Consider the following 48944-nt stretch of genomic DNA (forward strand, 5'->3'; position numbering starts at 1 on the left):
GTCGCCCTCGACGAGAGTGCACCGGATCCGGCGCTCGCGGGGGTGTGGGGCCTGGTCCGCGCGGCGCGCGCGGAGGCACCCGACCGGTTCGCGCTGCTGGACGTGGACGGCACGGACACGTCCTGGGGTGTCGTGGCCGCGGCGCTCGCTTCGGCCGAGCCGGAGTTGGCGGTGCGCGGTGGAGCGGCCTACGCGCCACGGCTGGGACGCACCACGGCCCGTGGTGAACTCGCCGCTCCTGTACGGGAGTCCGGGGAGTCGGCGGAGTCCGGGAACTCGGCCTGGCGCCTGGAAGTCGTCGAGAAGGGGACGCTGGAGGGGCTGGCGCTGCGGCCCGTTCCGGAGGCGGAAGCCGTACTCGCGCCGGGCCAGGTCCGTATCGGAGTGCGGGCGGCGGGCGTCAACTTCCGCGATGTGCTGAACACGCTGGGTATGTATCCCGGTGACACGAAGGACTTCGGCCTGGAAGGCGCCGGTGTCGTGACCGAGGTCGGGCCGGGTGTCGTCGAACTGGCCGTCGGCGACCGCGTGATGGGCCTCTTCTCCGGCTCCTTCGGTCCGGTTGCGGTCGCGGATGCGCAGAAGGTGGCCCGGATCCCCGCGGGTTGGTCCTTCGCGCAGGCGGCTTCGGTGCCCGTGGTCTTCCTGACCGCGTACCACGCACTCACCGACCTGGCCGGAGTGAAGCCCTGGGAGTCGGTGCTGGTGCATGCGGCTGCCGGTGGTGTCGGCATGGCCGCGACTCAGTTGGCGCGTCACTTGGGTGCGGAGGTCTTCGGCACGGCGAGCGCGGGCAAGTGGGACACGCTGCGCGGTCTGGGTCTTGACGACCGTCATATCGCCTCTTCACGGGACCTGACATTCGAGGCGGCGTTCCTGGACGTGACCGGTGGTCGTGGCGTGGATGTGGTGCTGGACTCCCTCGCCGGGGAGTTCGTGGATGCCTCGCTCCGGCTGCTGCCCCGGGGCGGCCGGTTCCTGGAGATGGGCAAGACCGACATCCGCGATCCGGAGGCCGTGGCCGCAGCACACACGGGTGTGGCGTACCAGGCGTTCGATCTGATGGACGTGGAGCCGGAGCGGATCGGGCGGATGCTGTCCGAGCTGGTCACCCTCTTCGAGCTGGGGGCTCTGCGGCCGCTTCCTGTGACGTGTTGGGATGTGCGGCGGGCGCCGGAGGCGTTCCGGTATCTGTCGCAGGCCCGTCATGTGGGCAAGGTCGTCCTCACCGTCCCGGCGCCGATGGATCCGGACGGCACCGTGTTGGTGACCGGTGGTACGGGTGGCCTGGGCGCGCTCGTGGCCCGGCATCTGGTCACCGAACACGGGACACGGCACCTGCTGTTGGCCAGCCGCCGCGGTCTGGATGCCCCCGGCGCTCGTGAACTCGTCGCCGATCTGGCCGACTTGGGGGCTTCGGTCGAGGTGGCCGCGGTGGATGTCGCCGACCGGGACGAGCTCGCCGCCGCGCTCCGCACCGTTCCCTCTGACCGCCAGCTGACGGCTGTGGTGCATACGGCCGGTGTCCTGGACGACGGTGTGGTGGCCTCGCTGACTCCGGATCGGCTGGCTGACGTCATGCGTCCGAAGGCGGATGCGGCAGTGCATCTGCACGAGCTGACCCGCGGCGCGGACCTCTCGGCGTTCGTGGTCTTCTCCTCTGTCGTGGGCACGTTCGGCGGTGCCGGGCAGGCCAACTACGCGGCTGCCAACGCCTTCCTGGACGCCTTCGCCGCAACGCGCCGCTCGTCCGGTCTGCCTGCCACCGCTCTCGCGTGGGGTCCGTGGGCACCTGGCGCCGGCATGACCGCCGAGCTGAACGAAGCCGATCTGCGGCGTATGGCGCGGAACGGCATGCAGCCGCTCGCTCCCGAGGTGGGCCTCCGTCTGCTGGACACCGCGCTGGATCTGGGCGCGGGTATGGAACGGGCCGCCGTGCTGCCCGTCGACTTGGACATCGCGGCGCTGCGCGGGCGGACATCGGACGATGTTCCCCCGCTGCTGCGGGCTCTGGTGCGTGGCCGTGGTCGCCGCAAGGCCGAGATCGGAGCGGGCGGCGACGCCACCGGCCTGCGGCAGCGGCTGCTCTCCTTCCCGGCGGCCGACCGCGAGCGCTTTCTGCGGGATTTCGTCTCGGAGCAGTCGGCGTCCGTCCTGGGGCATGCTTCCGCGCAGCAGGTCGAGTCGGGGCAGACGTTCAAGGATCTCGGTTTCGACTCGCTCACCTCGGTCGAGCTGCGCAACCGCATGAACGGCGCCACTGGCATGCGTCTGCCCTCGACCCTGGTCTTCGACTACCCCACCCCGGCCGCACTGGCCCACCACCTCCTGGCGGAACTGTCCGACGGGGAAGAGCAGCCGGCCGCCCCCGGCGTGCTGCCCGCGGTGATGACTGCTGGCGACGATCCGGTGGTGATCGTGGGGATGGCGTGCCGGTTCCCCGGTGGGGTCGAGTCGCCCGAGGATCTGTGGCGGTTGGTCAGTGAGGGGAGTGATGCGATCGGTGGGTTCCCGACCGATCGTGGCTGGGACCTGGACAGTCTCTTCGACCCGGAGCCCGGTACGCCGGGACGGACCTACGTCCGCGAGGGCGGTTTCCTGCACGCCGCGTCCGAGTTCGATGCGGGGTTGTTCGGGATTTCGCCGCGTGAGGCGTTGGCGATGGATCCGCAGCAGCGGTTGTTGCTGGAGACGTCGTGGGAGGTCTTCGAGCGGGCCGGTATCGATCTGGCGACGCTGCGTGGCAGCCGTACGGGTGTCTTTGCCGGGGCCATGGCCCAGGACTACGGCTCCTTCCTACGGGCGGCCGAGTTGGACTCGGGCGGATACCTCATGACCGGGAACACCGGCAGTGTGGCGTCGGGCCGTATCGCGTACACCTTCGGTTTCGAGGGTCCCGCGGTGACGGTGGATACGGCGTGTTCGTCGTCGTTGGTGGCGCTGCATCTGGCCGCTCAGGCGCTGCGCAGTGGTGAGTGCGATCTGGCGCTGGCCGGTGGTGTGACCGTCATGTCGACACCGGAGACGTTCGTGGAGTTCTCGCGGCAGCGGGGGTTGGCGTCGGACGGTCGGTGCAAGGCGTTCTCGGATGGTGCGGATGGGACGGCGTGGGCCGAGGGTGTGGGTCTGCTGCTGGTGGAGCGGCTCTCCGACGCCCGCCGCAATGGGCATCGGGTGCTGGCGGTGGTTGCCGGGTCGGCGGTCAACCAGGACGGTGCGTCGAACGGGTTGACGGCGCCGAACGGTCCCTCGCAGCAACGCGTCATCCGTCAGGCCCTGGCCGGTGCCGGTCTGCACCCCGCCGACATCGACGCGGTGGAGGCGCACGGCACGGGGACGCCGTTGGGTGACCCGATCGAGGCACAGGCCCTCATCGCCACATACGGCCAGGATCGTGAACAGCCCCTGTGGCTCGGCTCATTGAAGTCGAATGTGGGTCACACGCAGGCGGCTGCCGGTGTCGGCGGTGTGATCAAGATGGTGATGGCGATGCGGCAGGGGATCCTGCCGCGCACCCTGCACGCCGAGGAGCCGTCCTCGCATGTCGACTGGTCGGCGGGGGAGATCTCCCTGCTGAAGGAGAACGTGGAATGGCCGCAGCCGCAGGACCGTCCGCGCCGTGCGGGTGTGTCGTCCTTCGGGATCAGCGGCACCAACGCCCACGTCATCCTCCAGCAGGCCCCTGACAAGGCAGCGGAAGCGGAGAGGACCGGGGAAACACCGGAACTCCCGCGGGTCCTGCCGTGGGTGCTGTCCGCGGCCGGCGGCCGACTGCCCGCCCAGGCCGAGCGCCTGGCCGCCTTCGTGGAGGCCGGGTCCGACCTCTCCCTGGTCGACACCGCCCTGGCACTGGCCACGACACGGACCGCGCTGGAGCAGCGCGCGGTGATCATGGCCGCGGACCGCCACGAACTGCTGCACGCCCTGAGCGCGCTGGCGGAGGGCCGCGCCGAACCTCACGTCGTACAGAGCTCCGCGCAGACCGCCGGGCGTACCGCCTTCCTCTTTGCGGGGCAGGGTTCGCAGCGGATCGGCATGGGCCGGGAGTTGTACGAGACGTACCCCGCCTTCGCCGAGGCTTTCGACGCGGTGGACGGGGAGGTCCCGTTCTCTCTGCGGGAGGTCGTCTTCGGTGACGACGCGGAGCGGTTGAACCGTACGGAGTTCGCGCAGCCTGCGTTGTTCGCGTTCGAGGTGGCGTTGTTCCGGTTGTTGGAGAGCTGGGGTGTGCGGCCGGATGTTCTGGTCGGTCATTCGATCGGTGAGTTGGCGGCGGCGCATGTGGCGGGTGTGTGGTCTCTCGCTGACGCCTGCCGTCTTGTCGTGGCCCGGGGCCGGTTGATGCAGGCGTTGCCCGAGGGTGGGGCGATGGTTTCGCTTCAGGCGTCGGAGGGTGAGGTGCTGCCGCTGCTGGCCGGGCGGGAGGCCGAGGTCGGTGTTGCGGCGGTCAACGGGCCGCAGTCCGTGGTGGTTTCGGGAATGGCCGGGGCGGTGGAGGAAGTCGCGGAGCACTTCCGCGGGCAGGACCGCAGGACGACCGGCCTGCGGGTGAGTCATGCGTTCCATTCGCCGTTGATGGAGCCGATGCTGGAGGAGTTCCGGCAGGTCGCCGAGGGTCTGGAGTACGGGGATCCGGCGCTTGCGATCGTTTCCGACGTCACGGGCGCGGTCGCCACGGCCGAGGAACTGCGTTCTCCGGACTACTGGGTGCGGCACGTCCGTCAGCCGGTCCGCTTCGCCGACGGCATACGAGCTCTCGAGGAGCGCAAGGTCGGCCGTCTGGTGGAGCTGGGACCGGGCGGTCAGCTGACCGCCCTGGCGCAGGAGTGCCTGGACGGTGGAGCGCAGGTCTTCGTCCCCGTCCTGCGCAAGGACCGGCCGGAGCCGGAGAGTCTGCTCGCCGCCCTCGCCCACCTCCACGTCAGCGGCCTTCCGGTGCGCTGGGAGACGGCATTCCCCGAGGACACCACCGATCCGGAGCACGAGCGGATCGATCTGCCGACGTACGCGTTCCAGCGACGGCGCTTCTGGTCCCGCGACACCGGATCGGCGCTCGGGAACCTCGGTTCGGTGGGTCTGGGGTCGGCCGGGCATCCGCTGCTGGGAGCCGCGATCGAGCTGGCCAGTGGTGATGAGTTGTTGTTCACGAGCCGTCTGTCGTTGGTTTCGCATGAGTGGTTGCGGGATCACGTGGTCGCGGGCGTGGCGGTCTTCCCGGGGACGGGGTTCCTGGAGCTGGCGTTGCGGGTGGGGGAGCAGGCGGGCTGTGACCGTGTGGAGGATCTGACGGTTGTGGCGCCATTGGTGGTGCCGGAACACGGCGGGGTCCGCGTCCAGGTCCGCGTGGGTGCGGCAGACGAGGCCGGACAACGCACGCTGGAGATCCACTCCCGCACCGAGGACGCTCTCGACGCGGATCCGTGGACGCTCCATGTGACGGGTGTGCTGTCCGTCGTGACGGAGGCGCGGCCCTCCGACTTCTTCGATTTCGGTGTGTGGCCGCCGCGGGGTGCGGTGGTGGAGTCGGTGGAGGGTGTGTACGAGCGTTTCGCCGGGCTGGGGTTGGCTTATGGTCCGGTGTTTCGGGGTTTGCGTGGTGTGTGGCGGCGGGGGGATGAGGTCTTCGCCGAGGTGGGGTTGGTGGGGGACCAGGAGGAGTTGGCTGATCGGTTCGGTGCGCATCCGGCGTTGGTGGATGCGGCTTTGCATGCGGTGATGTTCTCGCCGGTGTTGGGGGAGGGGCGTGCGCGGTTGCCGTTCTCCTTCGGTGGGGTGTCGTTGTGGGCGTCGGGTGCGCGTGGGTTGCGTGTGCGGTTGGTGCCGGTGGGTTCGGACGCGGTGGCGTTGGAGTTGGCGGATCCGGCGGGTGGTCCGGTGGCTTCGGTGGAGTCGTTGGTGCTTCGGGAGGCTGCCGGTGATCTGGCGGGTGCTGACAGCGGTCGACGCGACCACCTCTTCCAGACCGACTGGGCGAAGCTTCCCGCGAGCGCAGGCGCGAGTGCGGGGGCGAGTGAGGGCGAGAGCCCGGGGGCGGCGGAGGCCGGCACAGCTCTCCCGGGACCGGGTGAGACGGTCCCGTCCGACGTACTCGTACGGGTAGAACGCCCGACCGGCGACCCCGCCGAGGCCGCCCACGCGGTGACCACGCGCGCACTCGATCTGATCCGGGAATGGCTGGCGGAGGAGCGGTTCGAGGGCGCGCGCCTGGTGATCGTCACCGATGGTGCCGTGACGCCCGACGGGCCGACCGGCGATCCGGCGTTGGCTGCGGTGTGGGGTCTGGTGCGGGCGGCTCGTGCGGAGAATCCGGGTCGGTTCGCGTTGCTGGACGTGGATGGTGCGGAGGAGTCGTGGGCGGTTGTCGCGGGGGTGCTTGCCTCGGGTGAGGCGGAGTGTGCCGTACGGGGTGGTGCCGCCTTCGTTCCGCGGCTGGGCCGTGTGACCTCGGTCGGTGAACTCGCCCTTCCCGTCGGGGAGTCGGAAGGGTCGCTGTGGCGGCTGGACATCCGTGAGAAGGGGACGTTGGAGGGGCTGGCGCTGCGGGCGGTTCCGGAGGCGGAGGCCGAGTTGGCGCCGGGGCAGGTCCGTATCGGGGTGCGGGCGGCGGGTGTCAATTTCCGTGATGTGCTGAACGCGCTCGGTATGTATCCCGGTGATGCCAAGGACTTCGGTCTGGAGGGCTCGGGTGTGGTGACCGAGGTCGGGCCGGGTGTTGTCGATTTGGCCGTCGGTGACCGGGTGTTCGGGATGTTCTCGGGTGCGTTCGGTCCGGTTGCGGTGGCGGATGCGCGGACGGTGGTGCGGATGCCGTCGGGGTGGTCGTTCGCGCAGGCTGCGTCGGTGCCGATTGTCTTCCTGACGGCGTATCACGCGTTGAGGGATCTGGGTGATGTGCAGTCGGGGGAGTCGGTGCTGGTGCACGCAGCGGCCGGTGGTGTCGGTATGGCCGCGACCCAGCTGGCGCGTCATCTGGGTGCCGAGGTGTTCGGTACGGCGAGCGCGGGCAAGTGGGACACGCTGCGCGGTCTGGGTCTTGACGACCGTCATATCGCCTCTTCGCGGGACCTGACATTCGAGGCGGCGTTCCTGGACGTGACCGGTGGTCGTGGTGTGGATGTGGTGCTGGACTCCCTCGCCGGGGAGTTCGTGGATGCCTCGCTCCGGCTGCTGCCCCGGGGCGGCCGGTTCCTGGAGATGGGCAAGACCGATATCCGGGAACCCGACCAGGTCTGTGCCGACCACTCGGGCGTGACCTATCAGGCGTTCGACCTGATGGACGTGGCGCCGGAGCGGATCGGGCGAATGCTGTCCGAGCTGGTCACGCTGTTCGAGGCGGGAGTTCTGCGGCCTCATCCGGTCACGTGCTGGGATGTGCGGCGCGCTCCGGAGGCGTTCCGGTATCTGTCGCAGGCGCGGCATGTGGGCAAGGTCGTTCTGACGGTCCCGGCGCCGATGGATCCGGACGGCACGGTGCTGATCACCGGTGGTACGGGTGGCCTGGGCGCGCTGGTGGCCCGGCACCTGGTCACCGAACACGGCGCACGACACCTGCTGCTGGCCAGCCGTCGCGGCCTGGAAGCCCCCGGCGCCCGTGAACTCGTCGCCGATCTGGCCGACTTGGGCGCGGAGGTAGAAGTATCGGCCGTGGACGTCACGGATCGCGCGGCGCTGGCGGATGTGGTGGCCGCGGTGCCGGGTGAGCATCCCCTGACGGCTGTGGTGCATACGGCCGGTGTCCTGGACGACGGTGTGGTGGCGTCCCTGACTCCGGAGCGACTGTCCCGGGTGATGAGGCCGAAGGCGGATGCGACAGTCCACCTGCACGAGCTGACCCGCGATGCCGACCTGTCGGCGTTCGTCGTCTTCTCCTCCGTCGCGGGCACGTTCGGCAGCGCTGGACAGGCCAACTACGCGGCCGCCAATGCCTTCCTGGACACCTTCGCCGCGACCCGCCGCTCCTCCGGGCTGCCCGCCACCGCTCTCGCCTGGGGCCCGTGGGCGCCCGGCGCCGGCATGACCGCCGACCTGAACGAGGCGGATCTGCGGCGCATGGCGCGCGAGGGCATGCGGCCGCTCGACCCCGAACAGGGCCTGGAGCTGTTCGACGCCGCTCTGGAGATCGGTTCGGCGCTGGAACGGGCGGCGGTTCTGCCGATCAACCTCGACATCGCCGCCCTCCGCAAGCGGGGACACGAGGTCCCGAGCATGCTCCGCGCACTCGTTCGCACCCCGGCGCGCCGGGCCGTCGAGGCGCAGGTGGCGGCTGGTGGAGCGGCCGATCTCCGCCAACGCGTCAGAGGGCTCCCCACGGCCGGGCGCGAGAAGTTCCTGCTCGACCTCGTCTGCGGACAGGTCGCCTCCGTCCTGGGCTACGCGTCCGCCACCGACGTGGAGGCGGACCAGGCGTTCAAGGCGCTCGGCTTTGACTCGCTCACCTCGGTCGAGCTGCGCAACCGTATGAACACCGCCACTGGCATGCGTCTCCCGGCCACCCTGGTCTTCGACTGCCCCACTCCGGCGGTGCTGGCCCGCCACCTCCTGTCGGAGCTGTCCGACGGGGAGGAGGCCGACTCCTTCGCGCCCGCTCTGCCCGCACCCACGAGCGTGGGCGACGATCCGGTGGTGATCGTGGGGATGGCGTGCCGGTTCCCCGGCGGTGTCGAGTCGCCCGAAAGCCTCTGGCGGCTTGTCAGCGAGGGGAGCGATGCGATCGGAGGGTTCCCGACCGATCGCGGCTGGGACCTGGACGGCCTCTACGACCCCGAGCCGGGGCGGATCGGCCGTACGTACGTCCGCGAAGGCGGTTTTCTCTACGACGCCGCGTTGTTCGATGCGGGGCTGTTCGGGATTTCGCCGCGTGAGGCACTGGCGATGGATCCGCAGCAGCGGCTGCTGCTGGAATCGTCGTGGGAGGTCTTCGAGCGGGCGGGTATCGACCCGGCGTCGCTGCGCGGCAGCCGTACCGGCGTCTTCGCCGGCGCGATAACCCAGGACTACGGCTCGTGCATGCGCGCCGGGGACCACGACTCGGACGGCTACCTGCTGACCGGTTCGACGGGCAGTGTGGCCTCGGGCCGTATTGCGTACACCTTCGGTTTCGAGGGTCCTGCGGTGACGGTGGACACGGCGTGTTCGTCGTCGCTCGTGGCGCTGCATCTGGCGGTGCAGACGCTGCGGTCGGGGGAGTGCGATCTGGCGCTGGCCGGTGGTGTCACCGTCATGGCGGGTCCGGAGATGTTCGTGGAGTTCTCGCGGCAGCGGGGGCTGGCGTCGGACGGTCGGTGCAAGGCGTTCTCGGACGGTGCGGACGGGACGGCGTGGGCCGAGGGTGTGGGTCTGCTGCTGGTGGAGCGGCTGTCGGATGCGCGCCGCAACGGCCATCAGGTGCTGGCGGTGGTCGCCGGGTCGGCGGTGAATCAGGATGGTGCGTCGAATGGTCTGACCGCGCCGAACGGTCCTTCGCAGCAGCGGGTGATCCGGCAGGCGCTGGCGGGTGCGGGTCTGAAGCCGGCGGATGTGGATGCGGTGGAGGCGCACGGTACGGGTACGCCGCTGGGTGATCCGATCGAGGCGCAGGCCCTGCTCGCCACGTATGGCCAGGATCGTGAACAGCCCCTGTGGCTCGGCTCATTGAAGTCGAATGTGGGTCACACGCAGGCGGCTGCCGGTGTCGGCGGTGTGATCAAGATGGTGATGGCCATGCGCCAGGGGGTGCTGCCGCGCACCCTCCACGCTGACGAGCCGTCCTCGCACGTCGACTGGTCGGCCGGGGAGATCTCCCTGCTGAAGGAGAACGTGGAATGGCCGCAGCCGGAGGACCGTCCTCGGTGCGCGGGCGTGTCGTCCTTCGGTATCAGCGGCACCAACGCCCACGTCATCATCCAACAAGCTCCCGACACGCCGACGGATCACCGGAGCCCGGAGGACGACACGCCGTCCCGGCCCTTCCTCGCACCCGTGGTGGTGTCGGGCGTCGGCGATCCGGCCGTCCGCGATCAGGCCGGGCGCCTGCTGGATTGGCTTGAGGGCACGGCCGGTGACGGTGTCCGTGTGGTCGACGTGGCTCTGGCGTCCGTCACGACCCGGGCCGTACTGGAACACCGCGCCGTGCTGCTCGCCGCCGACAGGGCCGAACTGCTCCAGGGGCTCCATGCGCTGGCAGAGGGTGCCGACGCGCCCGGGATGGTCCAGAAGGCGGAGACGCGCGCCGGAAAGACCGCCCTGCTCTTCGCCGGACAAGGTGCCCAACGCCTGGGCATGGGACGGGAGTTGTACGAGACGTACCCGGCCTTCGCGGAGGCCTTCGACGCGGTGGACGCGGAACTGCCGTTCTCTCTGCGGGAGGTCGTCTTCGGCGAGGACGCGGAGCGGTTGAACCGTACGGAGTTCGCGCAGCCTGCTCTGTTCGCGCTGGAAGTGGCGCTGTTCCGGCTGCTGGAGTCGTGGGGTGTGCACCCGGACGTTCTCGTCGGTCACTCCATCGGTGAGATCGCCGCCGCGCACGTGGCCGGTGTGTGGTCGCTGCCCGACGCCTGCCGACTCGTGGTCGCCCGAGGCCGGTTGATGCAGGCGCTGCCCGAGGGCGGGGCGATGGTCTCGATCCAGGTGTCCGAGGAGGAAGTGCTGCCGCTGCTGGAGGGACGTGAGGCGCAGGTCGGCATCGCGGCCGTCAACGGCCCGCACTCGGTGGTCATCGCCGGTGTATCGAGCACTGTCGACGAGGTGGCCGCCCACTTCCGCAACGAGGACCGCAAGACCAGGGCCCTCCGCGTCAGCCATGCCTTCCACTCCCCGCTGATGGAGCCGATGCTGGCCGACTTCCGCAAGGTCGCGGAGACGCTGACGTACGAGCCCCCGACGCTGTCCCTTGTCTCCGCGGTGACCGGAGAGGCCGCGAACACCGACGAGTTGATGTCCCCGGAGTACTGGGTACGGCACGTCCGCCAGACCGTCCGGTACGCCGACGCCGTCCGGACCCTCGCCGAGCAGGGCGTCGGCCGCTATCTCGAACTCGGCCCGGACGGCACCCTCACCGCCCTCGCCCAGACGGTCCTGGACGACCCCCAGGCGGCGGTGCTCGTACCGGCGCTCCGCAAGCACCGGCCCGAGACACCTTCGCTGCTCGGTGCGGTCGCCGGGCTGTTCACGCGGGGCGCGGACGTCGACTGGCGCGCCGTCTTCGCGGGAAGCGACGCACGGGCCGTCGAGTTGCCGACGTACGCCTTCCAGCGGAAGCGGTTCTGGCCGTCGGCGTCGAACCGGCCCGGCGACCTGGCCGCCGCCGGGCTCGGTGCGGCCGAGCACCCGTTGCTCGGCGCGGCCGTCGAACTCGCGGGCGGTGGAACGGTGTTGACCGGGCGCCTCTCGCTGCGCTCGCATCCCTGGCTGGTGGATCACAACGTCCTGGGGGCGGCGGTCTTCCCCGGCACGGGCTACGCCGAGCTGGCCATGCGGGCCGGCGACGAGGTTGACTGCGGCAGGGTCGAGGAGCTGACCATCGCGGTCCCGCTGATCGTGCCGGAGCGGGGCACGGTCCGCGTACAGGTCACCGTCGGCGTGGCCGACGATTCCGGACGCCGCACCGTGGAGGTGCACTCACGACCGGAGGATGCCTCGGACGACACGCCGTGGGCGCTGCACGCCGGCGGGCTGCTGGCGCCGGACGGGGCGACGGACACGCCCGACGACATGGCGTTCGGGCTGGCGGAATGGCCCCCGACGAGCGCCGAGCCCTGCCCCGTCGCCGACGTGTACGACCGGTTCGCGACCGCCGGGCTGAGGTACGGCCCGGTGTTCCAGGGGCTGCGCGCGGCGTGGCGGCGAGGCGACGAGGTGTTCGCCGAGGTTGTGCTGCCCGAGGAGCAGGAAGGGATCGCGGGCCGGTTCGGGCTGCACCCGGCCCTCCTGGACTCCGCCCTGCACGCGGTCCTCCTCGGCCCGCTCGGAGAAGCGGGCGCCGGGAGGCTGCCGTTCTCGTGGAACGGGCTGGCGCTGTACGCGTCCGGGGCGCGCGCCCTGCGGGTGCGGGTGGCGCCGGCGGGAGCCGACGCGGTGACCCTGCACCTGGCCGATCCGGCCGGTGGCGCGGTTGCTTCCGTCGAGTCGCTGGTTCTGCGCGAGGTGCCGTCCGAACTGGCGGCGGGCACGGGAGCGGCTGCTCCTTCCGGGACGTACGGGATCGACTGGACGCCCCTGCAACCCTCGGCCCCGCCGACCTCCGCCACCGCGGACCGGGCCCCGGACGCCCCGGCCACCGACGGCGAGGCCTCGCGGGCGGACGGCCGGACCGTCGTACTGACGGATCACGCGACCCCGCACGACTACGCGACCTTGTACGACGGCGGGACCTTGAACGACGACGCGGTGCGGCAGGACGATGCCACCTCGCAGGACGACGCGACCTCCCACGTCGACGCGACCTCCCACGTCGACACGACCTCGCACGACGACGCGACCTCGCTCGACCGTGGTGTGTCCGAACCGGCTGCCGTACCCGGCCGCACCTGGTCCGAGCTGACCCGGGCCGTCCACGACGGCGACCCCGCCCCCGAGACCGTGCTGCTCCCCTGGAGCCACTCCGCGGACACGCGGCACACCGGCTCGGCAGCTGCCGCGCACGCCGTCACCGCCGCCGGACTGGCCTTCGTACAGGACTGGCTGGCGGCCGAAGAGTTCACGGACGCGCGGCTCGTCGTCGTGACGCGCGGCGCTGTGGCTGTGGCGCCGGAGGAGGAGCCGGACCCCGCAGCGGCCGCCCTGTGGGGCCTGGTGCGCTCGGCCCGTACCGAGAACCCCGGCCGCTTCGCGCTGGCCGACGTGGACGGCACACCGGAGTCCTGGGACACCCTGGTCGCCTTGCTCACCCTGCCGGACACCCCCACCGCGGAGGCCGAACTCGCGGTCCGCGGAGCCACGGTGCTCGTTCCCAGGCTCGCCCCGGTGGCCTTGGCCGACCCCCTCGCCGGCAGGCCGGCCGATTCCGCCATCTCCACCGACGCGGGCACCGCCATGGAGAGGACCGATGACGGCGACCGGGCTCCCGACGGCGACACGGACGCCGACACCGCCCCCGACACCGGCACCGACACGCACGCCACGCCCCCGGTGCGCATCGAGGACGGCACCGTCCTCGTCACCGGCGGTACCGGCGGCCTCGGCGCGCTCGTCGCCCGTCACCTGGTCACCGAGCACGGCGTACGTCATCTGGTCCTCGCCGGACGCCGGGGGCCGGATGCCCCCGGTGCGGCCGAGCTCACCGCCGAACTCACCGGCCTGGGCGCCGACGTGACCGTCGCCGCCTGCGATGTGGCCGACCGACCCGCGTTGGAGACCCTGCTTGCGGCGATCCCGGCCGACCGGCCGCTGACCGGTGTCGTCCACACGGCGGGCGTGGTCGACGACGGCGTGGTGGCGTCGCTGACCGAGGAGCGGCTGCGTACGGTGCTGCGCCCCAAGGTGGACGCGGTCGACCACCTCGACGCGCTCACCCGTGATCTGGACCTGGCCGCGTTCGTGCTGTTCTCCTCGGTCTCCGGCACCTTCGGCGGCGCCGGGCAGGCCAACTACGCGGCGGCCAACGCCTATCTGGACGCCATCGCCCTGCGCCGCCGGTCCCTCGGCCTGCCCGCGGTCTCCCTCGCCTGGGGCCCGTGGGCACCCGGCGCCGGCATGACCGGCGACCTCGCCGAGAGCGATCTGCGCCGCATGGCGCGCGGCGGCGTACGGCCGCTCGCCGTCGACCAGGGCCTCGCCGTTCTCGACGCCGTACTGCGACACGCCGATCCGACCCTCCTCCTGCCGGTCAACCTCGATCTCGGGGCGCTGCGTGAACTTCCCGAGCTGCCCGCGTTGTTGCGCGGCGTGGTGCGCGGCCCGGCCCGGCGTGTCGCGCACACCGGCGGGCACGGCGGAGGTGGCGACGAGGTGCGGGCCCGTCTGCTCGCCCTCCCCGCCGCCGAGCGGGAACCGTTCCTGCTGGATCTGGTCGCCGGACTCGTGGCTCAGGTGCTCGGGCACGCCTCGGCCGGAGACGTGGAGGTCGACCAGGCGTTCAAGACGCTCGGCTTCGACTCGCTGACCTCGGTGGAGCTGCGCAACCGCGTCAACGCGGCGACCGGGATGCGGTTGCCCGCCACGCTGGTCTTCGACCACCCGTCGCCCACCGCGCTCGCCCGGCACCTGCTGACCGGACTCGTCGGCGACGCCGCCGACCCGCACGGCCCGGCGCTGCCCGCCTGGAGGGGCGTGGACGACGACCCGGTGGTCATCGTGGGCATGGCGTGCCGGTTCCCCGGCGGCGTCGAGTCGCCCGAGGACCTCTGGCGGCTGGTCAGCGAGGGCGGGGACGGCATCGGCGACTTCCCCGCCGACCGCGGCTGGGACATGGAAGCGCTGTACGACCCCGAGCCCGGCCGACTCGGCAAGACCTACGTCCGCCATGGCGGGTTCCTGTACGACGCGGCATCCTTCGACGCCGGGCTGTTCGGGATCTCGCCGCGCGAGGCGCTGGCGATGGATCCTCAGCAGCGGCTGCTTCTGGAGGTGTCCTGGGAGGTCTTCGAGCGGGCGGGCATCGACCCGACGGCGCTGCGCGGCAGCCGCACCGGGGTGTTCGCCGGCGTCATGGGCCAGGACTACAACTCCTGCCTGCGCGCGGGCGAGCACGACTCCGAGGGCTACCTGCTGACCGGCAACACCAGCAGCGTCCACTCCGGCCGGATCGCCTACACCTTCGGGCTGGAGGGCCCGGCGATGACGGTCGACACCGCGTGCTCCTCCTCCCTGGTCACCCTGCACGTGGCCGCTCAGTCGCTGCGCTCCGGCGAATGCGATCTGGCGCTCACCGGTGGCGTCATGGTGATGTCCACCCCCGACACCTTCGTCGACTTCAGCCACCAGCGCGGCCTGGCCGCCGACGGGCGCTGCAAGTCCTTCGGCGCCGGAGCCGATGGCACGGCCTGGTCCGAGGGCATCGGCATGCTGGTGCTGGAGCGGTTGTCGGACGCGCGCCGACAGGGGCACCGTGTGCTGGCCGTCGTTGCCGGGTCGGCGGTGAATCAGGATGGTGCGTCGAATGGTCTGACCGCGCCGAACGGTCCCTCGCAGGAGCGCGTGATCCGGCAGGCGCTGGCGGGTGCGGGTCTGAAGTCGGCGGATGTGGATGCGGTGGAGGCGCACGGCACGGGTACGTCACTGGGCGATCCGATCGAGGCGCAGGCCCTGCTGGCCACATACGGTCAGGATCGTGAACAGCCTTTGTGGCTGGGTTCGTTGAAGTCGAATGTCGGTCACACGCAGGCCGCTGCCGGTGTCGGCGGTGTGATCAAGATGGTGATGGCCATGCGCCAGGGGGTGCTGCCGCGCACCCTCCACGCCGAGGAGCCGTCCCCGTTCATCGACTGGTCGGCCGGGGAGATCTCCCTGCTCAAGGAGAACGTGGAATGGCCGAAGCCGGAGGACCGGCCTCGGCGCGCGGGCGTGTCGTCCTTCGGTATCAGCGGCACCAACGCCCACGTCATCATCGAGGAGGTCCCGGACACCCTCGTCGCGCCCGAAGCCGATGCTCCCGAACCGGCCGCAGCAGGTGACGGGTTGCCGGTGACCCCGGTCGCGTTGTCCGCCGCGTCCGAGGGCGCATTGCGCGGCCAGGCCGAACGGCTGTGGTCCCGTGTCGACGCCGACCCCGAACTGCGGCTGAGCGACGTGGGTCTCTCCTCCACCCTCCGCCCATGGATGGAGCACCGCGCGGTGGTCCTGGCCGCCGACCGCCACGCACTGCTGCGCGGCCTGCGCGCCGTGGCGGTGGGGGAGCGCGACACCGGCGTCCTCGTCGGCGACCTCGCCCGCTCGGGCCGACGGCTGGCCTTCCTGTTTGCGGGGCAGGGTTCGCAGCGGGTCGGTATGGGCCGGGAGTTGTACGAGGCGTTCCCGGTTTTCGCGGAGGCTTTCGATGCGGCGGACGCGGAGCTGTCGTTCTCTCTGCGGGAGGTCGTCTTCGGCGAGGACGCGGAGCTGCTGAATCGTACGGAGTTCGCGCAGCCTGCGTTGTTCGCGCTTGAGGTGGCGTTGTTCCGGCTGCTGGAGAGCTGGGGTGTGCGTCCGGATGTCCTCGTCGGTCACTCCATCGGTGAGTTGGCGGCGGCGCATGTGGCGGGTGTGTGGTCGCTGGCCGACGCGTGCCGTCTTGTCGTTGCCCGGGGTCGTTTGATGCAGGCGTTGCCCGAGGGTGGCGCGATGGTTTCGCTTCAGGCGTCGGAGGGTGAGGTGTTGCCTCTGGTGGAGGGGCGGGAGAGCGAGGTCGGTGTTGCGGCGGTCAATGGGCCGCAGGCGGTGGTGGTTTCGGGTGCGGCGGAGGCCGTGGAAGCGGTCGCGGATCATTTCCGTGCGCTGGATCGCAAGGTCACCTCGCTGCGGGTGAGCCATGCGTTCCATTCGCCGTTGATGGAGCCGATGCTGGAGGAATTCCGGCAGGTGGCCGAGAGCGTCGTCTACGGCGAGCCGCGGGTGGCGATTGTTTCGACGGTGACGGGTGAGGTGGCTTCGGCCGAGGAGTTGATGTCGGCCGGGTATTGGGTGGATCAGGTGCGGCGGCCGGTGCGTTTCGCCGATGGTGTGCGGTGTTTGGAGGGGCAGCAGGTCACGAGGTTCGTGGAGCTGGGTCCGGACGGCACCTTGACCGCGCTCGCGCAGGGGGGCCTCGATGGTCCGGGGCATCTGCTGACTCCGACGCTGCGCAAGGACCGGCCCGAGGCCACCGCATTCCTCACGGCAGCCGCCGAACTGCATCTGCACGGCGGGCGGGTGGACTGGCGCGCCGTGTTCACCCCGACAGGGGCGGCCGTGGTGGATCTGCCGACCTACGCCTTCGAGCACGAGCGCTTCTGGCCCGAGGGAGCCCGGCTGGGCGGCCCGTCGGCTTCGGGCGGCTCCGATGGCGCGGACGCACGGTTCTGGACGGCCGTCGAGCGCGGTGATGCCCGTGCGCTGGCCGACTCCCTCGGCGTGGCGCAGGATGCGCTGGACGGGCTGCTCCCGGCGCTGTCCTCCTGGTGGCGCGGTCAGCAGGAGCAGTCCCGTGTGGACGACTGGCTGTACGGCACGAGCTGGAAGCCGCTCGGATCGGTCTCCGGTACGGCGCTGCCCGGCCGCTGGCTGGCTGTGCTGCCCGCCGGACTGCGGGACGACGCGTGGAACGGCGCCGTACTGGACGGCCTCGCGGCGAACGGAGCCGAGCCGGTGCCGGTCGTGTGCGAGCCCGGAACCGACCGGGCCGCGCTGGCCCGGCTCCTGGCCACGGCGGCAGGTGACGAGCCGGTCGCCGGCGTCCTGTCGTTCCTGGCGCTGCCCGAGCGGGACGGCGAGGACGACACCGACACCGACAACCCCACAGAGACGGGCACGGAGAGCCCCACAGAGACGGGCACGGAGAACCCCACAGAGACGGGCACCGAGAGCCCCACAGAGACCGACACCGGTGAGGGTGTGCCGACCGGTCCCGCAGCCACGGCCGTACTCATCCAGGCGCTGGGCGACAGCGGGATCGCCGCCCCGCTGTGGGCGCTGACCCGCGGCGCGGTCTCCGTCAACCGGTCCGATCAGGCGCCCGACCCGGCGCAGGGCGCGGTGTGGGGGCTGGGCCGGGTGGCGGCGCTGGAGCGCCCGGACGGATGGGGCGGTCTGGTCGACCTGCCTCGTGTCGTGGACCGGCGCGCGGTGGCCCGCCTCGTCGGCGTGCTCGCGGGGCGTTCGGGAGAGGACCAGGTGGCGATCCGGACGACCGGCGTGTTCGGTCGGCGACTCGGACGGTCTGCCTCCGGCGTTCTGGGCGCGGCCTGGCGCCCGTCGGGCACCGTCCTGATCACCGGCGGTACGGGCGCGCTGGGTGCCCGGGTGGCGCGCTGGGCCGCCGCGCAGGGCGCCGAGCACCTGGTGCTCATCAGCCGGCGCGGGCCCGACGCGCCGGGCGCACCGCAACTGCGGGACGATCTGGCCGCGTTGGACGTACGCGTGACCGTGGCCGCCTGCGACGCGGCGGACCGGGAGGCGCTCGCGGCGTTGCTGGCCGAGCACCCGGTGGACGCGGTGGTGCACACGGCGGGTGTGCTCGACGACGGGCTCGTGGAGGCACTGACACCGGGGCGCTTCGCGGCCGCCCTGCGCGCCAAGGCGGTCGTCGCGCGCAACCTCGACGAGCTGACCCGCGACCGGGAGCTGTCGGCGTTCGTCCTGTTCTCGTCGTTCGCGGGCACCATCGGCTCCCCGGGGCAGGGCAACTACGCGGCCGCCAACGCCTACTTGGACACCCTCGCCGAGCGGCGCAGGGCGGCCGGACTCCCGGCCACCTCCGTGGCATGGGGCCCTTGGGCGGAGGACGGCATGGCGTCCGACGGCAGCGTCGAGGAGTATCTGCGCCGCCGGGGACTGACCGGGCTCGACCCGCAGCTGGCGCTGGTGGCGATGGAGCGGCTGGCAGGCGGCGGTGACCCGGCCACGGTGGTGGCGCGCGTCGACTGGTCGCGGTTCGCTCCCGCGTTCACGGCAGGCCGGGCGGCCGCCCTGCTGGGGGAGATACCGGAGGCTGGCGCCGCATTGGAGGACGCCGCGTCCGGCGCGGACGCCGACGGCCTGCGGCAGCGCCTGGCCGGTCTCGGCGCCGACGAACGATCCGCGGCGCTGGTCGAGTTGGTGCGGGAGCAGACGGCCGTGGTGCTGGGGCACGCCAGGGCCGACGCGGTGGATGCGGCCCGCGCCTTCCGGGAGACGGGATTCGACTCGCTGACCGCCGTGGAGCTGCGCAACCGGCTCGGCGCGGCCACCGGGCTGCGGCTGCCGGCGACTCTGGTGTTCGACTACCCCGCGCCCGTCAACGTCGCCACGTACCTGGACGCCGAACTGGCCGGGCCCGGCGACGCCCCGGCAGGGGGGACCGGTGTCGTCGGCGAGATCGATCGGCTTGCGCACGCTCTCGCAGCGGAGGCCGGAGTCGGAGGCGACAGCCACCTGGAGATCACGACGAAACTGCGCGGACTGCTGGCGATGTGGACAGGCGGCGACGCCGCCGACGAGACGGAGGAGACGGGCGTGGAACTGGACGGAGCGACGGACGACGAGATGTTCGATCTGATCGACAAGGAATTCGGAGTCTCCTGACCACCCGGCTCGGGCGATTCACGGTTTCTGTGAGGAAGTAGGGCACGATGGCGAGCAATGAAGAGAAGCTGCGGGAATACCTGAAAAGGGTGACGGCGGACCTTCGCCAGACCCGCAAGCGTCTTCATGATGCCGAGACGAGCCGTCAGGAGCCCGTCGCGATCGTCGGCATCGGCTGCCGCTTCCCCGGAGGAGCCGACACGCCCGAGGAGTTCTGGCGGCTGCTCGCCGAGGGGCGTGACACCGTCGCCGACTTCCCCGCCGACCGGGGCTGGGACCTCGACGGCGTCTTCGACCCGGCGGGCGGCACCGGGACCACGTACGCCCGCCAGGGAGCCTTCCTCTACGACGCGCCCCTGTTCGACTCCACGTTCTTCGACATATCACCCCGCGAAGCCACGACCATGGACCCCCAGCAGCGGCTGCTGCTGGAGACCTCCTGGGAGGCGCTGGAGCGGTCGGGCATCGAACCGGGGTCGCTGCGCGGCAGCCGTACCGGCGTGTTCGCGGGCACCAACGGCCAGGACTATTTGGCCCTGATGCTCAACCGGCCGGAGGAGTCCGACGGCCAGCTCACGACCGGGATCACCGCGTCGGTGTTGTCGGGTCGGGTGTCGTATGTGCTGGGGCTGGAGGGTCCGGCGGTGACGGTGGACACGGCGTGTTCGTCGTCTCTGGTGGCGCTGCATCTTGCGGTGCAGGCGTTGCGTAGTGGTGAGTGTGATCTGGCGTTGGCCGGTGGTGTGACGGTGATGTCGACGCCGGGTGCGTTCGTGGAGTTTTCGCGTCAGCGGGGGTTGGCGGCGGATGGTCGGTGCAAGGCGTTCGGGGAGGGTGCGGACGGTACGGGGTGGGGTGAGGGTGTCGGTGTCCTGGTCGTCGAGCGGCTCTCTGACGCTCAGCGGCTTGGGCATCGGGTGTTGGCGGTGGTGCGGGGGAGTGCGGTCAATCAGGACGGTGCGAGTAATGGTTTGACGGCGCCGAATGGTCCGTCGCAGCAGCGGGTGATTCGTGCGGCGTTGTCGTCGGCGGGGTTGAAGCCTGCTGATGTGGATGCGGTGGAGGCGCATGGTACGGGGACGTCGTTGGGTGATCCGATCGAGGCGCAGGCGCTGATCGCGACCTACGGTCAGAATCGTGAACGGCCTTTGTGGCTGGGTTCGGTGAAGTCCAACATCGGTCACACCCAGGCCGCGGCCGGTGTCGCCGGAGTCATCAAGATGGTGCTCGCCCTGCACCACGGGACGCTGCCCCGCACCCTCCACGCCGACGAACCCACCTCCCGCGTCGACTGGACAGCAGGCGACATCCGGTTGGTCCACGAGAACACCGACTGGCCGCGGGCGGAGGGCCGCCCGCGGCAGGCGGGCGTGTCGGCGTTCGGCGTCTCCGGCACCAACGCCCACGTAGTCCTGGAGCAGGCCCCCGACGAGCCGGACCCTGAGCCCGGCACACCCGCCCCCGTTCCGCCGGAGCTGCGTCTGCCGTCCGCGGCGGTGCCGTGGGTGGTCACCGGCCGTACCCCCGGTGCCCTGCGCGACCAGGCCCGGCGGCTCGCCGACTTCGTACGGCCCCGCCCCGAGACGGAACCGGCGCGCACCGCCGCGGCACTGCTCACCACCCGGTCCGTGTTCGAGGAGCGGGCAGTGGTGCTCGGCACCGACCGTGATGAACTGCTGCGAGGTCTGGACGCCCTGGCCGCCGACCACGCGCGGCCCGGTCTGATCACCGGATCCGCCTCCGGGGCCGGCCGCACCGCCTTCCTCTTCGCCGGGCAGGGATCCCAACGCCTGGGCATGGGACGGGAGTTGTACGACACGTACGAGGTCTTCGCGGACGCTTTCGACGAGGTGTGCGCCCAGGTCGACACCACCCTCGAACGGCCCCTGCAAGAGGTCGTGTTCGGCGCGGACCCCGATCTGCTGAACCGCACCGAGTACGCGCAGCCCGCCCTCTTCGCCCTGGAAGTCGCCCTGTTCCGGCTCGCCGAGTCCTGGGGCGTACGCCCCGACGTGCTGCTCGGACACTCCGTCGGCGAGCTGGCGGCCGCTCATGTGGCGGGGGTGTGGTCGATGGCCGACGCCTGCAAACTGGTGGTGGCGCGGGGGCAGTTGATGCAGGCGCTGCCCGAGGGCGGTGCCATGGTCGCCCTCCAGCTGCCCGAGGACCAGGTGGTGCCTCTGCTGGAAGGGCGTACCGACCGGGTCGGGATCGCAGCGGTCAACGGGCCCGTGGCAACGGTGATCTCGGGGGTCGCCGCCGACATCGAGGAGATCGCGGAAGAGGCGAAGGGGCAGGGCCACCGGGTCACCGCTCTCCGCGTGAGCCACGCCTTCCATTCACCGCTGATGGAACCGATGCTGCGCGACTTCCGCCGTGTCGCCGAGTCGCTGGAGTTCCACCCGCCGCGCCTGACCCTCGTCTCCGACCTCACCGGCCGCCCCGCCGACCCCGACGACCTGGCCGACCCCGACTACTGGGTACGGCACGTGCGGCACGCCGTCCGCTTCGCCGACGGCGTCCGCACCCTGACCGGCCTCGGCGTCACACGTTGCCTCGAGCTCGGTCCCGACGGGACGCTGTCCGGGCTGGCGGCGCAGACCCTGGCGCCGCAGGACGACGTGCTCGCCGTCCCGGCCCAGCACAAGGACCAGTCCGGGCCACGAGCCTTCGAGACCGCTCTCGCTGCCCTGTACACACGCGGTACTCCCGTCGACTGGAAGACACACCTCACCGGCACCGGCACCGGCACCGGCAGCGGGACTGGCACCGGCACCGGCACCGGCACCGGCACCGGCACCGGCACCGGCACCGGCACCGGCACCGGCACCGGGGCCGGGACCGCGACGGGGACCGGGGACGACACCGGTGCAGGCTCCGTGATCCCGCCCGCGCCGCCGGAGCCGCTGCCGACCTACGCCTTCCAGCGGCGCCGCGCCTGGCTGCCCGCCGCGCCGTCCGGCGGCGCCGGAATCCGTGCCGCGGGCCTCGGCGCCGCCCGGCACCCTCTGCTCGGCGCCGCCGTCGAACTCGCCGATGCCGGCGGCATCCTGCTCACCGGCCGGCTCTCCGCCCGGTCGCAGTCCTGGCTCGCCGACCGTGAGACGGCGGGCACCTCTCTGCTGCCCGAGTCCGTCCTCGTCGAGCTGGCCGTCCGGGCCGGTGACGAGGCCGGCTGCACATTCCTGGAAGAGCTGACCCTGCGCGAACCGCTGCCGCTTCCCCGGCGCGGCGCGGTGCGCATGCAGATCCTGGTCGGCGCCGCCGACGACACGGGACGGCGAACGGTGGCCGTCCACTCCCGGCCGGACGACGACGAGGGCGACCAGCCCTGGCGCTGCCACGCCGAGGGCACCCTGACCACGACCGCCCGGCCCGCCGGGGATGCGCCCGGCGCCGGTGTTTGGCCGCCCGAGCAGGCCGAACCGGTCGACGTGGACGGCCTGTACGACCTGCTGTCGCTGCACGGCCACTCCTACGGGCCGGCGTTCCGTGGCGTACGCGCCCTGTGGCGCCGCGGCACGGACCTCTTCGCCGACCTCGCTGTCCCGGACGAGCTGCGCGGCCAGGACGCCGGAGCCTTCGGCCTGCACCCCGCGCTGCTCGACAGCGCAGTGCAGGCGGCCCTGTCGGCGGCGCCGGAGGCCGACGCGGGCCGGATCGCGCTGCCGCTCGGCTGGCACGGGGTGAGCGTGCATGCGACCGGGGCGGTGACCGCGCGGCTGACGGTCGGCGGCGCGGGCACGGACCGGGTCTCGTTCACCCTGACGGACACCGAGGGACGGCCCCTGGCCGACATCGACACCCTCGACCTGACCCCCGTCCCCGTCGCGGACCTCGCCGCGGGCGGACCGGTCGACGGGCTGTACACACTGGACTGGGCCCCGGTGGCCGGGCGGACCGCCGACCCCGTACCTGCCGGGCGCGACGGCGGCGGCTGGGCGGTGCTGGGTACGGACGGCGCCGAACTCGCCGCCGACTTGGGCCAGCAAGGCGTTCCCGTCCGTGCCCACCACGACCTCGCCGCCCTGCGGGCCGCTCTCGACGAGGGAGACGAACCGCCCGCGACGGTGCTGCTCCCGGTCGGCTCCACCGACCTCCCCGCCGACAGCGCGGACCTCGCCGCAGCGGCCCAGGACGCCACCGCGACCGTTCTGGCCACCCTCCAGGAGTGGCTGGCCGACGAGCGCTTCGACGCGGTCCGGCTGGCGGTGCTCACCCACCACGCTGTGGCTGCCGCCCCCGGCGAGCCCGTGCCCGGCCTCGTGTACGCCCCGGTTCAGGGGCTGGTGCGTACGGCCCAGTCGGAGCACCCCGGCCGCTTCCTGCTCATCGACCGCGACACGGCCGACCGCCTGCCCGCCGACGCTCTGCGGAGCGAGGAGCCCCAACTCGCCGTACGCGGCGACGCGTTGCTCGCGCCCCGGGTGGTCCGCGCGCCACGGACTCCCGCCGAGGAAGCGCCTCGCCCCGCCTCCGAGGAAGCTCCGATCCCCAGCTCCGAAGACGCACCTCGTCCCGCCTCCGAGGAGGCGCCGCCCCCCGCCGGGCAGGATGCGCCGCACCCCGCCGACGAGGCACCGCCCGCGTTCGGTCCGGACGGCACGGTTCTGATCACCGGCGGCACCGGTGGCCTGGGCGCCCTGGCCGCCCGGCACCTGGTGACCGAGCACGGAGTCCGACACCTGCTGCTGGTCAGCCGCTCGGGCCCCACGGCGGAAGGCGCGGCCGAGCTGCGCGAGGAACTGACCGCGCTCGGCGCCGCAGTGGCGGTCGAGGCATGCGATGTCGCCGACCGCGCCGCCCTGGCCGCCCTCCTCGCCGGAGTGCCGGACGAGCACCCGCTCGTCGCGGTCGTCCACACCGCCGGTGTCCTCGACGACGGCCTGCTCACCTCCCTCACCCCGGAGCGCCTGGCCACCGTCTTCGGTGCCAAGGTGGCCGCCGCCGCGCACCTGCACGAACTGACGCAACATCAAGAACTCTCCGCCTTCGTGGTGTTCTCCTCGGCGGCGGGCCTGCTCGGCAACCCGGGTCAGGCCAACTACGCGGCCGCCAACACCTTCCTCGATGCCCTCGCCCAGCATCGCCGCGCCACCGGACTGCCGATGACCTCACTGGCGTGGGGGCCGTGGGAGCAGTTCGGCGGCATGACGGCCGGCCTGGACCGCACCCGTACCGCCCGGATGGCCGCCCAGGGCGTGATCCCGCTCTCCGCCGAGCACGGCCTGTCCCTCTTCGACGCCGGGGCCTCCGCCGACCGGGGGCTGCTGCTGGCGATGCGGCTCGACGCGGGCGCCCTGCGGGCCCGTGCGGAATCCGGCGAACTGCCGTTCCTGCTGCGGGGACTGCTGCGGGTCACCGTCCGCCGCGGCGCGGGCACCGGAACCGGTCCGGAGGGCGGGTTCGCGCGGCGGCTCGCCTCGCTGCCCCGGGCCCGGCGGCACCGGGCGGTGGCCGAGCTGGTCACCGGGCAGGTCGCCGCACTGCTCGGCTACGAGAGCGCCGAACTGGTGGGCTCCGACAAGCCGTTCAAGGAGCTGGGCTTCGACTCGCTCGCCGCGGTCAACCTGCGCAACCGGCTCGGCCAGGAGACCGGCCTGCGCCTGCCCGCCACCCTCGTCTACGACCACCCGACCGCCGGCGCCCTGATCCGTCACTTGGCAACGGAGCTGGGCCTGGATGGCGAACAGCGCGACAGCGACGACGCCCTCGTCCGTTCCGGCGCGGTCGTGGCCGACGACGACCCGGTGGTGATCGTCGGGATGGGCTGCCGCTTCCCCGGCGGGGCCGATTCCCCCGAAGCGCTCTGGCGGCTGGTCGCCGCGGGCGCCGACGGGCTGGGGCCCTTCCCCACCGACCGCGGCTGGGACCTCGACGCGCTGTACGACCAGGACTCCGACCGTCCCGGCACCACGTACGTCCGCGAGGCCGGATTCCTGTACGACTCAGGCGAGTTCGATGCCGAGCTGTTCGGTATCTCGCCCCGCGAGGCGCTGGCCATGGACCCCCAGCAGAGGCTGCTGCTGGAGACAGCATGGGAGGTGTTCGAGCGGGCCGGGATCGCCCCCGCCTCCCTCAAGGGCAGCCGTACCGGCGTGTTCGCGGGTGTGACCTACCACGACTACGCGTCCGGCATGCAGATGGGCACGGCGGGCAACGTGGCCGCGGGCCGGGTCTCGTACGCCTTCGGCCTGGAGGGCCCCTCGGTCGCGGTGGACACCGCGTGTTCGTCCTCCTTGGTCGCCCTGCATCTGGCGGCACAGGAGCTGCGCGCCGGTCAGTGCGACCTCGCGCTGGCCGGCGGTGTGGCGGTCATGTCGCAGCCGGACCCCTACGTGGGATTCAGCCGGGAGCGCACCCTTGCCGCGGACGGCCGGTGCAAGCCGTTCTCTGCAGATGCCGACGGCACCAACTGGGCCGAGGGCGTGGGCCTGTTGCTGCTGGAGCGCCTCTCCGACGCCCGACGGCGTGGCCACACCGTCCTCGCCCGGATCGCGGGCAGCGGCATCAACCAGGACGGTGCCTCCAACGGACTGACCGCCCCCAGCGGCCCCGCTCAACAGCGGCTGATCCGCCAGGTGCTGGCCTCCGCCGGGCTGGCCTCCGCCGACGTGGACGCCGTCGAGGCCCACGGCACCGGAACCCCGCTCGGCGACCCGATCGAGGCCCAGGCACTCGTCGCCACATACGGCCGGAACCGTGAACGGCCGCTGTGGCTCGGCTCGATGAAGGCGAACATCGGCCATACCCAGGCGGCTTCCGGCGCGGGCGGCATCATCAAAATGATCATGGCGATGCGGTACGGCGTCCTGCCTCGCACCCCCCATGCGGACCGGCCCTCCCCGCACGTCGACTGGTCCGCGGGCTCCGTGGAGCTGCTGCGCGAGGACGTGTCCTGGCCGCGCGGTGACCGCCCGCGCCGGGCCGGCGTCTCCTCCTTCGGTATCAGCGGCACCAACGCCCATGTGATCCTCGAAGAACCGCCCCGGGACGGAGAAGACGGAGCGGACGGAGAAGGCGTCGGCGGTGCCGACACCCCTGTCGACGCCCGTGCCGGAGACCGCATCGGGGCCGGGGCCCCGGCCCTGCCCGGCCGCATCCCGCTGCCGCTGTCCGCCCGCAGCCGCGAGGCGCTGCGCGGACAGGCGGCCCGGCTTCACGCCTTCCTGGCGGACGAGCCGGCCACGCGGCTGTACGACGTGGCCCTGTCCCTGGCCACCACCCGGTCCGCCCTGGACCACCGCGCCGTGCCGACAGTGTCCGACCACGACAGTGCACTGCGCATCCTCAAGGCACTCGCGGACGGTACCGAACCGGACACCCCGGTCATCAGCGGCACCGCGCGGCCGGGCTCCGAAGAACCGCCGGTCGTCCTCGCCTTCCCGTCCGCCGACGCCGGGTGGACGGCGAGCACCGCCCCGCTGGCCGAGTCCGCCCCGGTGTTCGCCGAGACCCTCACGGCCTGCGGACGGGCGCTGCAGGGCCAGGTCGACTGGACCCCCGCGGACGTCCTGGCCGGCCGCACCGCCCCCGACTGGCAGCAGCGCCCGGAGATCGCCGGACCGCTCGGCTGGGCGGTGGCCGTCGCCCTGGCCGCACAACTGCGCGCGTACGGCGTCGAGCCCGCGGCGGTGACAGGGCAGGGGTACGGCGAGATCGCCGCGGCCTGCGCCGCCGGGCTGCTGTCGCTGGAGACCGGCGCCCGCCTCGCGGTCCACCACGGTCGTACGGCGGAGATGAGCGCGCCGCCGGTCCGCTTCGCCCCCGCCGAGGTGCCCTTCTGCTCGACGGCGGCCGGCGGCTGGCTGGACGCGGGGGAGGAGACGGACCCCGACCGATGGGCCGCGGACCTGGCCGAGGCGCCCGACCGGAACGGGCAGGCGCTGCGGACGCTGCTCGACAGCGGGCACCGCACGATGGTCGTCCTCGGCGCGGAATGGCTCGACGACGGACGGGAGAGCGACGCCGGCGAAGAGCAGGATGAGGCGGCGGACCTCCCCGGCAGTGGCTCCGAACAGGACCGGCAGGCAGACCTGTTGCCGCTCGCCGGCCCGGACGGACCCGACCTGACGGCCCTCCTCGCGCACCTGCACGTCCGGGGCGTCGCGATCGACTGGGACGCCGTCCTCGCACCCACCGGGGCCCGCCGGGTGCCGCTGCCCACGTATGCCTTCCACCGCCGGCACTACTGGATGATCCCCGCCGGGCGCCCCGGCGGGGAGTCGCCCGCCGCCGGACCGGTGGGCGCGGCGGAGGACCGGCACCCCCTGCTGGATTCGGCCGTCGAACTACCGGAGCAGGGCGGGCTGTTGCTCACCGGCGGGCTGTCCCGCGCCGCCCAGCCGTGGGCGGCCGCCCCGGCGATGGCCGGCACCGTCGAGGCGCCCGGTTCGGTCCTGGTCGAACTCGCCGTGCTGGCCGGCGACCGGGTCGGCTGCGACCGCATCACCGAACTGACCGCGGAGGCCCCGCTGCTCCTGCCCGAGCAGGACGAGCTCCGGCTGCGGGTGACGGTCGGTGAACCGGGTGCGTCTGGGGAGAGGTCCCTGCGGATCCACTCCCGGCCCGCAGGCGCCCTGCCCAGCACGCCCTGGACCCGTCATGCCCATGGAGTGCTGTGCTCCGCCGGGGGAACGGCCTCCTTCGACCTGGAGATCTGGCCGCCCGGCGACGCGGAGCCCGTCGACCTCGGTGGCCTGCCCGAGCGGGCCGCCGAAGGCCTCCTGGGCGTGTGGCGGCAGGGCGACGACCTGTTCGCCGAGGTCGCGCTGACCGCCGAACAGCGGCCCGAAGGCGCCCGTTACGGTCTGCACCCGGCTCTGCTGGACACCGCCCTGCGGACCCTCGCCCTCACGCAGGACACCGTCCCGACGGATCCCCTGTCGCTGCCCGACTCATGGCACCAGGTGGCGCTGCACGCCGAGGGTGCGTCGGCCCTTCGCGTACGGCTGACCAGGACCGGTACCGACACGGTCGCCGTGGACATGGCCGACGACACGGGCCTGCCCGTCGCCTCGATCGGCACGGTCCGGCTCCGCCCCGCCGACCCCGCACGGCTCACCGGCGCCCGTACCGCCCAGCACGGCCCGCTCTTCCGACTGCAATGGCCCGGGACGGCGTGCGAGTCCCCCAAGGCCCGACCCCGCTGGGTGATCGTCGGCGCGGATACGCTCGGCGCACGTGCGGCCCTGATGAAGGCCGGCCTCTACACCGAGGCGTACGACACTCTGGGCCGCCTCCAGAAGGCGGTGGACTCCGGCGTGGCCGCGCCCGAGGCGGTACTGGTCGGCTGTGTGCCCGATCCCGCGGACACCACTGCCGCCCAACTGGTCCGGCACATGGGCGAAGTGGTCGGGGAATGGCTGTCCGACGAGCGGTTCGCCGACGCGCGGCTGGTGTTCCTCACACAGGGTTCGCTCGCGGCCCTCGACGGCACCGCGGCACCGGACCCGGCAGCCGCCGCCGTATGGGGCCTGATCCGCTCGGCGCAGCAGGTCGACCCCGGCCGGGTGGTCCTGGCCGACCTGGACGGCACACGTGCCTCCTGGCGCACCCTGCCGGGTGCTCTCGCCCTGCCCGAGCCGCAACTGGCCCTCGTCGGCGGCGCCGTGCACGTACCGCGGCTCGCCGCCGTGCCGGCCGCGGCGGGCGGCACGGGCCTGCCGTTCGATCCCGGGGGCACGGTTCTGGTCACCGGCGCACCCCGGCCGGCCGGTGCCGCGGTCGTACGGCACCTGGTGGCCGAGCGAGGCGTACGCCGTCTGCTGCTGGCCTCGGCGGGGAACGGCGACGGTCTCGCCCGGCTGGAGACGGAACTGAGCGAGCTGGACTGCGAAGTGACCGTCGCCGACTGTGATCCTGCCGACCGGGAGGCGCTGGCCGCGCTGCTGGAGTCGGTTCCGGACAGCCATCCGCTGACCGCCGTGATGCACGCGGCGGAGGTGCCGGAGCCCGTCGAGGGTGCGGAAGCGGAGGAGGAGCTTCTGGAGAAGGAGCTGCGGGCAGCCCTGAACCTTGCCGAACTGACGGAACATCAAAATGCTTCCGCCACGCTGCCCTTGGTCTTCCTCTCGTCAGCCGCCGGCACGCTGGGAGTCGCCGGGCGCGGCGGCGAGGGGGCACTCGGTGCCTTCCTCGACGCCCTCGCATCGCGCCGCCGCGCCGCGGACTTGCCGGGGATGTCGGTGACGTGGGGGCCCTGGGACATCGAGGGCGGCGCGGCGGGCGGCGCACCCGCGGGTGTGGGACGGCTTTCCCGCGCCGCGGGACTGGACCTGTTCGACCTCGCGTGCGCCCTCGACGCCCCCACCGCCGTTCTGCTCCGCCCGGACACCGGCGCCCTCGTCGGCGGGGCCGCCGACGCGAGCCTTCCTGCGCCCCTGCGCGGCCTGGCCGGACCACCGGCCCGGCGCCGTGTGGGGCAGGGCGGGACCGCGGGAGCCCTCAGCGCGCTCCGGCGCCGCCTGGCCGGTCTCGACGAGAGCGAACGCGACGCCGTCCTCATGGACCTGGTGCGCGCGGACGTGGCGGCGGTGCTCGACTATCCGTCGCCCGAGGCCGTGGAGCCCACGCGCGCCTTCCGGGACATCGGCCTCAACTCGCTCACCGCCTTCGCCCTGCGCAACCGGCTGCGCGAGACCACAGGACTGAGGCTCCCCGCCGCCCTGCTGTTCGAGGTCGACACCCCGGAACGGCTGGCCACGCACCTCAAGGAGGAGGTCCTGCGCCCATGACATCCGCGGCCGCACCACGCCTCGCCCATTCCCCGACGTCCAAGGAGAGCAACACAGATGAAGACTGACGGTGTCTATGTCGACACGGTCGGGGCGTACATCCCGGACCGTTGGGTGAGCGTCGAGCAGGCGGTCGAGGAAGGGCTCTACGACGAGTTCTCCGTCCAGTACGGGACCGGGCTCACCGCCGCATACATCGCGGGCGACCTGCCCGCGCTGGACATGGCGGTGTCCGCCGCCCGGCAGGCGTTCCGCCGGTCCGGCAGCGAGGTCGACGACCTCGACTTCCACGTGCACTGCACCGCTGTGCAGCACGGTCCCGAGGGTTTCTACGCGCCCGGTTACGTGCTGCGCGAGCTGGGGGCGAGCGGGGTGTCCAGCACGGACGTGCGCCAGCACTCCAACGGCCTGCTGGCCGGCTTCGAAGTCGCCATCGGCCAGCTGACGGGGGCCGCCGGGGCCGAGACCGCGCTGGTGACCGCGGCGGAGAACTTCACCAGTCCGCTGATCGACCGGTGGACGGGGTTCGGCACCGGGTTCACCGCCAGCGATGGCGGCGCGGCCGTTCTGCTCAGCGGCAAGGGCGGATTCGCGGCGCTGCGCGCGGTGAACTCCGGGACCATGCCGGAACTGGAGCAATGGCACCGAGGCGAGGAGTCGTTGCTGCCTTTCCGGGGCGAGGAACGCAAGGCGTCGGGCACGATGGAACTGCTCACCTACTTCAACCAGCACGTGATGCCGCTGGACAAGTGCATGGAAATCATGTGCGACTTCGAGCTGAACGTCGTGCACCGGTCGCTGGTGGACGCCGGGCTGAACGCGGCGGACCTGCGGTGGGTGGTGGCCGCGAACAGCGACTCCCGCATGATCGACCAGACGAAGATGCAGCCGCTGGGCCTGCCGATGTCCCGTTCCACCTGGGACTTCGGAAAGGAGTACGGCCACATGGGCGCCTGCGACATGGCGGTCTCCCTCAATCACCTGCTCCTCAACGGCATGCTGTCCCCGGGCGACCACATCCTGATGACGACGTCGGCCTCGGGGTGGGTGTCCACCTCGGCCGTGCTCACGATCCTGGATCTGCCGGCGTGGGCCCAGGAGGAGCCGGTGTCCTGAGCGCCGGCGAACCTCGGGCCCGCGCCGTCAGGTGCCCGAGGCAGCCGTCGGACTCCGGGGCAGCCGTGAGGTGCCCGAGGCAGCGGAAGACCCGGCACCGTGAGGGCGAGTGCCGGGTCCTTTCATGAATGCGGTGCGGCCGGGGCGACGAGGGGTGATGCCCGGGGCGTCAGGGCGGCCCCGGAGCATCACTCCTCGCGCTTGGCGTACACCATCGAGTAGCGGAAGACCTCCGGCATGTTCGTCGCACCCTCCACCGTCACGGCGAAGCCCTGGGCGTCGAGGTGGTCCCGTACCGCGTCCAGGCGGCCGTCGAGGTCCTGCACTTCGACGACGGCCTGGCGCACCCGCTGCCAGTCCGCGGCGTCCAGGCCCTCCATGACCTCCAGTTCGGCGCCCTCCACGTCGATCTTCAGCAGGTCGATCGGCCCCTCGGGCGCCCACCCGGGCAGCACGTCCGAGAGCCGGTTGACCTCGGCCTCCACCTCGAACCCGGCCATGATGCGGTCCAGGGCCTCCTGGCCGATCTGCTCCAACGCGAGCTCCTGGCCGACCTTCTTCTGCTCCGGGTAGCGCGTCGAATTGCCGGGCAGGGCCGGGTAGAAGGTGAAGCGGACCCGGTCCTCGTGGCTGCTGCCCAGCGCCGAGCGCATCACCTCGACATCCTTCGCGCCGTGGCTGTCCAGATTCTCCAGCAGCGCCTGGTGGATCGCCGGAATCGGCTCGAAGGCCAGGATTTTCGCGCTGGGGAATTCCTGCTTCATGAAGAGGGAGAACAGGCCCACATTCGCACCGGCGTCCACGATCCGCGAGGAGTCGGAGAGCTGGATTCCATGCTTGAGATAGGTGCGCTCGACGAAGATCTCGTTGTAGATGAAGTCGACTTCGGAGAACAGTGCGCCCTCCGTCTGCGGCACGAAGACGGAAACGCCCTCGGCGACCTGAACGGGCCTGATGTCGGTCATGAAAGCTCCCTGAAGCCGTGGATTGCCGCTCAGTGTGTCCCGCGGAATGCCGGTAATCTCCTAGACTTCCGCGCCCCGGCTCGCCGCCCGCCGCTCAGGCGTCACGGTTGCGCAGCACCATATAGCCGCCGATCAACGCCGCGCCCACCCACAGCAGCATGATGGCGAGACCGCCGCCCGGCCCGTACGGGACATCGGATTTGTCCACCACCCGTGCCATCGCGTTGCCGGCCTGGTCGGGAAGGTAATGCGCGACCTTCTTGGCCCCGGGTACCGAGGACAGAATCTGGGTCACGAGGAAGAACAGCGGCATGAGAATGCCCATGGACAGCATGGAACTGCGCAGCATGGTGGCCACGCCCATCGAGAACACGGCCATCAGCGTCATGTAGAGCCCGGCACCCAGCGTCGCGCGCAGCACATTGTCCGCGTCAAGCGTCGTGCTGTGGGAACCGAGGACGGCCTGCCCGGCGAAGAAGGTCACAAAGCTGGTGATCATGCCGACGACCAGAGCGGCACCGGTCGCCACCGTCACCTTGCTGAGATAGAAGACACCGCGCCGGGGCACCGCGGTCAGCGAATTACGGATCATGCCGGTGCTGTACTCGGAGCCGATCACCATGACCCCGAACGCGATCATCGCGAGCTGCCCGAGGACGCCACCGGTGAAACTGGTGCCCGCCGCGTCGAAGGTGATCTTGTCCTGCCGGGACAGGTCGTCGTAGTTGGCGTTGGACAGTGCGCTCACCAGGGTGCCGAAGGCCACGGTGACGGCGAACGCGGCGAACAGGGTCCACCCCGTGGAGCGGACCGAGGAGAGCTTGGCCCACTCGGAGCGAAGGGTTGCGGGCATCGGTCAGAGCTCCTTTCCGGTGTTCCGGTGCGAGGCGTGCCCGCCGTTCGACGACGCCTTGGCGGTCGGATCGGTGCGGTACTCGGCCGCATCACCGGTGAGCGCCATGAACGCCTCCTCCAGGGACGCGTGCTGCGGGCTCAGCTCGTGCAGCAGGATCTGGTGATGCAGCGCGAGCTCCCCGAGCCACTCCACCGGGACGTCGTTCACCTCGAACGCGCCGAACCCGTCCTCGGTGGGGGTGATACCGGATGTGGCGAGCGCGTCCCGCAGTTTCTCCGGCTCGGGTGTGCGGATCCGCACCACGGACCGGGAGCTGCTGTCGATGAAGTCCTGCATGGCGGTGTCGGCGAGCAGCTTGCCGCGTCCGATGACCACCAGATGGTCGGCGGTCAGGGCCATCTCGCTCATCAGATGGCTGGAGACGAAGACCGTGCGCCCCTGGGCCGCCAGCCGTTTCATCAGCATGCGCACCCAGTGGATGCCCTCGGGGTCGAGGCCGTTGACCGGCTCGTCCAGGAGCACGATCTTCGGATCTCCCAGCAGCGCCGCGGCGATGCCGAGCCGCTGCCCCATACCCAGCGAGAAGCCCTTGGGACGCTTCTTGGCGACCGTGGTCAGCCCGACGTCCTGAAGGACCTCGTCGACCCGCGACAGCGGTATGTCGTTGGTCAGCGCCATACATCTGAGGTTGTCGTACGCGCTGCGCCCGCCGTGCATCGCCTTGGCGTCCAGCAGCGCGCCGACGTGACGCAGCGGTTTGCGGAGCCGGGCGTAGGGTTTGCCGTCGATGAGAGCGCGGCCCGAGGTGGGGCGGTCGAGACCGAGCATCATCCGCATGGTGGTGGATTTGCCCGATCCGTTGGGGCCGAGGAAACCGGTGACACAACCGGGACGGACCGTGAACGTGAGGTTGTCGACCGCCACCTTCTCGCCGTACCGCTTGGTCACTTCCGCAAGCTCGATCATGCGCCACACGCTAGGCGGAGGAACCGCGTCCAGTCCGCGCCCGCGGGGGATATCTAGGGAATCTCGCAGTCGACTCCCTCGTCACCGGCCGGACAGCCCCGCCAAGTCCTTCGACAGGTCCGTGTAGTACGGCAGATACGCGTCCAGCAGCGCCCCCAGATAGTCGGCGTCCGAGGCGCCGGCGCGGAAGTCCGGCACCAGCCGTCGCAGCCGGTGCACGGACGCGCGAGTGATCGCGGGGGAGCCCGGGCGGCGGACGTGGCGGGCCGTCACGCACAGGCGCTGCTCGATCGCCGTCACAATCGCTTCCACCGGCTGCGGGACTCCGGACGCCACGTTCAGCACCTCGCCGGTGACCCCGTCCTCCAGCAGCCGGCCGATCGCATGCAGCAGGTCCCGTACATCCAGGAGATCCCGGTGTGCCCCCTGAAGGACCGTCACCTCACCTTCTCCGATGCGCCGGACGAGGGTGGGAAGCAGCTGGTGCGGTCGCTGATGACGGCCCACGACATGACTCAGCCGCAGGATCAGGTGGTCGGTTCCCGAGGAGCGCACGACGGTCTCCAGGGCCAGCTTGTGCCGCCCGTATGCGTTCGGCGGCCGTACGGGGTCCGTCTCGGCCGCCTCGCCGTCCGGGAAGCCGTACATCGAGAAGGAGGCCGTGGAGAAGAACAGCAGCCGCGTCCCTTCCTGCCGGCACGTTTCCAGTGCGTCGTAGAGGACCTGGGCCTCGCGGTCGTACTCGGAGAGGGCCGCGGTGGCCGTGCTGGAGACTCCGGAGGCGATGGCCGTCACGTCCGGGAAGCGCTCGCCGAAAGCGGCAGCCAGATTGCGGCCCAGGAAGCCGTCACCGATGATCCGCACGACCGACTCCCATGCCAGGAAGGGTGCCCCCGAGTCCGCCGAGCCCGACCGCGGCCTCCGGCAGGCCGGGTGCGATGCCCGCGACGGTACGCAGCGCCGCGACCAGGGTCCGCGCCTGCACGTTGAGGTAGTGGCTGTACTTCAGCAGCTCACCGAGCTGACGCAACGTCACCCACCGGTACTCGTCCGGGACATCGGCGGGGGCTTCGCCGTCCACCTCGACGATCATGTAGCGGTTCTGCGCGTGCAGGAAGCGGCCGCCCTCCTCCGACAGCAAGGTGTCGTAATGGATCTGCTCCGGGCGGGCTCTCTCCACCAGGTCGAGGAAACGGGGGCGGCGGTCCGCCGGCAGATGGGCGTAGTTCTCGGGGGTGCACTGCACGGTGGGGCCGAGTTCGACCACGTCCACGTAGCCCGGTTCGACGCGGGCGTGCACCAGGCAGTGAGGTACGCCGTCGATCCGGCGCATCAGCATCGCCACCACACCGGTGCCGTGCGGTTCGAGCAGCGGCTGCGACCAGGACGCCACCTCACGCCGGTTGGAGACGACGTCCACGGGCACGATGCTGAAGAACAGGCCGCGCTCGTGGGAGATGCGGTCCTCGGTGCGGAACCAGCCGTGTCCCTCCACCTCGCGCAGCGGCAACAGGGCCGCGCTGACCTCCCGTTCGCTCTGCTGCGTGGTGATCCAGCTGCGGATCGCCACATCGGAGTGGATGCCGGGTGCCGGGCCGGAGGCGTGGTGCCAGTCCGGCAGACAGGACAGCACCGTGCGGGCGTCCATGTTCACCAGGTTCTCGTAGTGCAGCAGTGTGTTGACCTGACGCAACGTCAACCAGCAGAAGTCCTCGCCCGCTTCCACCTCGGGCCCGACCTCGACGATCATGTTGCGGTTGCGTTTGCAGAAGAACCACGAACCCTGCTCGGACTGGAGCACATCGGCCAGCACCCCATGGCCCCGCGCCTGCGGCTCGCGGAAACAGTCCAGGTACGGCACGGACGAACCGCCGTGCACCCTGGTGTAGTTGCTCTTGGTTGCCTGCACGGTCGGTGACAGCTGTATCCCGTTGACATTGCCCGGCTCGGACTTCGCCTGCAGCAGACAGTGCAGTACGCCGTTGATCTCGCGGACCGCCAGGCCCAGCATGCCGATCTCCGGCTGCCGGATGATCGGCTGGCTCCACTCCGGGACCGGCCCGAAGTCGGTCCGCACCCGCAGTCCGCGCACCGCGAAGAAGCGCCCGCTGCGGTGCTCCAGGTCACCGGTGTCCGGGGCGAAGTGCCAGCCGGACATCTCGGCGAAGGTGGTGCGGCGCACCTCCTGGCTGTGCTTGCGCCGACGCTCGTCCAGCCATGCGAAGAACTCGACGTCGGACATCGCCTCGCCGCCCCGGGCTGTCGCGGAGACCGCCAGCCGTGCGGCGAGGACCGTATCGGTGTCGGGCGTGGGACCGGTCACGTTGAGTTGGGGCATCGCTGCCTCTCACATCGGATCGTCGGTCCGCGGCGCGTGCCGCGGACCGTGCGGGCTACTCCTGGGGCAGCGACACCGCATCCCGCCGCCGTCCGGCAGCAGCCGGCGCATCCGCGGCGTCATCGGGCACCTCGCCGGGGGAGGATCTCGCGCAGCAGCGGATCGGGTTTCCCGCGGGCCCGCCACTCCCGCGGGTAGCCCAGGGACACCTCGCGGTGCGGCACCCCGTCGTGCCACGTGGTGCGGGGGATGTGCAGATGGCCGTAGACGACGGTGGCCGCCCGGTAGCGCCGGTGCCAGTCGTGGGTGGCGGTGGTCCCGCACCACAGCGCGAACTCCGGGTACCGCAGGATGCGGGTGGGCTCGCGGACCAGCGGGAAGTGGTTCACCAGCACGGTCGGCAGGTCCGGCGGGCACGCCTCCAGCCGTTCCCGGGTGTACTCCAGCCGCGCCCGGCACCAGGCGGCGCGGTCCGGGTACGGGTCGCTGTGCAGCAGGAACTCGTCGGTGGCCACGACCCCCGCCTTCTCCGCCCGGGCGAGCGCGTCGGCGGTGCCGGTGGCGCCCGGCGGCAGGAACGAGTAGTCGTACAGCAGGAACAGCGGCGCGATCACCACCGGTCCGTCCGGGCCCGGCCACTGCACGTACGGATCCTCGGGGGTGAGCACCCCCAGCGACCGGCACAGCTCGACCAGACCGCGGTAGCGGGCCTCGCCGCGCAGGGTCACCGGGTCGTCGGGGTGGGTCCACAGCTCATGGTTGCCCGGCACCCACACCACGGTCGCGAACCGGTCGGCGAGCAGCCGCAGCGCCCACTCGACGTCCGCGGTCAGCTCCCCGATGTCACCGGCGAGGATCAGCCAGTCCGATGGATCGGAGGGACGCAGGTCCCGCACGACGGCACGATTCTCCTCGTAGGCGACGTGCAGGTCAGCGACCGCGAACAGCCTGCCGCCCGTGACAGCGCTCACCGCTTCGGTGCCACGCTGGCGGGCCGCGGACCCGTGGTGCTGGGCATGGGAACTCCTCGCTGCGCGTCCGGCGCCCGATATGCGTCCGGCGTTCAGATTTAGCCACCGTCCCGCCCGGCCGCACAACGCAATGCCGCCCCGCCGGGCCAAGAACAGGGGAAACGCCCAGACTTTGGCCCTCAGCGGCGGTACGGACCCGGCAGGTGCCGGATAGTGGCCGCACAACCGCACAAGGCAGCCAGTGCTCAGGACCACTGGAACCCGCTAACAGAGGACGGACGAGCAGCGTGAGCGTTTCCCCCGCCGACGACGGCCTGTGGTGCCGTCGGTTCAACCCGGCTCCCGACGCCGCCCACCGCCTGGTCTGCTTCCCCCACGCAGGCGGCTCGGCCAGCTATTACCTCCCGGTCTCCGCGGCCCTCAGCCCCCGCGTCGACGTCGTCGCCGTGCAGTACCCGGGGCGCCAGGACCGCCGCAACGAGACGTTGATCGACGACCTCGGCACGCTGGCGGACCGCGTGTACGAGGTGCTCGTGCGTGACGGGGACGACCGCCCGCTGACCTTCTTCGGGCACAGCATGGGCGCGCTCGTCGGCTTCGAGGTGGCCCGGCGGCTCGAACGGGAGGGCGGCGGACCGGTCCGGCTCTTCGCCTCGGGCCGGCGCGCTCCCTCCCGCTACCGCGACGAGAACGTCCACCAGCGCGACGACGACGGCATCATCGCCGAGGTCAAGGCGATGAGCGGCACCGACGACCGGCTGCTGGGCGATGACGAACTGATCCGGATGATCCTGCCCTCGCTGCGCGGTGACTACCGGGCGGTGGAGACCTACCGGTGCGAGCCGGGCGCCACCGTGGACTGCCCGGTCACCGCGCTGGTCGGCGACGGCGACCCCAAGACGTCGCTCGACGAGGCCCGTGACTGGGAGAAGCACACCACGGCCGGCTTCGACCTGCGGACCTTCCCCGGCGGGCACTTCTACCTCAACACCCGTGCCGCGGACGTGATGAAGGTGCTGGAGGAGCACTTCACCGCCCATGCCGCACCGCAGGGCGCCTGACCGCCGCACCGCAGGGCGCCTGACCGCCGTGCCCCGGGAGTCGGGCGGCCGCACCTCCGCGGCTGCCCGAGTCCCTCCCGACCCGTCTCAGGTGTCCGGTTGAGGCTGCGCCGGAGGACCGGTGGCGACTCCGTTGGGGATGCAGGGGTACTCGGGGTGGTGGAGCGTGGCCCGGTGCGGGCGGGCACGGGATACGCCCCGGTGCGTCCGGACGCGGACCCCCGTTCTGCAAGGGCGGGCACGCACGCCCGCCCGGGCCCGCCTCGCTAGGCTGGAACAGGCGGCGGACGAGATGGGACCCGGCGTGACACATGAGTGGATCCTGCAGCTCCGGCCGGATCCGGCCGAGCCGGTCGAACCTTCGAGTTCACCGGCGACCGTGGCCGCGGCCGAAGCCGTACTGGGGCCCGGCCCCACCCAGTGGGCGCTGCGCACCGCCGACGCCATCGCCGACGAGATCATCGAGCAGGTGCCCGAGCACGGCGGTGGCCCGGGCCCACTGCGTACCCTGAGGCGCTCGACCGAATCCGTCGTCCTGGCGGCGCTGCGGCAGCTCCTCCACGAGGGGGCCGGCGACATGTCGGCCATGACCGAGGAAGCGCTGGACGGCGACCGGGAGTTCGCGCGCCGCGGGATCCCGCTCGACCGTGTCCTGCGGGGCGTACGACTGGGCCACGCCCGCCTGGCCCAGGAGCTCACGACGGCCGTCGAGTGCCACGTCGGCGAGGACCGGCGCCTTGCCGAACTGCGCCGCATGAACGAGCTGTTGTTCTTCTACGCGGACGCGCACGCCAGCGTGATGGCCGAGGAGTACATCGCCGAACGGGACCGCTGGCGCGGCAGCGACGAGGCCGCCCGCCGCCAGCTCGTCGAGGACATCGTCGCGGGGCGGCGGATCGACGAGGAGACGGCCTCGCACCGCCTGCGGTACGACGTCGCGAGGACGCATATCGCCGCGATCCTCTGGTCCGACGGCCCCGCCGGGCCCCGTACGGCAGCCGACCGCCTTCACCGGCTCGCGGACGATCTTGCCCGTACGACTGCGGCCCGCGGCCTGCTGACGGTCCCGGTGGGGGAGGACGCGGTCTGGCTGTGGCTCGCTCTGCCCGCGGGTGAGGACGCCGCCCTCCTCGCCGATTCCGTGCGCGCCGGTCTCGGACCGTTCGACGGGCTGCACCTGGCACTCGGCCCGCTCGCGCACGGGCCCGCGGGCATGCGGCGCAGCCACATGGGTGCCCGCGAGGCCGAGCGGATGGCACGGCTGGGGCGGGGCGACTGGGTGTGCGACTACCGCGAGGTGCGGCTCGCCGCGCTGGCGAGTGCCGACCAGGAACACGCCCGGTGGTTCGTCCGCGAGATCCTCGGCCCGTTGGCGTCGGGCGACGCGCGGATGCGGGAACTGCGCGAGACCCTGCGCGTGTACCTCGCCACGGAACGCAGTCTTCGCGCAGCCGCGGACCGGCTGCTCGTGGCGCGCAACACCGTCACCTACCGGGTCAAGCGCGCCGACGAACTGCTGCCGGGCTCCACGCGTGACAATCCGCTGGAGTTGCTGATGGCCCTGGAACTCGCCAGGACCCTGCCCGACACCGCGTGAGGCCGGGGTCGGCCACGGCGGTCAGCCTTGCGTCGGTGTCCGCGTCCAGGCCGGTCGTCCGTGCTCGTCTCCATCGGTGTCGGCCTCACAGGTGCCGGCGTCCCGCAGCAGCAGCCGTACGGCATGTGTCGATCATCGAGGTCGACGCTGTCGGCGCGGAGTTCCACCGGGGCTGTCCGCCGCTTTCGTGCGGGCGAGGGGGGACGGTCACCGCTCGAGGCACCCGGCGACGCGGCGTCCCTGGTCCGGCGGGCCAACCCGCGGCGCCGCATTTGGCCCGCGCGCCATGGGAAGCGCGGCGCCGCGCCCGCACGGTGGAGGACAGCACCTCATCAGGCGTGACCGCCCGGTCAGGGCGCGCGCACCCGTGCAGGAGGGCTGTTCGATGGCGATCGCACAAGGACGTGCACCCGCACCCCCACCCGCGCTCGTACGCGCATGCGCGGCGCGGTCCGGCCGCACGCGGGTGATCACCCTGGACCTGGAATCCGACGCCACCTCCGCCCACCGGGTTCGTACGGCGACCCGCCAAGTCCTCGCACACTGGGGCCTGTTGACCGTGGCGGGCGTTGCGGACGCCATGGAGCTCGCCGTCACTGAACTCGTGACGAATGCCGTCCAGCACGCCTGCGGACCCGTACAGGTGCGCTGGCACCGGCGGCCGGATCACGTGCTCGTCGAGGTCTTCGACGGCAGCCCCGTCCGGCCTCGGCCCCGGCCGTCGGCCGCCGGTCAGGAGGAGGCGGCGGAGCACGGCCGCGGTCTCGCGCTGGTGGACGCCTGCACCGATGCATGGGGATGGTCCGGGAGTGCCGCCGGGGAGGAGCCGGAACTGCCGGGAAAGCACGTGTGGTTCGTGTGCCTGCTGGATTCCGAGCGGCGATCCCGGGCGGCGTGACCCGCCCGTCGCCGCGCCCGCTCAGTACCGGGCACCAGAGCCCCCGTCACCCGAAGTGCGGGGGCCCTCATGCTCAGGACTGAGGCCGCTTGCCGTGGTTGGCCCCGTTCTTGCGCCTGGCCTTCTTCTTGCGGCGTCGCTTGGACGACATCCCGTCTCCTCTCGCATTCGGTGGGTTTGCCGACTTCCCACCCATTCATAGCGGTATCGCACCGGGCGATGAAGGACCGCATACCCAGGTCCCGCAGCGCCACTCCACCCATGAGGCACCTCATGCACCCCACCCGTATCAGCCGCCACAAGAGCGGCCCCGCCCGGGCGAGCGACGTATGAGGCGTCGGTCGGCTGCTGTCCGAACCGGCCGACGCCAGGCCCCCCGGCACCGTACGGTCCCGGCCGGCCATCCGCCGGGTGCACCGACAGGCCGAAGCCCAAACGCCTTTCCCCGGTTTCCACGGCATTCCTCTACAGGCCGGTGCAGGATGTCACCGTGCGGTACGGACCCGACACGCCTGCCGGCGTCGGGACGCATGCGCGGCCGATCACCGGCGCCCGCACTCCATGGTCGGCCGGTGTTGACCAGGGCAGCTTCTGGTGATCTGGTGGGTATTGCGAGTATCCGGTCACCTTAGGTCGGGTACCTCGCGGAGGTGTGCAATGTCCTTCGAGGTCTCCCCGCTCCAGGTGCACGCGGTGCCTCTCGGGCCTGACGTCCGTCACGTGCGACTGCTGCGCGCCCAGGGCAGCATCGATGTCGCGAACGAACGCATTCTCCGCGAAGCCCTGATGGCCGGGGACGACGGCACCTTCGCTCATGTGGTGATCGACGTCAGTGAGGTATGGCTGCTGTCCGCCGCCGGGGTTCGCGCGCTGGTCCAGCACGCCGAACTGCTCGCCCAGCAGGGACGCCGCCTGCTGCTCGCCGGACCCTCCCCCCTCGTCGTACAGATCCTTCAGGTCACGCAGGCCACCCAGGCCATGGACGTCTTCGGCACGGTCGACGCGGCCGTCGAGGCGTGCAAGGTCAACGGCACACCCAAGCCCCGCCCCCGGGATGCGGTCAACGGTGTCGAGGTGAAGCCGGACGCCGCCGAGCAGGCCGCCCGGATGCGCAAGGAGATCCACCACCTCCGCAGACAGGCACGCACCCGCCCGCTCATCGCCCAGGCGCAGGGCATCCTGCAGGAGAGATACCGACTGCAGGACGGCGAGGCCGCGTTCGCGCTCCTGAGGGACGCCTCGCAGCGGTCCAATGTGAAGCTGCGGACGATCGCCGATGCGGTGGTCCGTCTCCCCGGCCCGGACAACGGCAGCCGGGTGTGGTTCGCGCGGCGGGACCGTACGGGGCCGCCCCCGCTCGGGTTCCTCCGCAGCGGCAGCGAGGGCCACGGCTACACGGTCAGGGCCGTACTCAGCGAAGCCCTCATGTGTTCGGACAGCGAGTTGGGCGACCTGCAGCTCACCGGACCGAGCGGCGGCCTGGAGATGCACCACCATCACGGCTTCGACCAGGACTTCCTGGACTTCTTCGCCCACGTCGACGGCGAGGAGACCGCCTGCTTCCAGGCCGCGTCACGCCGGGAGTACGTGATGGCCGACGTCGCCACCGACCCGGTCTTTCCCGAGGCGAGCCGTCAGGCACTGCTGGCGGCTCGTTCGCGGACCGTGCACAGCATTCCGATGACCGGCCACTCCCGGCGGGTGTTCGGGGTGTTCTCCGTGCACCTCCCGCGTCCCGGCCAGCTGCTGTCGCACGGCCAGGAGCGTCGGCTCACCTCGATCGGCTCGGAGGTGGGCACCTGGCTGGATTGGTACGAGCGCACGGCCGTCCGGGACGCGCTCGAGCACCTCCACCGGAGCGCGACCAGCCACTGAACACCTGACGCCGCCTTGGGAGTCCGCCCGCCGAGCCCGCCCGTCAGCAGCTCTACATGTACGTCCAGCCGGTGGGCGCGGTCGCGGTGCCGCCTCCCGTCGTGACGGTGAGGGGGACCGTGCCCGTATCGATCGCCGAAGGGATGACGACGGCGAGCTGAGTGTCGGAGACGACGCTGAACCGGGCCGTGCGTTCGCCGACCGTGACCAGAGAGGTCGTGGCGAGTTCCCGCCCGGTGACGGCGATCACGGCCCCTCCGAACATGCTGCCGCTGGTGGAGCTCAGACCGCTCACCTGAGGGACGTTGACGTAGGTGTACGCGAGACTCGGCGTGGTGCCGCCCGCAGTGGTCACGCTGACGGGAATCATCCCGGCGGTGATCGCCACCGGTGCGGTCACCTGGATCTCCTCGCTGGAGACGATCCGGGGGATCGCCGGGATCTCACCGAAGAACACCCGCGTCGCCGTATCGAGCAGGTCACCGCGGATGGTGACGGTGTTCGCGCCGGTAGCGGGCCCGGAGAGGGGATCCAGCGACTGCATGTCGCCGCCCGGGTAGTAGAAGAACGGCTTGGGGTTGCTGGTACCCCCGGTTGTGGTGACGGTGACCTGGGCGACGCCCACGCCGGGCGGGGAGACGACCGTGAGCTGATTCGCGGTCCTGGCCAGGATCGTGGCGGACACCGAGTCGAAGGCCACCCGCGTGGTGCTCGCGAGATTGGTTCCGGTGATGGTCACCGTGGTGCCGCCGCTCATCGGGCCGCGGTTCGGGCTCATCGAGTTGAGGACCTGAATGACACTGGCAGAGTCGGAGCCGGTGTTGGCCACGTAGACCGCGAGCCCGGTCGGATTGACGTCCACGCCGGTCGGTTGGCGGCCGACGGGAGCGGTGGCCACGACCGAACGGGAATCGGTGTCGATGACGCTGACGGTGTCGGCACCGTTGTTGGTCACGAACGCGCGGTGCCCGTCGGGAGAGATCGCCACGCCCCAAGGGCGGCTGCCGACACGGATGGTGGCGGCCACGGCGTTCTCGGCCGTGTCGATGACGCTGACGGTATCCGCGCCGTTGTTGGCGACGTACAAGGTGGAGCCGTCGGGGGTGATCGCCAGACCGATGGGGGAGGACAGGCCGTTGATCGTGTCGGCGACCCTGTCCGTGGAGCGGTCGATGACGCTGACACTGTCGCTGTCCTGATTGGCCGCGTACACCAGGAACGAGCTGGGGTGGACGGCCACGTCGGAGGGGCGCCGCCCCACGGGGATGGTGGCGGTGACCGTGTTCGTGAGGGTGTCGATGACGGTGACGGTGTCGGAACCGGAGTTGGACACATATGCCCGCAGCCCGCTGGGACCCACGACCACCGCGGAGGGGTCGATGCCCACCGAGATGCTGCCGATGACGGCGTACGAGCTGCGGTCGAGGGCCGTGACGGTGTCGCTGCCGCTGTCGGCGACGTACAGCAGGGCCTCCAGCACGCTCGGGGAGACCGATTCGGGTACGGACGCGACACCGGCCGGTGAGGCGACCGGGCCGAAGGCGGTCGCCACGACCAGGCTGCCGGTGTCGATCACACTGACCGACCCGGACCCGCTGTTGGCGATGTACGCCCGGCGCCCCACAGGCCCCACGGCCACACCCCGTGGCAGGCGCCCCACCGGAACGGTGGCGACGGCGAGCGCGGGCACCGGCGTTCTCTCCTTCGCGGAGCCGGACGGTTCAGGCGGCGGTTCGGACGGAGGTTCGGACGGAGGTACGGAGGGAGGTACGGAGGGAGGTACGGAGGGAGGTACGGAAGAGGGGGAAGAGGGTTGGGGCGAGGGTGAATCCGCCCTGCCACCCGACCGCGGTGGTGGAGGCGAGGAGAAGGAACGCGACGAGGGCTGAGACGAAGAGCCGCTCACAACCCACCTCCCGAGATCGGTCCGACAGATCCGGCGGGGCTGGGCAACCCACTCATGCGGTGTGCTCAAGTGACCCACCGCGGACGGCACCGGGGCAACACCCGCGGTGCCGCTCGTACCCGTTCGGCTCAGCGCACGACCCGGGCGCAAAGGGGCATGAGTCCAGCACGGGATGCCGTTCCCCGTACGGTCCTTACGGGTCACGGCGCACTGCGCGGCGTCCGGTGCCGGCGGCGCGTGCGGCGGTGGTGGGCGGCGGTGGTGGGCGGTGGTGGGCGGCTCCGAAGCCACTCCGTCCACTGCCACCCCTTCTGCCTCGCGGGCCTCGCGGGCCTCGCGGGCCTCTCGGGCCTCTCTGGCCCCTCTGGCCCTCCATGTCTCTCGGGCCCCTCTGCTTCGGCAGCAGGTTGGTTCGGGTGCGCCACCTGCCGGAGTTGCTCGCCGTGACCGTACGGCAGGAGGCCTTGTGAGGTGCGGATCCGGCCACATCGCTGTGGCAGGTTTGGCCGACTCGTGTGCGGCAACTCGCTGACCAGAAACAGATCACACCTCATGTGAGGAGCTCTCGTGTTCAGTGCCATCGCCGACGTACTCCGCCAGATCGGCGGCGCCATTGCGACCGTCGTCACCCTTCCCTTCCGCGCACTCGCGCGGCTCTTCGGCGGAGCCTCGCGTTCCGCACGTGGGCGTGCGTGAACCGGAGCGTGTGAATCCCCCTGTGCCGGGGGCCGGACGGACCGGCCCCCGGCATCCGTATGTCCACGTCCGTACACCCACGTCCGTACACCCACGTCCGAACGTTCACGTCCGTACGTTCATGGGCGTGACTTGGTGGCGCCGGCCATGCGGCCGAAGTCGCCTGCACGCAGCGGATGGCGGGAAACCTGACGCGGTGGCAGCGCTGCCGGCAGTGAGGCGCGGCTCACTGAACGATCTTGGATTGACCTCGAGAAGACGGGGCACTCGCTGGCACGTCACATCGGTTCTGCAAGAAGGAGGGCGGACCTACATGACCAAAATCCTGCAGACGGTCGACGTCCAACGGCGTCCGGACCTTTCCGCGGGAGCGAGCGAGTCCGGGGAGGAAACGCTGCCGTGGATCGAAGATGCCACGGAGGTCGCGCCGAAGGATGCCAGGGCGCTGTCCAAGCAGTTCTTCGACCGGCTTGCTCTCCTCGAGGAGGGCACGCACGAGTATCAGTACGCCAGAAACACGCTGATCGAACTCAACATCTCTCTCGTGCGTTTCGCCGCGGGGCGGTTCCGTAGCCGGTCCGATGAAATGGAAGACATCGTGCAGGTCGGCACGATCGGACTGATCAAAGCGATCGACCGGTTCGACCTCTCGCGCGAGGTGGAGTTCACCACCTTCGCGATCCCGTACATCGTGGGCGAGATCAAGCGGTACTTCCGGGACACGAGTTGGGCCGTACACGTCCCGCGCCGGCTACAGGAGCTCCGCATCGAGCTGGCGAAAGCCGGTGAGCAGCTCTCCCAGAATCTCGACCGCGATCCGACCCCCACGGAACTCGCCGAATACCTGGAGTTGAGCGAGGAAGAAGTCATCGAGGGCATCGTGGCCAGCAACGGCTACAACGCTTCCTCTCTGGACGCCCCGCTCGACGAGGGCGGGGACGACCATGCCTCTTCCACCTTTGCCGACCATGTCGGTGAAGACGATCCGGCGCTGATCGGTGTGGAGGATCTGGAGGCGCTCAAGCCGCTCGTCGCCGAACTGGGCGAGCGGGACCGGCGGATCCTGAGCATGCGATTCGGTCAGGAGATGACCCAGTCCCAGATCGGTGAGGAGCTCGGTATTTCGCAGATGCACGTCTCGCGGCTCCTTTCCCGCACTCTTCGCCGACTCCGCAGCAGGATGCTCACGCAGTCGTAGTGCCCGACACCTACCAGCACCGCGCCCGGCCCGGGGGTTGACGACCGCCCCCGGGCCGACGTGTGTCCTCGCCCTCTCCGTGTCCGTCATCGACCTTCCCTCGGTGCCGTCACTTCCCGCCTCGCATGGGGGCGTGCCGTAGCTCGTGCATCACGCTCGCAGCGTCACGAATTCGCCCGTCAGTAGAACGAGTTGGCCGTTGGATCCACGGGGTCGCATCCGGTGGTATCCAGGGTTTCGGCCTTCCGGGAAATCCGCCGTCCGTGCGCCTTTCGCGCGCCGGGCCGATCCCGAAGCGCTCGACCGATCGTGTGGTTGGCTGTCAGCGCTATGGCCTGGCGGTGCGGTGTGCGTGCCTACTGAAACAACCGGCCGGTAAGCCGCCACGCACCGCCTGCCCGGAGCTGCGCTCTGCCGACACCACGAATCTGCCAGCGTCGGTCCCGCTTCTCCGGTACAAGCCTTCCTTGTGTGCGCCCGGTGATGAGCGGACCACCTCAGTAACTCGGAGGGCCATATGCCGGGCACGCTCACTTTGGTCTCCACGATGCCGAATCCCACCGTCTTCGGGCAGACGGTGAGCCTGACGGCCAACGTCGTCGCCCTGGGACCGGGCACGCCTACCGGAACCGTCACCTTCAACATCAGTGGCGGCCCGACCTTGACCGCACCCCTCGTCGGGGGCAAAGCCACCACCGCCACTGCCGGGCTGACAGCGGGCCCGCATCTGGTGACCGCCACATACAGCGGGAACGGAACCTTTTCCTCGTCGACGGGCAGCACCATCCAGGCAGTTGTCCAGGCGGGCACCCGGACAACGCTGACCACCAGCCCCAATCCGTCCCAGCCGGGGCAGCCGGTCACCCTGACCGCCACGGTCGCAGCCGTGCCACCCGGGGCGGGCACGCCCACCGGCAACGTCACGTTCTACGTCGTCGGCGGCCCGATCCTGACCGCGCCGCTCGTCGGCGGCCAGGCGGCCGCCACCACCACGGCCCTCGGGACCGGCCCTCGCACGATCGTCGCCACGTACACCGGCGACCCCAACTTCTTCCCGTCCGCCGACACAGGCATCCATACGAGCCTGCCCGGCAGGACGGCCAGCACGACGACGGTTTCCCCCTCGCCCAATCCGTCGGTGCCAGGACAGGCGGTCACCTTCACCGCGACGGTTGCCCCCGCCGGGCCGGGTGGCGGCACCCCGACCGGTACCGTCACCTTCACCATCAGCGGCGGGCCCACGCTCACCGCACCCGTGGTCGCGGGCAGGGCGACGGTCACCACCAGTGCGCTGACGCCCGGACCGCACACCGTCACAGCCCAGTACAGCGGTGACGGCGCGTTCAATCCCTCCACCGGAACGATGACCCAGACGGTCGATCGTGCCTCCACGACGACCACGGTGACGTCCTCTCCGGACCCGTCCGTGGCCGGCCAGTCGGTCACTCTCACCGCCAACGTCGCCCCGGTGGCGCCCGGTTCGGGTACGCCGACGGGAACGGTCACGTTCGTCATCGACGGCGGTGCCCCGATGACGGCGCCGCTGGTGGGCGGTCAGGCATCGGTGTCGACCAGTGCGCTGGGCGTGGGATCGCACACGGTCACAGCGACGTATGGCGGCGACGCGTCCTTCGCCCCCTCGACGGGCAACGACACCCAGACCGTGCAGGCTCAGCCGGTCACCGCGACGACGACTGCGGTGACGTCGTCGCCGGATCCGTCGGTGGTGGGTCAGGCGGTGACGTTTGCGGCGACGGTTGCTCCGGTTGATCCGGGGTCGGGTACGCCGACGGGGTCGGTGACGTTCGACTTCGGTGACGGCACTGCTGCGGTGACGGTGGCCCTGAGCGGTGGTACGGCGACGGTGGCGCACACGTATGCGGCTGCGGGAAGTCCGTATCTGGTGAGGGCGAGTTACAGCGGCAGTGCCACGTTCTCCTCCTCCATCGGCATCGATCCTCACACCGTGCAGCCCCGGACCGCCACCGCGACGAGGACCACGGTGACGTCGTCGCCCGACCCGTCAGCCGCGGGCCAGTCGGTGACCTTCACGGCCAATGTGTCCCCGGTCGCCCCGGGGACGGGTGCGCCGACGCGGACGGTGATCTTCGACTTCGGCGACGGCTCGACGGCCACGGTCGCGCTGTCGGGAAGCTCGGCCACGATCACGCATGCCTATGCGTCCGCTGCGGGCAGCCCCTATCAGGTCAGGGCGACGTACAGCGGCAGCCCCGTGTTTGGTCCGTCTACGGGTACGGACACGCAGTCGGTGACTCGTGTGTCCACGACCACCACCGTGACGTCGTCGCCGGATCCGTCGGTGGCGGGTCAGCCGGTGACGTTCACGGCGACGGTGGCTCCGGTGGCCCCAGGGACGGGTACGCCTACCGGGACGGTGACGTTTGCGTTCGGCGATGGTTCCACTGGGACCGGCACGCTCAGCGGTGGTACCGCCACCGTCACGCATGCGTATGTGTCGTCGACGGGGAGTCCGTTCACGGTCACGGCCACCTATGGCGGCAGTGCTGCTTTTGCGTCTTCGACGGGTTCGGATTCGCAGACTGTCAGTCGTGTGTCGACGACCACCGTTGTGTCTTCGGCGCCGGATCCGTCCGT

Annotated in this window: 17 protein-coding genes and 1 pseudogene; 10 read left to right on the plus strand and 8 right to left on the minus strand. The window is 71.4% G+C overall.

What is annotated here, in order from left to right; all coding sequences use genetic code 11:
* The 3 genes and pseudogenes from ACGFNH_RS29435 to ACGFNH_RS29445 form a co-directional block, all read left to right on the plus strand.
* A partial coding sequence (locus ACGFNH_RS29435) for a type I polyketide synthase (protein WP_393658886.1) occupies positions 1-19149 on the plus strand: 19149 nt, incomplete at its 5' end.
* A gap of 68 nt (positions 19150-19217) precedes the next feature.
* Positions 19218-29885 (plus strand): annotated as a pseudogene (locus tag ACGFNH_RS29440) (SDR family NAD(P)-dependent oxidoreductase); the annotation flags it as partial.
* Positions 29886-29942: 57 nt separating this feature from the next.
* Positions 29943-31001, plus strand: a complete 1059-nt coding sequence (locus ACGFNH_RS29445) for a ketoacyl-ACP synthase III family protein (protein WP_393658888.1) — start codon at positions 29943-29945, stop codon at positions 30999-31001.
* A 188-nt stretch (positions 31002-31189) separates the two neighbouring features.
* Here ACGFNH_RS29445 and ACGFNH_RS29450 read toward each other — a convergent pair whose 3' ends face one another.
* The 6 genes from ACGFNH_RS29450 to ACGFNH_RS29475 all read right to left on the minus strand — a co-directional run bounded on the left by ACGFNH_RS29450 (position 31190) and on the right by ACGFNH_RS29475 (position 37097).
* Positions 31190-31966, minus strand: a complete 777-nt coding sequence (locus ACGFNH_RS29450) for an FkbM family methyltransferase (protein ID WP_393658890.1) — start codon at positions 31964-31966, stop codon at positions 31190-31192.
* A 94-nt stretch (positions 31967-32060) separates the two neighbouring features.
* Positions 32061-32819 carry an ABC transporter permease gene (locus ACGFNH_RS29455; protein WP_393658892.1) on the minus strand — a complete coding sequence of 253 codons (759 nt, stop codon included), beginning with the start codon at positions 32817-32819 and terminating at the stop codon, positions 32061-32063.
* Between the two features lie 3 nt (positions 32820-32822).
* On the minus strand, positions 32823-33788 hold the full coding sequence (locus tag ACGFNH_RS29460) for an ABC transporter ATP-binding protein (RefSeq protein ID WP_393658894.1): 966 nt from the start codon (positions 33786-33788) through the stop codon (positions 32823-32825).
* Positions 33789-33869: 81 nt separating this feature from the next.
* The gene (locus ACGFNH_RS29465; protein WP_393658896.1) at positions 33870-34652 is read right to left on the minus strand and encodes an NAD-dependent epimerase/dehydratase family protein; all 783 of its coding nucleotides are present in this window, start codon (positions 34650-34652) and stop codon (positions 33870-33872) included.
* Positions 34636-36126: an NDP-hexose 2,3-dehydratase family protein gene (locus tag ACGFNH_RS29470; protein WP_393658898.1), complete on the minus strand. Its 1491-nt coding sequence runs from the start codon at positions 36124-36126 to the stop codon at positions 34636-34638. Before ACGFNH_RS29470 ends, ACGFNH_RS29465 begins: the two co-directional genes overlap by 17 nt.
* Positions 36127-36245: 119 nt before the next feature.
* Positions 36246-37097, minus strand: a complete 852-nt coding sequence (locus tag ACGFNH_RS29475) for a metallophosphoesterase family protein (protein WP_393658900.1) — start codon at positions 37095-37097, stop codon at positions 36246-36248.
* A gap of 287 nt (positions 37098-37384) precedes the next feature.
* Here ACGFNH_RS29475 and ACGFNH_RS29480 point away from each other — a divergent pair, with 287 nt between their 5' ends.
* The 3 genes from ACGFNH_RS29480 (at position 37385) to ACGFNH_RS29490 (ending at position 40653) form a co-directional block, all read left to right on the plus strand.
* Positions 37385-38158, plus strand: a complete 774-nt coding sequence (locus ACGFNH_RS29480; RefSeq protein ID WP_393658902.1) for a thioesterase II family protein — start codon at positions 37385-37387, stop codon at positions 38156-38158.
* A gap of 304 nt (positions 38159-38462) precedes the next feature.
* The gene (locus ACGFNH_RS29485; protein ID WP_393658904.1) at positions 38463-39755 is read left to right on the plus strand and encodes a PucR family transcriptional regulator; all 1293 of its coding nucleotides are present in this window, start codon (positions 38463-38465) and stop codon (positions 39753-39755) included.
* Positions 39756-40140: 385 nt separating this feature from the next.
* Positions 40141-40653, plus strand: coding sequence for an ATP-binding protein (locus ACGFNH_RS29490; protein ID WP_393658906.1), 513 nt, complete (start codon positions 40141-40143; stop codon positions 40651-40653).
* A gap of 73 nt (positions 40654-40726) precedes the next feature.
* On the opposite strand, the gene ACGFNH_RS29495 is transcribed toward ACGFNH_RS29490, so the two are convergent.
* The gene (locus ACGFNH_RS29495) at positions 40727-40804 is read right to left on the minus strand and encodes a 50S ribosomal protein bL37 (RefSeq protein ID WP_370454205.1); all 78 of its coding nucleotides are present in this window, start codon (positions 40802-40804) and stop codon (positions 40727-40729) included.
* A gap of 506 nt (positions 40805-41310) precedes the next feature.
* Here ACGFNH_RS29495 and ACGFNH_RS29500 point away from each other — a divergent pair.
* On the plus strand, positions 41311-42528 hold the full coding sequence (locus ACGFNH_RS29500) for an ANTAR domain-containing protein (RefSeq protein WP_393658908.1): 1218 nt from the start codon (positions 41311-41313) through the stop codon (positions 42526-42528).
* A gap of 52 nt (positions 42529-42580) precedes the next feature.
* Here the strand turns inward: ACGFNH_RS29500 and ACGFNH_RS29505 are convergent, their stop codons facing one another.
* Positions 42581-44218, minus strand: a complete 1638-nt coding sequence (locus tag ACGFNH_RS29505) for an IPT/TIG domain-containing protein (RefSeq protein ID WP_393658910.1) — start codon at positions 44216-44218, stop codon at positions 42581-42583.
* Between the two features lie 783 nt (positions 44219-45001).
* Between ACGFNH_RS29505 and ACGFNH_RS29510 the strand changes: the two genes are divergently transcribed.
* The 3 genes from ACGFNH_RS29510 to ACGFNH_RS29520 all read left to right on the plus strand — a co-directional run.
* On the plus strand, positions 45002-45130 hold the full coding sequence (locus ACGFNH_RS29510) for an LPFR motif small protein (RefSeq protein ID WP_393658912.1): 129 nt from the start codon (positions 45002-45004) through the stop codon (positions 45128-45130).
* Between the two features lie 313 nt (positions 45131-45443).
* Positions 45444-46328, plus strand: coding sequence for an RNA polymerase sigma factor SigF (locus ACGFNH_RS29515; RefSeq protein WP_393659199.1), 885 nt, complete (start codon positions 45444-45446; stop codon positions 46326-46328).
* Between the two features lie 547 nt (positions 46329-46875).
* Positions 46876-48944, plus strand: a 2069-nt coding sequence (locus ACGFNH_RS29520) for an Ig-like domain repeat protein (protein ID WP_393658914.1), incomplete at its 3' end; no start/stop codon positions are given.

The organism is Streptomyces sp. NPDC048639 (assembly GCF_043199075.1).
Taxonomy (GTDB): domain Bacteria; phylum Actinomycetota; class Actinomycetes; order Streptomycetales; family Streptomycetaceae; genus Streptomyces.

Coding starts and splice junctions, on each gene's coding strand:
- ACGFNH_RS29445 (WP_393658888.1), top strand. CDS start 29,943: ATGAAGACTGACGGTGTCTATGTCGACACGGTCGGGGCGTACATCCCG.
- ACGFNH_RS29450 (WP_393658890.1), bottom strand. CDS start 31,966: ATGACCGACATCAGGCCCGTTCAGGTCGCCGAGGGCGTTTCCGTCTTC.
- ACGFNH_RS29455 (WP_393658892.1), bottom strand. CDS start 32,819: ATGCCCGCAACCCTTCGCTCCGAGTGGGCCAAGCTCTCCTCGGTCCGC.
- ACGFNH_RS29460 (WP_393658894.1), bottom strand. CDS start 33,788: ATGATCGAGCTTGCGGAAGTGACCAAGCGGTACGGCGAGAAGGTGGCG.
- ACGFNH_RS29470 (WP_393658898.1), bottom strand. CDS start 36,126: ATGCCCCAACTCAACGTGACCGGTCCCACGCCCGACACCGATACGGTC.
- ACGFNH_RS29490 (WP_393658906.1), top strand. CDS start 40,141: ATGGCGATCGCACAAGGACGTGCACCCGCACCCCCACCCGCGCTCGTA.
- ACGFNH_RS29495 (WP_370454205.1), bottom strand. CDS start 40,804: ATGTCGTCCAAGCGACGCCGCAAGAAGAAGGCCAGGCGCAAGAACGGG.
- ACGFNH_RS29500 (WP_393658908.1), top strand. CDS start 41,311: ATGTCCTTCGAGGTCTCCCCGCTCCAGGTGCACGCGGTGCCTCTCGGG.
- ACGFNH_RS29515 (WP_393659199.1), top strand. CDS start 45,444: ATGACCAAAATCCTGCAGACGGTCGACGTCCAACGGCGTCCGGACCTT.